The 57,158-nt window shown below is 41.3% G+C and carries 57 protein-coding genes and 1 rRNA gene (2 of these 58 only partly in view); 25 read left to right on the top strand and 33 right to left on the bottom strand.

All coding sequences use genetic code 11. The features are described 5' to 3' along the window. Positions 1-237, top strand: the 3' end of a protein-coding gene (gene abc-f / locus LPTSP_RS15425) for a ribosomal protection-like ABC-F family protein (RefSeq protein WP_108929560.1). The gene continues 1,704 nt to the left of window position 1, outside the view; the window shows 237 of its 1,941 coding nt (coding positions 1,705-1,941); the start codon falls outside the window, past its left edge; the stop codon is at positions 235-237. A gap of 19 nt (positions 238-256) precedes the next feature. Continuing rightward, a complete protein-coding gene (locus tag LPTSP_RS15420) occupies positions 257-592 on the top strand; it encodes a rhodanese-like domain-containing protein (protein WP_108929559.1) in 336 nt (111 codons plus the stop codon). Positions 593-603: 11 nt separating this feature from the next. On the opposite strand, the gene LPTSP_RS15415 is transcribed toward LPTSP_RS15420, so the two are convergent. Both LPTSP_RS15415 and LPTSP_RS15410 read right to left on the bottom strand, forming a co-directional pair. Beyond that, positions 604-1,524, bottom strand: coding sequence for an alpha/beta fold hydrolase (locus LPTSP_RS15415; protein WP_108929558.1), 921 nt, complete (start codon positions 1,522-1,524; stop codon positions 604-606). Beyond that, positions 1,521-2,138 (bottom strand): TetR/AcrR family transcriptional regulator, encoded by a 618-nt coding sequence (locus LPTSP_RS15410; RefSeq protein ID WP_020769708.1) that lies wholly within the window; start codon positions 2,136-2,138, stop codon positions 1,521-1,523. The genes LPTSP_RS15415 and LPTSP_RS15410 overlap by 4 nt, the downstream gene beginning before the upstream one ends. Positions 2,139-2,297: 159 nt before the next feature. Here LPTSP_RS15410 and LPTSP_RS15405 point away from each other — a divergent pair, with 159 nt between their 5' ends. The 3 genes from LPTSP_RS15405 to LPTSP_RS15395 all read left to right on the top strand — a co-directional run bounded on the left by LPTSP_RS15405 (position 2,298) and on the right by LPTSP_RS15395 (position 6,411). Then, positions 2,298-3,050 (top strand): acetoacetate decarboxylase family protein, encoded by a 753-nt coding sequence (locus LPTSP_RS15405; protein WP_108929557.1) that lies wholly within the window; start codon positions 2,298-2,300, stop codon positions 3,048-3,050. 57 nt (positions 3,051-3,107) lie between these two features. Then, positions 3,108-5,135, top strand: coding sequence for a neutral/alkaline non-lysosomal ceramidase N-terminal domain-containing protein (locus LPTSP_RS15400; RefSeq protein WP_108929556.1), 2,028 nt, complete (start codon positions 3,108-3,110; stop codon positions 5,133-5,135). Positions 5,136-5,229: 94 nt separating this feature from the next. Next, positions 5,230-6,411 carry an acetyl-CoA C-acetyltransferase gene (locus LPTSP_RS15395; RefSeq protein WP_108929555.1) on the top strand — a complete coding sequence of 394 codons (1,182 nt, stop codon included), beginning with the start codon at positions 5,230-5,232 and terminating at the stop codon, positions 6,409-6,411. A gap of 70 nt (positions 6,412-6,481) precedes the next feature. Here LPTSP_RS15395 and LPTSP_RS15390 read toward each other — a convergent pair whose 3' ends face one another. Together LPTSP_RS15390 and LPTSP_RS15385 are read right to left on the bottom strand one after the other, a co-directional pair. After that, positions 6,482-7,492: an LLM class flavin-dependent oxidoreductase gene (locus tag LPTSP_RS15390; RefSeq protein WP_108929554.1), complete on the bottom strand. Its 1,011-nt coding sequence runs from the start codon at positions 7,490-7,492 to the stop codon at positions 6,482-6,484. Between the two features lies 1 nt (position 7,493). Next, positions 7,494-8,288, bottom strand: a complete 795-nt coding sequence (locus LPTSP_RS15385) for an SDR family NAD(P)-dependent oxidoreductase (RefSeq protein WP_108929553.1) — start codon at positions 8,286-8,288, stop codon at positions 7,494-7,496. A gap of 174 nt (positions 8,289-8,462) precedes the next feature. Between LPTSP_RS15385 and LPTSP_RS15380 the strand changes: the two genes are divergently transcribed. Next, positions 8,463-8,999, top strand: coding sequence for a methylated-DNA--[protein]-cysteine S-methyltransferase (locus LPTSP_RS15380; RefSeq protein ID WP_108929941.1), 537 nt, complete (start codon positions 8,463-8,465; stop codon positions 8,997-8,999). On the opposite strand, the gene LPTSP_RS15375 is transcribed toward LPTSP_RS15380, so the two are convergent. Genes LPTSP_RS15375 through LPTSP_RS15365 form a run of 3 tightly spaced genes read right to left on the bottom strand, consistent with a single transcriptional unit; the run spans position 8,971 to position 13,010 of the window. Continuing rightward, the gene (locus LPTSP_RS15375; protein ID WP_108929552.1) at positions 8,971-10,239 is read right to left on the bottom strand and encodes an amidohydrolase family protein; all 1,269 of its coding nucleotides are present in this window, start codon (positions 10,237-10,239) and stop codon (positions 8,971-8,973) included. The two genes, LPTSP_RS15380 and LPTSP_RS15375, sit on opposite strands and share 29 nt — an antisense overlap. Positions 10,240-10,253: 14 nt before the next feature. Beyond that, the gene (locus LPTSP_RS15370; RefSeq protein WP_108929551.1) at positions 10,254-12,410 is read right to left on the bottom strand and encodes a tetratricopeptide repeat protein; all 2,157 of its coding nucleotides are present in this window, start codon (positions 12,408-12,410) and stop codon (positions 10,254-10,256) included. A 15-nt stretch (positions 12,411-12,425) separates the two neighbouring features. Next, positions 12,426-13,010 (bottom strand): LIC_10572 family protein, encoded by a 585-nt coding sequence (locus tag LPTSP_RS15365; RefSeq protein ID WP_108929550.1) that lies wholly within the window; start codon positions 13,008-13,010, stop codon positions 12,426-12,428. A 203-nt stretch (positions 13,011-13,213) separates the two neighbouring features. Here LPTSP_RS15365 and LPTSP_RS15360 point away from each other — a divergent pair, with 203 nt between their 5' ends. Genes LPTSP_RS15360 through LPTSP_RS15350 form a run of 3 tightly spaced genes read left to right on the top strand, consistent with a single transcriptional unit; the run spans position 13,214 to position 15,224 of the window. Next, a complete protein-coding gene (locus tag LPTSP_RS15360) occupies positions 13,214-14,503 on the top strand; it encodes a homoserine dehydrogenase (RefSeq protein WP_108929549.1) in 1,290 nt (429 codons plus the stop codon). Between the two features lie 3 nt (positions 14,504-14,506). After that, on the top strand, positions 14,507-14,836 hold the full coding sequence (locus LPTSP_RS15355) for a hypothetical protein (protein WP_108929548.1): 330 nt from the start codon (positions 14,507-14,509) through the stop codon (positions 14,834-14,836). 16 nt (positions 14,837-14,852) lie between these two features. Continuing rightward, positions 14,853-15,224, top strand: coding sequence for an STAS domain-containing protein (locus tag LPTSP_RS15350; protein ID WP_108929547.1), 372 nt, complete (start codon positions 14,853-14,855; stop codon positions 15,222-15,224). An 83-nt stretch (positions 15,225-15,307) separates the two neighbouring features. Here the strand turns inward: LPTSP_RS15350 and LPTSP_RS15345 are convergent, their stop codons facing one another. The 5 genes from LPTSP_RS15345 to LPTSP_RS15325 form a co-directional block, all read right to left on the bottom strand. Further along, entirely contained in the window at positions 15,308-15,994 is a 687-nt protein-coding gene (locus tag LPTSP_RS15345; protein WP_108929546.1) for a phosphopantothenoylcysteine decarboxylase domain-containing protein, read from the bottom strand. A 12-nt stretch (positions 15,995-16,006) separates the two neighbouring features. Continuing rightward, a complete protein-coding gene (locus LPTSP_RS15340) occupies positions 16,007-16,546 on the bottom strand; it encodes a phosphopantothenoylcysteine decarboxylase (RefSeq protein ID WP_108929545.1) in 540 nt (179 codons plus the stop codon). 37 nt (positions 16,547-16,583) lie between these two features. Then, positions 16,584-17,912, bottom strand: coding sequence for a hemolysin family protein (locus tag LPTSP_RS15335; protein WP_108929544.1), 1,329 nt, complete (start codon positions 17,910-17,912; stop codon positions 16,584-16,586). A gap of 217 nt (positions 17,913-18,129) precedes the next feature. Continuing rightward, the gene (locus tag LPTSP_RS15330; protein WP_108929543.1) at positions 18,130-20,778 is read right to left on the bottom strand and encodes a tetratricopeptide repeat protein; all 2,649 of its coding nucleotides are present in this window, start codon (positions 20,776-20,778) and stop codon (positions 18,130-18,132) included. A 27-nt stretch (positions 20,779-20,805) separates the two neighbouring features. After that, positions 20,806-21,807 (bottom strand): NAD(P)H-dependent glycerol-3-phosphate dehydrogenase, encoded by a 1,002-nt coding sequence (locus LPTSP_RS15325; RefSeq protein ID WP_108929542.1) that lies wholly within the window; start codon positions 21,805-21,807, stop codon positions 20,806-20,808. 169 nt (positions 21,808-21,976) lie between these two features. Here LPTSP_RS15325 and LPTSP_RS15320 point away from each other — a divergent pair, with 169 nt between their 5' ends. From LPTSP_RS15320 to recG, 5 genes are all read left to right on the top strand, one after another. Next, positions 21,977-22,669: a hypothetical protein gene (locus LPTSP_RS15320; RefSeq protein ID WP_108929541.1), complete on the top strand. Its 693-nt coding sequence runs from the start codon at positions 21,977-21,979 to the stop codon at positions 22,667-22,669. A gap of 93 nt (positions 22,670-22,762) precedes the next feature. Then, entirely contained in the window at positions 22,763-23,761 is a 999-nt protein-coding gene (locus LPTSP_RS15315) for a metallophosphoesterase family protein (protein ID WP_108929540.1), read from the top strand. 4 nt (positions 23,762-23,765) lie between these two features. Further along, positions 23,766-24,443, top strand: coding sequence for a hypothetical protein (locus LPTSP_RS15310; RefSeq protein WP_108929539.1), 678 nt, complete (start codon positions 23,766-23,768; stop codon positions 24,441-24,443). Continuing rightward, positions 24,440-24,835 carry a hypothetical protein gene (locus tag LPTSP_RS15305; RefSeq protein ID WP_108929538.1) on the top strand — a complete coding sequence of 132 codons (396 nt, stop codon included), beginning with the start codon at positions 24,440-24,442 and terminating at the stop codon, positions 24,833-24,835. The genes LPTSP_RS15310 and LPTSP_RS15305 overlap by 4 nt, the downstream gene beginning before the upstream one ends. Next, entirely contained in the window at positions 24,816-26,936 is a 2,121-nt protein-coding gene (gene recG / locus LPTSP_RS15300; RefSeq protein WP_108929537.1) for an ATP-dependent DNA helicase RecG, read from the top strand. Before LPTSP_RS15305 ends, recG begins: the two co-directional genes overlap by 20 nt. A gap of 63 nt (positions 26,937-26,999) precedes the next feature. On the opposite strand, the gene LPTSP_RS15295 is transcribed toward recG, so the two are convergent. Beyond that, on the bottom strand, positions 27,000-27,338 hold the full coding sequence (locus tag LPTSP_RS15295) for a TIGR04452 family lipoprotein (protein ID WP_108929940.1): 339 nt from the start codon (positions 27,336-27,338) through the stop codon (positions 27,000-27,002). Positions 27,339-27,552: 214 nt separating this feature from the next. On the opposite strand from LPTSP_RS15295, the gene LPTSP_RS15290 reads away from it, so the two are divergent. Then, the gene (locus tag LPTSP_RS15290) at positions 27,553-28,317 is read left to right on the top strand and encodes a M15 family metallopeptidase (protein WP_108929536.1); all 765 of its coding nucleotides are present in this window, start codon (positions 27,553-27,555) and stop codon (positions 28,315-28,317) included. 43 nt (positions 28,318-28,360) lie between these two features. Here LPTSP_RS15290 and lpxA read toward each other — a convergent pair whose 3' ends face one another. Further along, complete coding sequence (lpxA, locus tag LPTSP_RS15285; RefSeq protein WP_100767523.1) at positions 28,361-29,140, bottom strand: acyl-ACP--UDP-N-acetylglucosamine O-acyltransferase; 780 nt, start codon at positions 29,138-29,140, stop codon at positions 28,361-28,363. A gap of 153 nt (positions 29,141-29,293) precedes the next feature. Between lpxA and LPTSP_RS15280 the strand changes: the two genes are divergently transcribed. Beyond that, positions 29,294-29,641: an Hpt domain-containing protein gene (locus tag LPTSP_RS15280; RefSeq protein WP_108929535.1), complete on the top strand. Its 348-nt coding sequence runs from the start codon at positions 29,294-29,296 to the stop codon at positions 29,639-29,641. Positions 29,642-29,657: 16 nt separating this feature from the next. Here LPTSP_RS15280 and LPTSP_RS15275 read toward each other — a convergent pair whose 3' ends face one another. The 4 genes from LPTSP_RS15275 to zapE form a co-directional block, all read right to left on the bottom strand. Beyond that, the gene (locus tag LPTSP_RS15275) at positions 29,658-30,800 is read right to left on the bottom strand and encodes an N-acetylneuraminate synthase family protein (protein WP_100708092.1); all 1,143 of its coding nucleotides are present in this window, start codon (positions 30,798-30,800) and stop codon (positions 29,658-29,660) included. A gap of 103 nt (positions 30,801-30,903) precedes the next feature. Beyond that, positions 30,904-31,704: a 3-methyl-2-oxobutanoate hydroxymethyltransferase gene (gene panB / locus LPTSP_RS15270; RefSeq protein WP_108929534.1), complete on the bottom strand. Its 801-nt coding sequence runs from the start codon at positions 31,702-31,704 to the stop codon at positions 30,904-30,906. Position 31,705: 1 nt separating this feature from the next. Beyond that, positions 31,706-32,158, bottom strand: coding sequence for a 2-amino-4-hydroxy-6-hydroxymethyldihydropteridine diphosphokinase (gene folK, locus LPTSP_RS15265; RefSeq protein WP_108929533.1), 453 nt, complete (start codon positions 32,156-32,158; stop codon positions 31,706-31,708). Further along, a complete protein-coding gene (zapE, locus tag LPTSP_RS15260; protein WP_108929532.1) occupies positions 32,158-33,003 on the bottom strand; it encodes an AFG1/ZapE family ATPase in 846 nt (281 codons plus the stop codon). Before zapE ends, folK begins: the two co-directional genes overlap by 1 nt. 352 nt (positions 33,004-33,355) lie before the next feature. Between zapE and fcpA the strand changes: the two genes are divergently transcribed. Further along, positions 33,356-34,267: a flagellar coiling protein FcpA gene (gene fcpA, locus LPTSP_RS15255; protein WP_008589523.1), complete on the top strand. Its 912-nt coding sequence runs from the start codon at positions 33,356-33,358 to the stop codon at positions 34,265-34,267. Positions 34,268-34,547: 280 nt separating this feature from the next. Next, the gene (locus LPTSP_RS15250; protein WP_108929531.1) at positions 34,548-36,125 is read left to right on the top strand and encodes a flavin-containing monooxygenase; all 1,578 of its coding nucleotides are present in this window, start codon (positions 34,548-34,550) and stop codon (positions 36,123-36,125) included. 1 nt (position 36,126) lies between these two features. On the opposite strand, the gene LPTSP_RS15245 is transcribed toward LPTSP_RS15250, so the two are convergent. The 7 genes from LPTSP_RS15245 to LPTSP_RS15215 form a co-directional block, all read right to left on the bottom strand. Beyond that, complete coding sequence (locus tag LPTSP_RS15245) at positions 36,127-36,909, bottom strand: TlyA family RNA methyltransferase (RefSeq protein ID WP_108929530.1); 783 nt, start codon at positions 36,907-36,909, stop codon at positions 36,127-36,129. After that, positions 36,890-37,831, bottom strand: coding sequence for a polyprenyl synthetase family protein (locus tag LPTSP_RS15240; RefSeq protein WP_108929529.1), 942 nt, complete (start codon positions 37,829-37,831; stop codon positions 36,890-36,892). Before LPTSP_RS15240 ends, LPTSP_RS15245 begins: the two co-directional genes overlap by 20 nt. Next, a complete protein-coding gene (locus tag LPTSP_RS15235) occupies positions 37,828-38,856 on the bottom strand; it encodes a zinc-binding dehydrogenase (protein ID WP_108929528.1) in 1,029 nt (342 codons plus the stop codon). Before LPTSP_RS15235 ends, LPTSP_RS15240 begins: the two co-directional genes overlap by 4 nt. Before the next feature lie 86 nt (positions 38,857-38,942). Further along, a complete protein-coding gene (locus LPTSP_RS15230; RefSeq protein ID WP_108929527.1) occupies positions 38,943-39,728 on the bottom strand; it encodes a dienelactone hydrolase family protein in 786 nt (261 codons plus the stop codon). Between the two features lie 85 nt (positions 39,729-39,813). Further along, entirely contained in the window at positions 39,814-41,037 is a 1,224-nt protein-coding gene (locus tag LPTSP_RS15225) for a hypothetical protein (RefSeq protein WP_108929526.1), read from the bottom strand. A 55-nt stretch (positions 41,038-41,092) separates the two neighbouring features. After that, positions 41,093-41,605, bottom strand: coding sequence for a GlcG/HbpS family heme-binding protein (locus LPTSP_RS15220; protein WP_108929525.1), 513 nt, complete (start codon positions 41,603-41,605; stop codon positions 41,093-41,095). Between the two features lie 240 nt (positions 41,606-41,845). Beyond that, positions 41,846-43,870 carry a neutral/alkaline non-lysosomal ceramidase N-terminal domain-containing protein gene (locus tag LPTSP_RS15215; RefSeq protein ID WP_108929524.1) on the bottom strand — a complete coding sequence of 675 codons (2,025 nt, stop codon included), beginning with the start codon at positions 43,868-43,870 and terminating at the stop codon, positions 41,846-41,848. Positions 43,871-44,064: 194 nt separating this feature from the next. On the opposite strand from LPTSP_RS15215, the gene LPTSP_RS15210 reads away from it, so the two are divergent. From LPTSP_RS15210 to gcvP, 4 genes are all read left to right on the top strand, one after another. Continuing rightward, positions 44,065-44,532, top strand: a complete 468-nt coding sequence (locus LPTSP_RS15210) for a YiiD C-terminal domain-containing protein (protein WP_108929523.1) — start codon at positions 44,065-44,067, stop codon at positions 44,530-44,532. Positions 44,533-44,702: 170 nt separating this feature from the next. Further along, positions 44,703-45,815 (top strand): glycine cleavage system aminomethyltransferase GcvT, encoded by a 1,113-nt coding sequence (gcvT, locus tag LPTSP_RS15205; protein ID WP_108929522.1) that lies wholly within the window; start codon positions 44,703-44,705, stop codon positions 45,813-45,815. 15 nt (positions 45,816-45,830) lie between these two features. Beyond that, on the top strand, positions 45,831-46,223 hold the full coding sequence (gene gcvH, locus LPTSP_RS15200) for a glycine cleavage system protein GcvH (protein ID WP_108929521.1): 393 nt from the start codon (positions 45,831-45,833) through the stop codon (positions 46,221-46,223). Between the two features lie 9 nt (positions 46,224-46,232). After that, positions 46,233-49,121 (top strand): aminomethyl-transferring glycine dehydrogenase, encoded by a 2,889-nt coding sequence (gene gcvP, locus LPTSP_RS15195; RefSeq protein WP_108929520.1) that lies wholly within the window; start codon positions 46,233-46,235, stop codon positions 49,119-49,121. Positions 49,122-49,205: 84 nt separating this feature from the next. Here gcvP and LPTSP_RS15190 read toward each other — a convergent pair whose 3' ends face one another. The 5 genes from LPTSP_RS15190 to LPTSP_RS15170 form a co-directional block, all read right to left on the bottom strand. Then, on the bottom strand, positions 49,206-49,796 hold the full coding sequence (locus tag LPTSP_RS15190) for a hypothetical protein (protein ID WP_108929519.1): 591 nt from the start codon (positions 49,794-49,796) through the stop codon (positions 49,206-49,208). A gap of 658 nt (positions 49,797-50,454) precedes the next feature. Beyond that, positions 50,455-50,571: ribosomal RNA gene (gene rrf, locus LPTSP_RS15185) — 5S ribosomal RNA — on the bottom strand. Between the two features lie 131 nt (positions 50,572-50,702). Then, positions 50,703-51,347 carry a biosynthetic peptidoglycan transglycosylase gene (locus LPTSP_RS15180; protein WP_108929518.1) on the bottom strand — a complete coding sequence of 215 codons (645 nt, stop codon included), beginning with the start codon at positions 51,345-51,347 and terminating at the stop codon, positions 50,703-50,705. A 2-nt stretch (positions 51,348-51,349) separates the two neighbouring features. After that, positions 51,350-52,012 (bottom strand): RibD family protein, encoded by a 663-nt coding sequence (locus LPTSP_RS15175; protein ID WP_108929517.1) that lies wholly within the window; start codon positions 52,010-52,012, stop codon positions 51,350-51,352. Then, positions 52,009-52,236 (bottom strand): (2Fe-2S)-binding protein, encoded by a 228-nt coding sequence (locus LPTSP_RS15170; RefSeq protein WP_108929516.1) that lies wholly within the window; start codon positions 52,234-52,236, stop codon positions 52,009-52,011. The genes LPTSP_RS15175 and LPTSP_RS15170 overlap by 4 nt, the downstream gene beginning before the upstream one ends. Before the next feature lie 190 nt (positions 52,237-52,426). Here LPTSP_RS15170 and LPTSP_RS15165 point away from each other — a divergent pair, with 190 nt between their 5' ends. Continuing rightward, positions 52,427-53,779: an MFS transporter gene (locus tag LPTSP_RS15165; RefSeq protein ID WP_108929515.1), complete on the top strand. Its 1,353-nt coding sequence runs from the start codon at positions 52,427-52,429 to the stop codon at positions 53,777-53,779. Between the two features lie 55 nt (positions 53,780-53,834). Continuing rightward, positions 53,835-54,065: a hypothetical protein gene (locus LPTSP_RS15160; RefSeq protein ID WP_108929514.1), complete on the top strand. Its 231-nt coding sequence runs from the start codon at positions 53,835-53,837 to the stop codon at positions 54,063-54,065. Here LPTSP_RS15160 and LPTSP_RS15155 read toward each other — a convergent pair whose 3' ends face one another. From LPTSP_RS15155 to LPTSP_RS15145, 3 genes are all read right to left on the bottom strand, one after another. Then, on the bottom strand, positions 54,066-54,641 hold the full coding sequence (locus LPTSP_RS15155) for a hypothetical protein (RefSeq protein ID WP_108929513.1): 576 nt from the start codon (positions 54,639-54,641) through the stop codon (positions 54,066-54,068). It lies immediately after the preceding gene. A 137-nt stretch (positions 54,642-54,778) separates the two neighbouring features. Further along, positions 54,779-55,336, bottom strand: a complete 558-nt coding sequence (locus LPTSP_RS15150; protein WP_108929512.1) for a hypothetical protein — start codon at positions 55,334-55,336, stop codon at positions 54,779-54,781. A 353-nt stretch (positions 55,337-55,689) separates the two neighbouring features. Next, a complete protein-coding gene (locus tag LPTSP_RS15145; protein ID WP_108929511.1) occupies positions 55,690-56,484 on the bottom strand; it encodes an LIC13212 family protein in 795 nt (264 codons plus the stop codon). Positions 56,485-56,570: 86 nt separating this feature from the next. On the opposite strand from LPTSP_RS15145, the gene LPTSP_RS15140 reads away from it, so the two are divergent. After that, on the top strand, positions 56,571-57,158 hold the 5' portion of the coding sequence (locus LPTSP_RS15140) for a hypothetical protein (RefSeq protein ID WP_108929510.1). Its footprint extends 597 nt past the window's final position; 588 of the gene's 1,185 nt are visible here — the first part of the coding sequence; the start codon lies at positions 56,571-56,573; its stop codon lies off the right edge, out of view.

Here is a 57,158-nt window from a genome sequence, read left to right as displayed (position 1 = left end):
AAAAATCGGGTTAAAAAATTACAAAAAGAAATAGAACAAATCGAAGGCAAGATCGCTCTATTAGAAAAGAATAAAACGAACTCCGAAGAGCTTCTCGCAGACCCGGAGTTTTATAAAAAGCGCAGTTATCAAATGGAACTAGACAATTACAACGAGACTAAAAAAGAGATCTCTCGTTTGACCGAAACCTGGGAAAAACTGCAAATCGAAATGGAAGAACTGTCTTCCGTGGTATAGTGATCATATAGGAGACTGAATGAATCCGAAAGAATTAAAAAACAGATTGGACGCCAGAAAATCGGGAAGCGACGATTTTTACCTACTGGATGTGCGTAACCCCAACGAACAGGAAATCTCCACAATCGAAGGGACGGATCTTTTGATCCCGGTTGCGGAATTGCCTGCTAGGATCGGAGAATTGGACTCTTGGAAATCTTCCGGAAAGGAAATTATCGTATATTGCCGTTCCGGAGCAAGATCCGCAAATGCCTGCGGAGTTTTAAAATCCACAGGTTTCTCCAAAGTATTTAACCTAGAAGGCGGGATCCTTTTGTATTCCGACGAAGTGGATCCTTCTCTGGCTAAATATTAAGGATTTAGCAACTACTTAGATAAAAACTTAGAGATAGCCGGAAGAACTATATCCGGCTTTTCTATATGAGGCAGATGCCCCGCATCCTTTACCAAAACGAATTCGGCTTTCAAAAGCTCCTTCACATACTCTCCTTTTTCCAAAGGAGTAGTGTGATCCTGATCTCCCCAAAAGACCAAAACAGGCTTTTTAGTTAAGGCCAAATTCTCAAATTCAGACTTAGGCTCGAAAGAAATAATATTTCGGATCGTAGAAAGTATAGCTCTTCCAAAACCTTTAAAACTCAGTTGGGTCTCGTATTTTTCAACCCAGCCGCTCGGAACCTTGGAAGGATCCACAAAATCAGCAGAGATACCTTTGGGCAAAGAAGGAATATAAACAACAGAGTTCAAATATTCCCCGATCAAAGGAATAGTCAGAGGAAATGTATTCGTTTTTGAAGTGAATGGATCTAGTAAGACTACTTTTTTTGTTCTGTCCGGATATTTAGAAACGTAGTGAGCGACAATCGGACCTCCCATCGAAAGTCCCATAATATCAAAAGACCCGCTTATATGCAGAAAATTTAATAGATCATGGATCTGAGAAGTAAACAGGTCCAAATTATAGACGGTATCCGGCCTATCAGAATATCCTCTTCCATAAAGATCGAAACGTAAAACTCTATAACCGGCGTCTGTCAGTGATTTTTGGACCGGGTCCCAGATAAAATACGGAGTGGAAAAACCGTGAACTAAAACGACAAGATCACCCTTTTCCGGTCCGGATAATTCGTAATGGGTCCAACCCAAGGGAAGTTCCGCGAATTGACCGGAGACTCCGGAACGAACAGATTCGTTTAATTCAATTTTTTCTCTAGAACGAACAAACGGTAAAGCGGTAAGTACGATGAGTACTAATACAGCTAGAGCAAAGAGAAGTTTTTTTCTCATTCTTTATCTAAAAGTATTTTACGGAAAAATAAAAAGCCTTCGTCAAGAGGATCACCAATCCCTCTTTTTTTCAACATTCCAGTCATGTCCAAAACGATGATCCCATACATCCAGGAATACATTGTTCTTGCGAGAGAAGGATAATCTTCTTCTTTGATCTTGAATTCCCCCGACCTAACGCCCGCTCGGATAGTTTCCAAAAATACTCGGTAACTGGTTGGAAGTTTAGGGAATGCTTTTCTATGCATATGGCCATGAACAGTATTGAACATTACCTTATGCAGCTCTTGGTTATTCCCGGAAAAATCGTAATAAGCCCTTGCGATCAGGGTTAATTTTTCATAAGAATTTTTTCCATTCAGTCTGGAAGCTCTCAGAGTTTCGGTTAACTGAGCTTCCCCCTGGGAAATGATAATTTTGATGATATCTTGTTGGCTCTTGAAATGAGAATAAGGGCTTGCTACACTACAATCCAACTTTTCGGCGATCCTTCGCATGGAAAGCCCGTCAATTCCCTCTTCGTTCAATATATCCAAAGCCGCCTGGACGATGGATTCTTTATTTAAACTATTTCTAGTGCGTCTTCTAGGACGCGGAGCAGCTACTGCAGTCATATTTTTTGCCTTCGGGACACTCGAAAGCCGAGAACGGCTCGAGTATCGTCCCCATTGTCCAGTTATCCCAAAAATGGGCAGGATGTTCAAGAGTTTCCTTTTCAAATTTGGGTATTTTCCTAGTATAGGATACAAAAAAGATAGAAACGGACCCCTAGAATGAAAGCAACCGCCTCTTCCAAGGCTAAACCTAAGACCAAAGCCTCTAAAACTACACAACAATCTCCCAAAAAAGCCATAAATACGAAGAGCAAACCCCAGTCCCCTAAGAGACATTTTCCAGCTCCTTGGTCTTTAACTGGCGAAGGATTCCTGTTCCCATTATTCGGTAGGAAGTCCTACAATTCAGAAATGGCATTTTTGGACGAAGAAGACCGCAAATCCTTCAAAGGAGGACTCGGTTCTTTGATGTTAGTGAATTACGAAAGATCAGATGTGGGACCTTATTACGAACTTTTATACATTCCTGGAAATTTCGAACATAAGGACACGAATTACAAAAGGATCACTCGCATTTTTGTATCCAGCCAAACCTCAGTGGAAGAAGGAATTCGAAATTGGGCCATACCAAAAGAAAGAGCTGATTTCGTTTGGAAAAAAGAAGGTTCAATAACTAAGATAGAAGTTTCTAGAAACGGAAAAACTTTTTTCAAAATTAAGATCCGAACATTAGGTTTTAATTTTCCTGTAAGCACTTCTATCCTTCCCTATGTTCTTTTGCAAAAAGCGGAAGATGGATCCAAATTAAGCACTGCATTTATAGGAAAAGGCAAAGGAAAATTCGCGAGAATAGAATCCGTTTGGTCGGATGAAACTGTCTTTCCTGACTTCATCAAAGGTGGAGGAGTAAAAACAGGAATAGGAGCTTCTCCTTTTCATCTTACCTTCCCTATTGCAGAACATGTTGAATAAGCTAAATATTCGAATTTGATAAAATACTTTTTATAAAGATCCGATAGGAGTCCTGTTATGAAGAAGTTCCGTTTAGTGATTATTCTTCCGTTCTTATTTCTGTTTTTTTCCGGACCCACATTTTCCGGAACAGCCAAACCTCAGATCAAAGATTTTAATTTCGAGGCTGGAATGTCCAAAGTAGATATCACAGGACCTCCAACTGGGATTATGTTCTGGGGATATGCACAAGAAGGACAAAAAGGAGAAGGTATACATCTCCGGCAATTTGCAAGAGCCTTAGTCATCAAGGACCCTAAATCGGGAAAATTACTAGCCTACGTGACTGCTGAGCTTGGTGGAGTTCCCCATGAAGTACAGAGGGACATCGTAGTCAGATTGAAGAAGGAAGTAGATCCTAATTTTAATTTCGCGAACGTTCTCCTAAACGCTTCTCATACTCATAGCGCTCCCGCGGGATTCTTTCACTATATTCAAAATTCTATATATACTACTAAGTTTTTTCCTGAATACTATTCTGTGATCGTAAACGGGATCTTTCAGGCAATTAAGGAAGCTTATTCCAAAAAAGAAATAGCTCAGTTGCTAATCGGAAGCGCGACCGTAGAAGGAGCCGGAGCAAATCGCTCCTTAGTGGCATACCAAGCGAATCCTAAAGAAGAAAGAGACAAGTATAACTCCGATACTGATAAAACAATGATCCAAATCTCGGTAAATACCAGAAGAGGTGTGATCGGGGTTATAAACTGGTTCGGGGTGCATACTACTAGTATGACCTTCGACAATCATTTGATATCTACAGATAATAAAGGCTACGCTTCTTATCTTTCCGAATCGGAAGCCTCTAAAAGAGGATCAAAAGATTTTATCGCGATCTTTGCACAGGCAAACGAAGGGGATGTAACTCCAAACCTGAATCTGAACAATACAGGTCCGGGAAAGGATATGTTCGAGAGTACCAAGATCATTGGAGAAAGGCAATATATTGCTAGTTCTAAAATCCTAAACGATGATAATCTCAGGGCTTTACCTTCTGGACTCAACTATACGCAATCTTTTATAGATATGCCGAACTCGATCGTTCGTAAGGAATTTTCAGAAACGGGAAAGGACGAAAGAACCTGTCTCTCTGCTTATGGATACGCCTTAGCCGCGGGTTCTACAGAAGAAGGTGGAGGGCATTGGCTTTTTCACGAAGGAATGAAGGACGAGGATAGAAAATTCTATATTGATTGGTTGGCAGCAAGATTACTTCAGGCTCCAAGCGATGAATTGAGAGTTTGCCAAAAACCTAAAGCGATCCTATTCCCGATGGGAGAAACAAAACCTGATCCTTCTCTTTCTCAAATTCTGCCACTAGGACTTGCTACCATCGGAGATTTTGCTTTGATCGTTTCGCCTAACGAAGTCACGACGATGTCCAGCAGAAGAATGAAAGAAACCGTCAAAAAAGTTTTAGGGCCAAAGATCAAAGAGATCGCGCTTTCCGGGTTAACTAACGATTTTGCGGGATATATCACTACTAAGGAAGAATATTCTACACAACAATACGAAGGTGGGCACACTCTTCATGGGCCATTTAGCTTGGATCTTTTTAGACAAGAATACAACAGGCTTGCAAATGACCTTTTACAAAACAAGGCAAGTAACCAAGGACCTTATCCTAAAGATCTGAGCTCTACGGTTATAGGTACGGATGTTCCTAATAGAGAGAGGATCTCTTTTTTTGAACCTAAAGTAAAAACACCAAATGAAAGCGTCGCAAAAATCCGAGAATCCGTTTCTTGCGAAGTGAGTTCGGTAAATCCGAATATCTCTTATCCAAAACAAAGATCCTATTTCAATGTAGAAAAGAAAGAAGGAGACAAATGGATCACTGCTTATACCGACTCCGACTGGGCCACTAAATTCTATTATAAAAAATCTTTCTTACCTTTGTTTGATGATACGATCCGATTGGTCTGGGAAACTGATAAGAATGATGCTCCAGGAGTTTATAGACTAAAACATTCTTCCTTCTATATTAATAAGGAAGGAAAAGAAGTCCCATTCTCCATCGATTGCCCCGAATTCGAATTAAAATAGTATGACTCGGAAACGGCGTAAAATGGAATGGTAGTACATTGTATTGATCTGCAGTTAATGACTGCGTAATGTTAATATTTTTAGGACTGGAAAAATGGAAGAAGCAGTTTTGTTGGACGGAATCCGCACCCCTTTCGGAAATTTCGGCGGAACATTAAAAGATGTAAGCGCAGTAGATTTAGGAGTTTTAGTTTCTAAATCCTTGCTGGAAAGAACAGGAGTCAATCCTTCCGATATAGGTGAGTCTATTTTCGGGAACGTGGTCCCCACAGGAAAAGAAGCCATCTATCTTGCTAGACATATTGGACTCAAAACAGGATTACCTATCACTGTACCTGCTTTGACCTTAAACAGACTTTGCGGATCCGGAATGGAAGCAATCATCCAAGCAGCTAAAAAGATCTACTTAGGAGAATCGGAAGCGGTTCTTGCAGGAGGGTCCGAATCCATGAGTAATGCTCCTTATGTTGTGCGTAACGCTAGATGGGGAGTTAGATACGGTTCCGCGGAATTTGAGGACACATTAGAGCAAGGATTAACCGACCAATACGTTGGACTCATTATGGGCGCCACTGCGGAAAATCTTGCAGACCAATATAAGATCAGCAGAGCTGAACAAGACGAGTGGGCAGGAATTTCCCAAACCAGAGCGGAAAAAGCAACGGTAGAAGGTAGGCTAAAAGAAGAGATCCTTCCTGTAACCGTCGGCGGCAAAAAACCGATTACATTAGAAAAAGATGAATTTATCAAAGGTGCTGCTTCTATCGAAAAACTTTCTGCACTAAAACCTGCATTTAGAGACGGTGGGACAGTAACTGCAGGAAATGCATCCGGTCTAAACGATGGAGCGGCAGCTACAATCGTTACCTCCGCTTCTTACGCCAAAAAAATAGGTAAAAAACCTTTGGCAATCATCAGAGGATACGGACACGCAGGATGTGGCCCGGCTAAAATGGGGATCGGGCCTGCATTAGCAATTCCGATCGCACTCAAAAAAGCAGGCTTAAAACTATCCGACATGAGCCTTGTAGAAGTAAATGAAGCGTTTGCAGCTCAGTATCTTGCAGTCCAAAAGGAATTGGGCTTAAATCCTGAGATCACTAACGTAAATGGTGGAGCAGTCGCAATCGGACATCCGCTCGGTGCAAGCGGCGCAAGAGTGACCATCACTTTGGCTTACGAACTTAGAAGGAGAAAGGCAAAATATGGAGTCGCTTCTCTTTGTATCGGTGGGGGCCAAGGGATCGCTCTAATTCTGGAAAACCCGGAAGCCTAATAATAAAAAAGACTAGGTCCCGCTTGGTTTGCAGGACCTAGTCCAGTTCTCACTTCCCTAGTTTACGCTTTTATAATCTTTTTTCTAATTCGAAAGCTTCTGCCAAAAGTTCGTAAGAACGAACCCTGTCCTTAAAATCATATGTGATAGTAGAAACCACTACTTCATCAATTCCGTATTCTTGGGTCAGATCTAAAATCCTTTTTTTGATCGTATCAGGAGTTCCTGCAATCATTCTTCCCCGATTGTGTAATAGTCTAACCCTTTCCATATCGGAATACACGTACGGTTTAATCTCTTCATAGGAAAGTATACCTTCGCTAATCCCTTTTTCAATATTTAAAAGTTGTCTGTCCATTACAGCCTGTAGTTCTTCTGCCTTCTCTTTTGTATCAGCGCATAACACAAAAATACCGACACTTGCTTGAGGAGCTGGAAGCGCTTCGGAAGGTTGGAATCTTTCCTTATAAGCCTGAATGCTCGCATATCCCCCTGTAGGATTTATAAACTGAGCAAAAGAAAGAGCCATCCCGAAATGGGCCGCGATCAAAGCGCTTTCTCCACTAGAAGTTAAGATCCAAAGTTCGGGACAGGTTTCTGCAACTGGGATCGCTTTTACTTTCTCTTGAATGGAATCCGGTTCCGCATTATCCGTCAAGAAATCTCGTAAGTCCACCAGTTGTTGGATAAAATCATTCTGAACAAAACTGTTAGAAGGATTCAATATAGCGGCTGTTAGTCGATCTCCGCCGGGAGCCCTGCCTAGTCCCAAATCTATCCTTCCCGGAAAAAGAGTTTCGAGCATCCTAAAATTTTCAGCCACTTTGAGAGAACTATGATTAGGAAGCATAATCCCTCCGGAACCCATGCGGATCCCTTTCGTTTCACCGGCAAGATGCGAGATCAAAACTTCAGGAGAAGATCCGGCTAATCCTAGAATATTATGATGTTCTGAAACCCAATATCTATGGTATCCCAACCTATCAGTCAGTTTCGCAAGTTCAATCGTCTCTCGGACCGCCTGGAACGCAGTTCCACCTTTGCGAATTGGAGACTGATCTAAAACACTTAATCGGATCATACTAGAATGCAGACTTGACCACACCCCCATCCACTCGGAGTGCTGCGCCATTTGTTGCGGAAGAAAGTGGAGAAGAAAGATAAACTGCAAGATTTGCTACTTCTTCCACTGTTGCGAATCTTTGTAATAGAGAAGTGGGTCTTGCGTTTTTGAAAAATTCCTTTTCTATGGTAGTGGTGGAAACGTTTTGTTGTTTCGCAAGGTCTTCGAGGAATCCTTCCACACCTTCGGAGCGAGTGGGTCCTGGAAGAATAGAATTCACAGTCACATTGGTTCCCTTTGTGAGTTCTGCAATTCCCCTACCTAAAGAGATCTGTGCACTTTTTGTGACTCCATAATGGATCATTTCACTCGGGATCTGTATCCCGGACTCGCTAGATACAAATAAGATCCTTCCCCAATTCTTTTTGAGCATAGAAGGTAAATACGCTCTGGAAAGTCTGACTCCGCTTAGAACGTTCACTTCGAAAAACCGTATCCAGTCTTCGTCAGGGATCTCTACAAAGTCTTTGGGCTCGAAAATCCCGACATTGTTCACAAGAATATCTACATTAGGAAATTTTGATGCGATTTTGTTAACTTCTTCTTTGTTGGAAAAATCCGCTTCCATTCCAAGAAGATCCGCTTTGGGGAATTTTTTGTGAATGATTGAGATTGCTTCTTCTACTCTGACTTTGGTCCTTCCATTTACGATGACCTGGGCTCCTTCTGCTGCAAGGCCAGTGGCAATTGCGAGTCCAATCCCGGCGGTTGATCCGGTGACTAAAGCGATTTTATCTTTAAGTTGGGTATCCATGTATTGTTTTCCATTACTTAGACGAAGCTAACGCAGATCTAGGCAAAAACGGTTTGGTCCGTGATTTGGTCTTAGGTCGGCTTCTGATTAAATTAGAAGATCCTCAGTAAGATATTTTACAGCAATTTTCGGGTTGTGCTAAATTCAAAAAATCTTTTATACTTAGCCAAAGAAATGATCCTCAGTAAAGAAATCCAATCCCCATTAGGAATACTTCTCGCGGGCGCGGTGGAAGAAGGTATCTGCCTTTTAGAATTCACGGAAAAAGAGAGGTTAGAACTCCAACTCTCACGATTGAAGAAAGTCTTTGGAGAAGATATCCAACCGGGAGAAAGTAGATTTTTCCATCAGTTAGAAGAACAGCTTAAGGAATATTTCGAAGGTAAAAGAAAAGAATTCGATATTCCTCTAGTAGTCTTAGGCACCGACTTCCAGAAAAAAGCTTGGGAGGCCCTACATTCGGTAGTTTATGGAAAGACAAATTCCTACGAAGCCCAAGCGATCCGGATCGGAGACAAAAACGCAGTCCGGGCTGTAGCAAAAGCAAATGGAGAAAATCGGATCGCTATTCTGATCCCATGTCATAGGATCATAGGAAAAACCGGAGATCTCACAGGATACGGAGGAGGACTTTGGAGAAAAAAATTCCTGCTCGAATTAGAGCAAAAATATTCCGATTCTCCTACTTTACCTTTTTTCCGAGGTGAATGACAGCAGCAATACTTCCGGGAAACGTGACACCCTCGAAAGGAGACCAACCACTTTTACTTTTTATATCTTCTTTTTTGAATGTAGTCGGAGTTGCAAAATCCAGAACCGTAAAACTTCCGCAATAACCTTCTTCAACTTTTCCGAATCCTTTTCCGTATTCTTTAGGCAAAAACTCTGCCACGAAATCGCCCGGATTCTCCGCACAAATTTCTGAAATTTTTTCCAGAGAAATTCCCGCGATCTTATGAAGCCAAGTCACGAATAAAGAATACGTATCGAGTTGAGAAATACCGGACGTACCTTTTAGTTTTTCTTCGATCGAATGAGGAGCATGATCAGTAGCTAAGAAGTCTATCCAGCCTTCTTTAATTCCTTGGAGTAAAGCCTCTTTGTCTTCCGGTCCTCTTAAAGGTGGATTCATCTGGAACCAATGACGATTCTCATCCGTAAGCATGGTTCGATCAAAATACAAATGAGTAGGAGTCACTTCGCATTTTACTTTAACGCCCCTCTTCCTGGCTTCTATGATCTTTTTTAAACCTTCTTCCGTAGAATAATGGCATAACTTTCCGATGAGTTCGTATTTTTCGATCAGATACAGTGCAAAATCGGTAGCCAAAGTTTCTGCAATAGCGGGCCTTCTATCCTCATGATAGGTTTCGTTTTGGCTCTTTTCTAAAACTTCAGGATCTTCACAATGAAAACTAACATTACAACCTTTGTAATGACGAATGGTTTCTTCCAACTGCTCGTTGGAATAAAAGAATAATTCGCCGATAGAAGGTCCCATGAATGCCTTGTACGGAACATGAGCTTTTAGAGGTTTTGTATGAGGACCTATACCCGCATATAAAGTGATCCGAATAGGAGAATGATCCGCGAGTTCTCTCTTTTTAGAATAAGTAATATCGTCAGTAGGAGGGATCGGATTATTGGGCATGTCCGCGATATGGATCACACCTCCGTTAATCGCAGCATTTCCTGCGGATAAAAAATCTTCTTTGTATTTATGTTTTCCGGATTCGTCTTCTCTTGCGTGCACATGAATATCACCGAAACCTGAAAAGATCACGAATTTTTCCGGATCAAAAGTCAGCTCTTCTGCATTAGAAGATTGTAATATTTTTTCTTTCTGGACGGAATTTATAAGACCGGTTTTCGGATCCAGCTCTATCGTCCCTATAAAAGATCCTTTAGAGTTTTGGAATTTTCCCGAAATTTTCCGGATTTGAGGAGCCATTAACCCAGTATATCTCAGGCGCCTTTTTTTTCTATCGCATTCAAAAGTTTCGTAACTGCTGCAGAAGGTCCCTGATCTTTACGGATCTGGATCGCGAGATCCCTGGCTTCATCCAAACGATTTGTATGATAATACATATCAGCAAGATGCAGATTGTTTTGGGAATGTCCTTCGGAAATTGATCTCAATTCTTCTGACAAACGAATGGCTTCTTGGATATCCCCAGTTTTTTTGGCGCAATAAGACAGGATAAAAAGCATTTCAGGATCTTTCACGATCCCCATCTCTCTCAGTTCCCGGGCAGCCATATAGGCAGTTTGATAATCCTTGATCTTCAAGCCTAGTTTTAAGATCAGTTTAGAACGAACTGGATGTGAGTCTTGGCTTCCTTGCAGATCGGAAAGGAATTTTTTCAATTCCGAAACTGAACTGGTTCTTTTGATCCGATCCGAAATTTCCTTCCAGGAAGAAATTGAGCCGTCGGATCCGGACACGGCTTCGTTCCGACTAAAAGAAGTTGATCCGGAACTTTCTTCCGTTCGGACAGATTGGATCATTCGATTAAATTGGTCCGCTAAACTTCCGATCTCGTCCCAAGCTTCCGGATGTAATTCTCTTTGCAGATCTCCCTCGGTTGCAAGCTCCAATGCTGAATACAATCTGTCCAAAGGATGGATCACGAAGAACGAGAAAAACGAATTGATCGCTATGGAAAAAAGAAGCAGACCAACTAAGAATGCAAGGACCGGCTTTTTCAGTAACCCAGTCTCGAAAGACAAAAATTCCTGATATGGAATGCCTATCTCTTTCATCTGGGTTTTACCCGGAGACTTTTGGATTATGGAATAATAATATTCTCCCATTGCAAGTCCAGGGATCCTTCTGAATCGAGGTTCTCCTTCCGGGACCAATTCTCTCATCTGGTCCAACGCAAAACTACGCAGCGCCTCTCCTTCTGCAGAAGAGTTTTTCACGGAACCGGAAAGTATTTTTAAAAATAAGGCAAGTTTCTCTTCCTTACCGTCCGGAGAGATCTGTTCCAAAATCCCGTCCCGGATATCCTTGGGAGGAAGATTCCTGATCTTTTTACGGACCTTCTCCAAACCCTTGGAAAAGTTAATTAAATTTTCGGAATATTTATCGGAACCTTTTAGAGACTCCGCAACTTTTGCGTAAGAAGGAAATTCCTTATTCAAGGAAGAAGGATGATTCCAAATAAAGGAAAGGATCAGATCTCTTTTGGATTCTGCAAAAAAAGAAGTCTCTAATCCTCCGGAAGCGGTCAGAACAAATCCGTCATTATCTTGCACGGAAAGTAGATAAGAATCGGGGGACAGATCTTGAGCTTTTAATCTTTCCTTAACTGTTTCGTTGTAAGATTCCAATCCAGGTTGTAAAAAAAGCCAACTGCTTCCTTGAAACACGAATAATAATAACAATACGATCCCAAGTAGAATGGGAGATTTAAGACTAAAAGCTTCTCCGGAGGCTCTTAAATGGATCAACCAGGCCAAAAACAATGCGGCCAAAAAGATCGGATTCCAAAAAGAAAGTCCGATGGCTCTATCCAGAGGATAAGCGATCTCTTTTAAATGAAAGAGTATAGTAGTTCCAAGGAGAAGTAAAAAAGGCACCCAAAGAGAAAGAGCCATCAACTGTATATCGGATCGATAGGCCTGAAAACCTCTCCAAACCCCAAATAGCAATATTACAGAAACATAAATAATCCCGAACCAAAATATAACTCTTTCGTCGGCTCTGTGAATTACGTCGTAGACCCCTCCGCCAAAATCATAAACAGGCTTAGCGAATATTGTTCCGACTATATGCAGAACCAAAATACTTAAGGCCAGAAAATATCCGGCACCTAATAAGATCCTTCCGGTCTTTTCGGAGGTTTGCGGATTCAGCAGAAAAAAATACAAACATAGATGGGCACAAAGTAAAAACGCAGAAGGTAAAGAAACCCATCTGTGTAAAAAAGAAAGAGGATGGAAGAAAGAAGTCCCGAGCAAAAAGGAAAGCTCGAGTAACGCGCAGTATAAGAATACCCAACCTAGGTGTAGAGTTGTTTCATACTTTTCCTTTCTGATCAGAAGAAAAAAAGCGCAGAGTCCAGAAAGAAGAAATCCGGTAAGGTAACTGACGCTGGAAAAAGTTAAAACAGCCATGATGGATGGATCACATCATTTCACACAAATTACTGCGAATTTGTTTGTGCTGGGACTTGGAGAAAAATCTCCGCTGCTCAAGTTTACCGTCATATAGTCCCCTTTGTCTCCCGCAGCACTTGTAGACCAAAACAACCCAATGGTTTTGATCTTTTTATCCGCTCTTTTGGAAAACACCTTAAGCTCTTCCTTGTCTGGGAGTCTTTTTCTTCTGGAAGAACAATAACGAACTGCATCTTCCCAAGCTACAGGAGATCCAGCTTCTTCGTCCCAACCATGTTTTCCATAAACAGGGGTCTTATCTAAATATTCTTGAACGATAAAATATCCGAAAAATACGATCAATGCGACCGCGAGAAATCCAATGACTTTTACAAGAGTGCCCGAACTTCCTCCGGATTGAGGAGCTTTCATAGGAAGTTCTTTCATCGTTTCTGAAATTTTACTAGCTACGGTATGCTGTTGGTGGCGATTCGAACGACCATGCTCCGGTCTTTTTTTCTGCTGATGACCGCGGTTTCCTCCGCCTGGGTGTTTGTGGGAAGATTCTTGTTTTTTATTCCCGGAAGTTTTGCGGGGAGGCTTACGACGGTTCGCCATAAAGTAGGTTATCCTTTCAGTCGATGGATTTGGACCTATTTACTCTAAACGGTCCTAGACGAATTTTAAAATCGTCCGTAAAAGATTCTCTACCAAGACTAGCTCATTTAGTAAAGAAAAAACCGCCAAGCCGAAGGGAAAGCCCCTAGTCATACTTAAAAAAGGTCGAATGTTTCTACCGCAACCGAAAGGATTGTCCCAGAATGCAGACGATTCGAATCGGATTAATTGGCGCAGGCACAGTCGGCTCAGGAGTTCTTAAAATTCTTTCGGAAGAATCCGCAAGATTCGAAAAAGAATACGGTATCTCCCTAAATGTACATACGATTTGCACCCGAACTCCATCCAAAATTGCCCCTATTTCGAAATTATTTTCTAAAGTAAAAATAACAGACGATTACAAACAAGTGGTGGGAAACCCCGAAATCGATATGATCATCGAACTTGTAGGAGGTACCACAATCTCCGAAGAGATCGTATTAGGGGCCTTACAATCCAAACAAACTGTGATCACCGCTAACAAAGCGCTCCTTTCCGAAAAAGGAGAGATCATTTATAGAACTGCGGAAGAAAACCACACCGAGATTGGGTTTGAAGCTTCCGTAGGAGGTTCTATTCCGATCATCCGAGCCATAAGGAATTGTTTAGCAGGAGATAAGTTCCTAGGACTTTACGGGATCTTGAACGGAACAACTAACTTCATCCTTTCCAAAATGGAAACAGAAGGTTTAGATTATAAAGAAGCTTTAAAACTCGCTCAGGAAAAGGGATTTGCAGAAGCGGATCCAAGCTTCGACGTAGAAGGTATAGATACAGCTCATAAGATCAGCATTTTAGGATCCTTGGCATTCGGAGAAAAGATCCCTCTACAAAACATAGTGGTAGAAGGCATAACAAAGATTACACGACTGGATATCGCATTCGCTTCAGATCTGGGTTATAGGATAAAGTTACTCGGTCTTGTAAGAAAATTAGACGGCAAGGTAGAAGCCAGGGTTCAACCTGTAATGATCCCAAAACATCATGCGTTCGCAAGTGTGATGAATGAGACAAATGCGGTGTATTATAAAACCACATTTGCGGGGCCAGGTTTGATCGTAGGCAAAGGTGCGGGAGCTTTACCGACCGCGTCTGCAGTGGTTTCGGATCTGATCTATTACGGCTCAAGACGCGGCAAAAATCTTCCGATGGAAAAGAACAGATTTCCAAAAGCTTCCATATCAGAAGCAAACCAAACCGAAGCCAGATATTATCTAAGATTTAACACCTTAGACCAACCAGGAGTTTTGGCAGAAATCGCAAAAGATTTGGGAACAAACGGAGTATCGATTTCTTCCGTACGCCAAAATGAATCGGAAAAGGAACCTGCAGAAGTAGTGGTGGTCACACATCCTTGTGTAGAAGCTTCGATTTCTGCGTCTCTAGGAAGGATAGACGCTTCCGACGTGGTTTTAGAACCCTCGGTAGCAATTCGGTTGGAAGACAAATTGTGAATTATGAGCGAATTTCCCTGCACATTGTCCTTACACGAAGGATTCGGGGAACCGCATTTGGATTTATTTTTGGATATTGACGGAAATTCTCGTCTAATCACCTTCGGAACAGTCGCCTCCTATTGGGATTTACTCCAAAGTGGATCGAAAATAACTTTTCAAAGAAAGAAAGATCACAGAAGGATCTATCTGGACTTAGAAGGCGAAATCGAAAACAAAGGAAGACTGAGGATACTTTTCCGCGGATTCGCAAAAACGGATTCCAAATCGGAAGAAGTCTCCGGATGGATGGAATTGACAGCCACCATCAAAGACGGAACAATGATGCTTTAACGCGGATCGGGATAAAATGGCAAAAACGGAATTCGAAGGCCTATACATAGAAACTAAAAAAGACTCCGTCGGAGACAAAGAAGTTCTAATCGTCATCATGAACGGAAAAGTGACGAATTCGAACGCTTTCGAAATTTCCAGAAAGATCAATTTCGTTTTCGACGAAGGGATCTATGAGATCATCTTGGACCTTTCTTCTTTGGAATATATTAATAGTGTCGGGGTTGCGACCCTATTAACGCTGATCAAAACCGTAGATCAGCATAACGGAAAGATCGTGATCGGAGGATTGAATCACTTCTTAGAGAATGTGATCCGATTGATGGAATTACCTAAAAAAGTGGCGATCTATCACACTCTGGACGAGGCAAAAGCGGTCTTTAAATAATCTTATAGTCTGTCCCAAAATATAGACTTTCGGTCAATACCAAGTCACTGGCTTCAAGAGCCTGAGCCTTTTGGGACAAGCTCTTATCGAATACTTTCTTGTTTAGAAAGAATATCCAAATATTCTAAAATTCCTTTGGCAATGATCTCCTTCGAAGCGGGACCGATTTCCTTTTTAGAACCTTCTCTTCCGTAAACGATCACGCTAGTATCCAAGTCCCCAAAACCTTTGGAGTCTTTGCCCACGTAATTTCCTACGATAAAATCCAGATTTTTTCTTTGGAGTTTAGCAAGTGCGTTTTGATCCAAAAGATCTGTCTCTGCGGAGAAGCCGATACGAAGCACATCTTTCAGATTTTGTGTTTGGATCTTTTCGTGAACCGAAACAAGTATGTCCGGGTTTTTGATCAGCTCCAGGACAAGGGTATCGCTACCTTCTTCTTTTTTGATCTTGGATTCGTTCGCATTTTTAGGGCGAAAATCCGCAGGAGCAGCAGCCATAATAAGAATAGAAGAAGAATCGACTTCTTTCAAAACCGCGTCTTTCATTTCCAGAGTGGTTTCTACCTTTATAACTCTTGCGCCCTTAGGTTCCGAATATTTGGGCTCTGTCAGTCCTCGGATATAAACGATATCTTTTACTAAGTGAACCGCTTCTTGGGCTAAACAATATCCCATTTTTCCTGAAGAAGCATTTGAAATAAAACGTACGGGATCTATCCACTCTCTAGTGGGTCCTGAACTTATTATAATTTTTGAATATTTGCCCAAAGGAAGAACGTCTTATTTAGAAGTTTTCAGATACAATTCCAGGATCTTTTTTTGCATTACTGGAACATCCGCCAGTTTGCCGTAACCCTCGTCACCGCAGACAACGACTCCTTCCTGAGGATCTAATATGATCACTCCGTCTTCTTTCAGACGTGCAAGATTTCTTTGTGTGGCAGGATGAGTGAACATATTCGGATTCATTGCAGGAGCAACTAATACAGGACATTTCGCAGCAAGATAGGTAGAAGTTACAAGATCATCCGCAATTCCATTGGCCATTTTTGCGATAATATTTGCAGTTGCGGGAACCACTGCAATCACAGCCGCACGATTCCTGGCGTCAATATGAGCCATTCCGTGTTCGTATTCGTCTACCTGGACTTTTTTACCGGTAAGAGCCTCGAATGTGATCGGACCTATAAACTTGGTGGCATTCTCCGTCATGATCACGGAAACAGGATAACCTTCTTTGGTAAGATTACGCACCAGTTCGCAGGCCCTAAAAGCCGCGATACTTCCGCTGACTGCGATCAGAATATCCTTTTTGTCCATACTTACAGATTCAGAACCGATCTATCAGATTTACAACTTAAATCGCAAAGGAAGAAGGAGCAGAAAGCCTAGTAAAACGGACGGTCATGATCTTGTTCCCATCCATTTTTTCTACGGTCAGCTTACCTTCAGGGATCGCAACTTCGGTTCCTTCCTTAGGCATATCTTCTAACTTATCTAAAATAAAACCTGCGATGGTGCGGATATCGTTTAGCTCGTCTTCTTCGATACCGGTTAGGATCTCTTTCAATTCGTCTAGCTCGGTTTCTCCATCTATATCGAATGCATCGGGAGAATGTGACGGAACTGCATCCGTTTCATGATCGTCTGTCTCGTCACGGATTTCGCCGAAAACTTCTTCCACTATGTCTTCCATAGTAAGTAGTCCTGAAACTCCGCCGTATTCGTCGATCACAATCGCCATATGTTGTTTTGCGAGCCGTAACTTTTGAAGGACCTTTTCTATAGACATACCTTCCGGAACCACAATAGGAGGCTGCATGATCGTAGTGACCTTTGCCTTTTTGTTCCGCTTAGATTCGGAAAGCCATGCAAGAAAAGCCTGAACGTGAATGATACCTACAATATTGTCAGTAGTTCCATCATACACAGGATATCTGGAAAAATGATGTTCTGCGATGATAGAAAGAACTCCATCCATTTGACTGTCCGCAGGAATTCCCACAATACTGAGTCGGTGAGTCATCACATCCTTTGCCAAATGTTCAGAGAACTGGAAAGTATTTTGGATGATCTGGAATTCTTCTTGGTCTATATTTCCCTGTTTGTTCTGTTCTTGGATCAGGATCATCAACTCTTCGGGAGAATGGATAATACGATGAGAATCTTCCTTAAACCCGATCCTTTTCAAGATAAAAGAAGTTATTCCATTTAAGAAAAACGTAATAGGGAAAAACAAATAATAAAAGAAGAATATAGGAGCGCTTGTCACCAAAGCCATTGTTTCAGTCTTTTGGATCGCAACCGTTTTAGGAAGAAGTTCCCCCAAAAGAATATGCAAAAATGTGATCAATGCAAACGAGATCGCAACCGCAACCCCATGAATCGTTAAGTCAGAATCAGGATAGCCTGCATAATGAAAAATAGGCTCTATCCAACTGGAAAGATAACCTTCTCCCACCCAACCTAAAAGTAAACTCGCGATCGTGATCCCCACCTGACAAACGGAGAGCATATCGTTCAACATGCTGGCCGCTTTTTTAGTCAGGGCAGCCATAGGTCTGCCGTCTCTGATCAGTTCTTCCAAACGAGAAGGTCTAATCGAAACCAGGGCGAATTCTGCGGAGACGAAGAATCCGTTTGCAAAAATAAGAAGAAGAATTACGAAAAATCCAATCACATCCATTAACGGCAAGATCTTCCGAATGTAAGATTTAGGCAGATTGCTAGATCGAAAGAATAAAACAAGGTGGGAAAAAGGTCGCTTTGGTCCGGAAAAATCCGGCTTCTACTGTCGGGGTCCATCTATCTAAGATACCATCCATGAAAAACGATGCATTGTCGAGTGTTTTGGAGACGAAAAAATGAAAATTTCCCCTTTTACCGAACTACGTGAAAGCAGGTTATTCAGCGTTTCGAACCATTTTTAGGACTCTGGAATTCAGATTTGGGTCCCCATTTTCATTTGCGAGTCTTTCTAATAAATTTATGTCGGATTCCGACTCGGGATTCCAATATTTAACAAAGTACAGGCGAGAAGTTCCTGCGGATAACCAAAACCTGGCCCAGTCCAGAAAATCTTCTGATTTATCTCCCCAGCCAGAACCGTTAAGTGAATCCTTAGTGAATGCGATCCTATCAGGTAAATTCCGAAAATCCAATCTACGTTTCGCCTTTCGGAAAGAAATAGAATCGGATCCACAAGACCATTCATAATCCCGAAGTCCGTTAGGAGATTTAGAAGTCACCTTCATGTTCCAAACGAGTAATGCCGACTTCCCCTGGAGCAATTTAGATCCATCATAATATTGTAATGGAAAAGATTGCCAACCTAAATGCCCCTCTCCTTCCGGAAGGTTCTTAGGGAAAAGATTCTCACAAGCAGGACCGAAAACTTTTTTAGCGGAATCCGACTCGTCCCTTTTATCGAATCTAAGGAATAATTTGATCTCAGAGTCGGGAAACTCTTTTCTTAAGTATTCAGCTGCTTCTACTCCGGGAGAATTCAAATAAATCTGGATTTTCTCTTTTTTGGCAAAGGATTCCATCGTACTTCTCAACGCAGATTGAGCGGTATAACTGGAAGGATTGTCCGTATTCAGCTCTCTCGCTTCCAACTCGGAAGAATCTCCATCTTTATGAAATAAAAATACTCTCTTGTCCTTCACAAAAATTGCGATCAATGGATGAGTTAACTTTTTAAAATTTGCATTTTTGAGCGGGTCTGATTCTTCTTTAATTCGAGCGGACTCTTTGGTTCTCATCTCAGACCAAGCGGATTTCCAAGGCTCTCTTCCGGGAGGATAAAATCCTTTATATCTAGAAATTCTAATATGAGTCTTGAGGATCGCAAGGTCAGGAGGAGAATCATCCTCCTGAAGTTCGGAATTTTCCTCGTAATGGATCATGAAAGAAAGTAGATCGTTCGTATAACCATGTCTTGCATAAAAATCTATAGCGGAGTTCTCTAAACTTTTACTTCCGAAGGAAAGAGGCAGGTAATTTTTGATCTCGAAAGTTTTATCGTCCGTAACACCGGAAGCAGAAATCTTAAGAGCCTGATCTAAGAAACTTTTTACTCCTCTGAGATTCGAGGATTCTTTATGAGAAAGAAATAACCCGTTCAAGCGGATCCATTCCTCTTTATAAGAAGGGTCTTCCTTTAAAATACCGCCAGCTTTGGTGAACTCGATAATCGCTTTTCTGAGATTATTGGTTTTTAACTGTAAAAATCCATGCAGTAATGTGGCGGAATATTCCACTCGTCTCCATCCCTTACTTTGTGCGAGAAAACTTAAATCCATCGCAAGCTTGGAAGCTACTTCCGGTTCGTCTTCCGAAAGTATTTGAATAATCCTTAATTTAGTAAATAGATCGTCTTCTGTAAGATTTTTAGGGGTACTGACTGATTGTAGCGCATCTACCGCTTTGTGAGAATTTTTGGATTTCCAAACGGCGATAGACACCAAGTCACGAGCGCTATTGATTGAGATAGGTTCTCCCAAAAAAGGATGAAGTATCTTAGTAGACCAATGTAAAAAATCCAAATTTAAATAATATTCCAAAGCTCTTGCAGGCTCACCTTGCAAATAGGCAAGAGTTCCTAACTTCAGATATAATGAATTTTTATACGCGGGAGCCATCTCCCCTTGTCTCTCTATGATATACTTTAAAACTTTTTCGGCGGAATTCGGATCTCCATCTACCAAGTAATAGTAAGCTAATTTTTCATAAGAATGAGATAGCATCCTTCCACCCAGATTTTCCGAAACTATCCCTATTTTAGAAAATTGGATCGCGTCTCTGGCAAATCCCAATTCGGAAAGATAATCCGAAATATTCGGTAGAAAATTAGATAGGAAAGGAATATGTTTTAATTCCTTCTCCTCCGGATCGCTGATCCCGGGAAAAGGCGAAAGTATTCTTTGCAGATTTGTATATTCCCTATCATGGTTCGGATCCGAAAGTTTAAAATCCGCTAGATAACTTCCGAGTCGGAGCATTCTACAAAGTGAATAATATTGCTTTTTAGGAGAACATTTGATCTTATCTGCAGGTTTTTTATAAAGAAGAACGTTACGGGTAGATTCTACCAATTCTTTTTGATAAGTATCTCCTGCAGGAGGACTCCATGCTTTTAGGGAACTTTCTCCGTTTGTTTTTTTGGAGAAGTAGATATCTTGGAAATAAAGCAGAAGAGCTTCTGCAAAGCCTAGATCTTTTTCCTTTCGGATAGTATTGATCAGATTGGAGAATTTTCCAGAATCTTTATTAAGAAGTAAATATTCTCCCGCTAAAAGAGCAAACTCCGATTTTTGGACACCGCTTAGACCTTCCGGAAAAGAATTAAAATCGGTTTCCTTTGTAAGAACGTTCTTGCCGTCCATCAAAAGATAAAAATTACCCGGAGAACCGGTCCAACCGTAGTCATTGCGCGCCTGAGCGGAAAGAGATGTGCAAAAAGAACAGAATGAAATTAATAAAAATGGAATATACTTAAAAATTAGGCTTATGCGGCCTACTTTACGAATATTTAAAATTGCATTTTGCAAGGGAATCGATCGCGATTTAAGTCCGGTTTATAGACCTTCTCTTTTTAAGTCACGGCCCATTAAATCTCTAACAACCTCCTTCGGATTCTTATGCTCGTAAAGCATTTTATACACCTCGGTAGTGATGGCCATTTCTATGCCTAATTTCTGGGATAATTCGAATCCACTTTTTGCGGTTTTTACCCCTTCTGCAACTTCTACCATACCGCCTAAAATAGAATCCAGGCTCTCTCCTTTCCCCAATCTAAAACCTACAGTCCTGTTTCTAGAGGCATCTCCACAACAGGTTAAGATCAGATCTCCCATTCCGGATGGACCTAAGAAAGTAAGAGGATCGGCTCCTAATTTGACTCCTAGTCTGGATATCTCGGTTAGTCCTCTGGTGATCAAAGCGGCTCTTGTATTTTGTCCGAATCCTAATCCGTCGGAAACACCTGCAGCAATCGCGATCACATTCTTTAAGGATCCGCCTACTTCTACTCCTACAACATCGGGGGTCCAATAAGTCCTAAAATAAGTGAAACTGAATATTTCCTGCACCTTTCTTGCTGTTGCTTCGTTTTTAGAAGCAATGCTCACTATCGTTGGCACACGTCTGACCAACTCTTTTGCAAAACTAGGGCCGGAAAGATAAGATAATCTGCTGTGAAATTTTCCTGGAAGTTCCGCTTCAAAAATTTCGGAAACCAGTCTGAGACTTCCATTCTCTATTCCTTTACTTGCAGAAACAATAGGCGCCTTTTCAGGAAGGAAAGATTTAATCTCTTTTAAAATATCGGTGATCGCGTGAGAAGGAGGAGCGGAAACAATCATGTCCTTGTCTCTGACGGCTTCTTCTAAACTAGTACTTCCTTTTAAATTTTTAGGAAGATCTATCCCAGGCAGATATTTTTCGTTCCTATGGTTCTCATTGATCTCTCGGATGAGGTCGGAGTTCCTTCCCCAAATGGTAACCTCATAACCTTTGTCCGCCAGCAGCACTCCTAAAGAAGAACCAAAACTCCCAGATCCGATAACGCCGATTTGCATGAGATATCCTTTTCCCCGACTAACCCTAAGGAGTGATGATCCTGACCTGGAAAGCCTAAACGGCAAGGAAAAAAAAGGAGGGAAATAGGAGGGCCTTTCCATTCTTATTTTGGTATAAAATAGAAATGAAGTTTACCGACCGAATCCGAAGGATTAACTTTGTTCTTCCATGCTCGATTTGCGGAAACTTTCGGGATTCAATCTTTTAGATTTTCTGACGGGAAAAAATTCCTTCGAAGAAAAAGCCTTAAAGAGCAATTACAGGATCGCAGTTTTACTTCATTCTTTGAATAAGGTTCTGCAAAAAAAAGTGGTAGAGGGGACGGAAGACCTGGAATCCCTAGTGATGGATTCCGGTAGAGGTGTTTTATACCTTTCCGGACATTATTCCATCCGAGGACTGGCCTGGTCTAAAATTTTAAGAACGAATCATATCAGATACAAACTCTCTTTACGACCTGTAAAGGTAGATGGAAACAGAGTAGTATTTAGGATAGAAGCGTTTAGACTCTATGATCATAACCCAAGGTCCGTTGATCCGATACGAATTTTCTCTAAAGTTTTCAAATTCCATCGAAAATTAATTTTAGAAGAAATAGTCGAGGAAATTCCGGAAATATTATCCCTTACGGAAGTAGGAAATGAGATCAGAGTCGATCTGAATTATTTTTTAGCGGAAATTCCGGAAGTTGCAGGAGCTGTTACTGTCCAAAAAGTAATCCCTGAAAAAGGAAATGTATTCTTATTTGTGCGTTCCAATACGATCTTAAAACCGTTATTGGATTTTTTTGGTCCGGACTATCTGAGGATAGAACCGATTTCGGAGAACGAAGACAGCATGCTCATGCTGTGGAGGGATTAGAAAGATTGGACATTATCGCGTGTTTTTCGAGAATCAGTATAGAAAGGGTCGAACGGCTTTAGTCGTTTAACATAAAATTTAGGATAAGTCCAAATGAGGATCATTTACCTCACCGATATCCACGACGGACTAAGAGGATTGAAAGAAGTCCTACTAGGAACCGAATGCGACTTGTACCTTTTCTCCGGTGACATCATCTACAAAGCCTTTTTTAATCCAGAACGAATCATCGAATTCGTAACCCTGCAAGAAGACATGTACCGGATCATGAATGATATCAAAGAAGATATCAATCCTTACGATTATGCGACGAGGGCAGTACGTTTTCCGGAGAAGCACCAGCCAAACGTGGTAGAAAAGTCCCACGATTACAGAAGATTATTCCACCAAGCTGCAAAAACGATGAAGGAAAAATACGAACTCATCGAAATCATCATCCAAAAATATGCGAAAGCACCGGTCTGGTTGCTTCCCGGTAACTACGATATAGATCTTCAATATTCTGCGTTATACGAAAGAGACCTGCATAGAAAAACCTTTGATATGGAAGGATTAAAATTTGCAGGTTACGGTGGTGCTCCCGTGATCACTTCAGGTATCCCTGAAAAGTTAGCGGTTAAATTCCACGAATACAATCGTAACGGAAAAAATTATAGCGAGCCCGAAGACTTCTTTAAGGAAGAAAATCCTGACATAGTTGTGATCCATAATCCTGCGTATGGATTTTTAGATAAGATCCCAAGTTTTGGACATGTGGGTTCCCAAGGGATCAGAAGATATTTAGATGATTATAGCCCTTCTTTAGTGGTCTCTGGCCATGTTCATGAAGACCAGGGAATCATTAAAAAAGGAAAAACAGTGTTTTTGAATCCTTCTAATTTTGGACCCGTGGATTCGGTTTTCGGATTTCAACCCGGAGGCTTCTTCTCGGAAATAGAATTAGAAAAGGATCTTGTAAAAAAAGTAAAACTGAATAGACTTTCGGATCACTCAATTCGCCAACTTTTGGAGGTCGATTGCTCGGGAGACAAGTTGGAGCTTGTCCATGCAAGCAGCGACTCAGAGGTCCCGGCGGAAGATTTTATCCGATAGCTTTATGACCCTTCCAAAACTCAGTTCAAACTCCAATATCATAAAATTTGTAGGTCTAAAAAAGTTTTTCAGATCTCACGAGACAGGAGTCTCCAGAGAGAGAATCGAAGATTTCAAAAAATTCAATAAACTCATCAACTATGGAGGAGACGAGGTAGCATTCGATATCTTGGGTTCTTTGAATTTCGGCCAAGCCACTACCGATTCCGACACGGATATAGTAATGTATACGAGATGTGAAGAAGGTAAAATGGGAGAATGTGGACTGGAAAACTGTTATAAAATTTCCCTGTTTAAACATATGTTCCTGAATCTTGTGACCTTTGAACATAGCTCTCAGGCTTATAAATTGGAAATCGTGGACTCCATCAACCTGAACCAATTGGAAAAGGATATAAAAGATAAGAATGCAGATTCTGCCTTACTCATACGTTTTTGTTTTTATAGATCCATTTGTAGAGGAGTGAATCGTAGACTTCTCCACAAATATGAGAACATGATCTCGGAAAATCTTCCTCTTTGGGAAAAGATTTCCGAATCTTTAGAAGAATGTTTCGAAGGAATTATCAAATCCTCTCAACATACTTATTCTTTTCATAAATACGCGGGAAGATTGGCGGATAAGGGAATAAAATTGCCCGGCTCCATGGCGGAGAAAATAAAGGATTATCTAAAACAATGATCACCTTTCTCACCTTAGTCGCTTGTTTGGCAGCGGCTGCGATCTTCTTCCATGTTCTATATACTGTAGATACAAAACGTCTGGATAAAAAAGCATCCAAACAGCCTAAAGACAACGAGTACGGAAATCCCAGAAAAGTATATGGTGGAAATTGGGATCCGAATATTCCCCGCCCTAGACTTTGCCCTGTATGTGGTCGGTTCTTGGATAAGAATGAATATTTATACGCAGTACTTTTCGAACCGGCAACTCCGGGAGCAAAGCGGCAAGCACGGATTTATGGTTGCCGTTATTGTTACCTAGGATTGGATGATTCGAGTTCGGCCCCAGAGGAAGTAATACAAAATGCTCCTCGACCGAAACCAGTCCAGGATGAAGAACTCGGTCTCTGATAAAAAAAATTCTACGATTTCCCTAAGCAGCTCCATTGGAGTCATCAAAGGTGTTGGCCCTAAAAAGCAGGAGGTTTTGGAATCCGTAGGGATCAAAACTATCCAAGATCTTTTAGGATGGTTTCCTCGTAGATACTTAGATCGGAACTTAACGGAAAACATACTTCTCAAGCAAGGAGAATCAGTTACCTTAATTCTGGAAGTAATCGATTCTTATCTGGCGCATGGAAAAAAATCCAGACTAGTAGTCTCTGCAAAAACGAAAAACAACGAACCGATCAGTTTAGTCTTTTTTAGAGGGATACAATTTTTCCGCAGGATCTTCCAACCCGGAATTCTAGTAGCTGTGACCGGCAAACTGGAATATTTCAGAGGATTCCAACTCATGCATCCGGATTACGAAGTGTTATCCTATGGAGGAAATGCGGATCTCTCAGAAGATGACTTACCGGAAAGTATTCATACCGGAAGAATTATACCCTTATATTCCACCACGGAAGCGATGAGAGACGAACATCTCAATTCCAGAGAACTTCGCAAACTCATCCATTACGCATTAAAACTTTTAGAAGGTAAGATTCAGGAAATTCTACCGGCCCAAGTTGTCAAAAAAAGAAATCTAATGGATCGGGCCCATGCTTATAATGAGATCCATTTTCCAACAGAAGATGAGCAATTAGGAAGAGCAAGGACCAGATTCAAATACGAAGAATTATATTATTTTAATCTTCTAATAGAATACAAACGTTCCCAAAGAGCGAAAGTTCCTAGAGTTTTATGGCCCCTTCCAGAATCTAAAACCGCAAAGGATCTGATCAAAAACTTACCTTTCGAATTGACACAGGACCAAAAAGAAAGTCTGGAAAAAATAACAGAATGGACCAAGCAGGATACCCCGGCCGCTATCCTATTACAAGGAGATGTGGGTTCCGGAAAAACCTTGGTAGCACTTCTCACTGCTCTCAGATACACGGACAATCAGGTCCAGGTTTGTATGGTGGCTCCTACAGAAATTTTGGCCAGGCAACATTACCAAACTGTAATGAATTTTTTAGGCAATATGCCGTTCCTGCGAATAGAAATTTTAGTAGGAAAAGAACCTAAAAAAACCAGGGCAGAAAAAATATTCAGGATCAAAACGGGCGAGTCACTCTTTATCATAGGAACCCATAGCGTTTTTCAGGAAGATGTAACCTTTAAAGATCTGGGACTTGCTATCATAGACGAACAGCATAAATTCGGAGTGGAACAAAGAGAAACATTAAGAGCCAAGGGAAAAAATCCGGACATTCTCGCAATGACCGCCACTCCAATTCCAAGAACACTTTGTCTTACTCTATACGGTGATTTAGAATTAGTGACTTTAAAAAATCGTCCCGCCGGTAGAATTCCTATTAAAACTTTATGGTTCACTGAAAGTAAAAGATCCGGAGTTTATAAATCCATCCAAAAGTACGTCTCCCAAGGAAGACAATGTTATATAGTTTATCCATTGGTAGAAGAATCCGAAAAATCGGATCTGAAATCCTGTATAGAAGCCTATGAAACATTAAGAAAAGATGTTTTTCCGGAATTCAAAGTGGGACTTCTTCACGGGAAAATGGAAACCTCCGAAAAAGATAGGATCATGAAATTATTCCAACAAAACGAGATCCAAATCCTAGTTAGTACTACCGTGATAGAAGTCGGAGTGGATGTTCCGAACGCTTCCGTAATGGTCATCGAACATTCGGATAGATTCGGGATCTCCCAATTGCATCAGCTAAGAGGACGTGTAGGAAGGGGAAAACACGAGAGTTTTTGTATCCTAATCTCCGACTCCAAAATTACGGAAGAAGCGAGATATAGGATCCAAGCCTTGGTGGATTCTGACGACGGATTCTTCTTATCGGAAGCAGACCTGAAATTAAGAGGTCCTGGAGAATTGCTTGGCGTAAGACAAAGCGGATTGCCGGACTTTAAGATCGCTGACTTAAGAGAAGATAGACAATGGATTGAGATCTCCAGAGAAGATGCGGCTCAGTTCGGTAATTTGGGAGATTTGGAAAAATCTGAGATTGTTTCTAGATTTTCGGAAGGGGCTTTATTGTTTTCGAATTGATGGAAATGTTTCCCGGCCGGCCGAAATTTCAACCGACCAAAAAACAAATTTCATTCTTAAGAATTAATAGATAAACGGAATGATTGTCGGTCTAGGATTCAAATCGCAGGTAAATCCTCCGAGATCCACAGTCAACAAGTTGATGATCAATGCTTCGTTCGCACAATCGTCAACGTCCGCTTTGTTATAGTATTTATCCTCTTCTACTTTTGCTAATTGAGGAGCAAGAATAGAAAGAACTTCGAAACCGCTTACTGCGGATCCAATAACTGCACTTGTCAAAATGATACTTTTTGCTTCCGTTCCGTCTACAGTATCCGGATAAGAAAGCCCGATTGCATCAAATAGAACACAATTGAACGTTAATACCAGAGGCAGAAGAAGAGTGATGATTTTTTTCATCCAGGGTTCTCCCAATTTGTTTTTTACAAAAAATTTCCAATTAGAGCTTAACTTCAACCGAATTTCCAAAGTAATGCAATACAAATTTCCGGATTTCAAGGCTGGAGTTTGTCATAAAGTCCCGGAAATTTCTGTAGTAGCATTTGTGTCTTAAACGGATTTGGATGATTAGAAAATCCCTTTTCCCCAAGTCGCCAAAGAAGAATATGGAATTATGCTATTCCTATTCCGATGTTTAGTACTTGTTCTGATTTTTGGTACCTTCTCCCTAGTTTCCCAAACGACAGACGAAACCTACCAAGGTGTTTCGGAAACTTCTTACCTAATCGGAGATTTTCCTAAAGAAAAAGCTCTAATATCTTTTACGAATCCTGGAGATCCAAGGCAGTTCTTCTTAAGGAAGGAAACCAAGGCCGCGTTCTTAAAATTAAAGGAAGAATATAAAAAGGATCATCCCCAAGAAAGGCAAGAGCCGTTTCTAATTTCAGCGCATAGATCTTTTTCAGAGCAAAAATCCATTTGGGAAGATAAGTATTCAGGCAAGAAGAAGATGAGAGAGCCGGTAAAAGACAAAACTCCTTCTCAGATCATTTCTTTAATCTTAGAATTCTCCAGTGCACCCGGAACTTCCCGCCATCATTGGGGAACAGACATTGATATCAACGCCTTGGAAAACTCCTATTTTGAAAAAGGAGGAAGAGGAGAAATATTCTATAATTGGATGAAGAAGAATGCTCACAGATTCGGATTCTGCCAGCCTTATTCATCCAAATCGGAAAGAGGTGGAAAAGGTTACAATGAAGAGAAATGGCATTGGTCTTACGCTCCTCTCTCGAATAAATTCCAAAGAGCCTGGGTAGATGCCTATAAAAAGGGAAAATTAAATTTTAAAGGAAAATTCCAGGGATCCGACTTTTTAGGAGACCTACCCCTGGAATATGTGACTTCTATCAATCCGGACTGTGCCAAGATAGATTAAACGTAAGAACGCGTGTTGTAGTTCCAACACGCAAAACTTTTGATTATCTGTGGTTCATGACCCCGCGATCACTGTTCCTGAAAAACTTAATGATCTGCAGAACTTCAGGAGGATGACCTGATTCCTTCTCCAGTTGATCCAAAGCGGTTCTATAATTCAGACCTGAATGATAGATCACCTTGTATGCATTCTTGATTGCGGATCTAGTCTCAGGAGAGAATCCGCCTCTTTTCAGACCCACAGTATTTAAACCGATGATCGTGCAAGGGTTTCCATCAGCAGTAGCAAAAGGAGGAACGTCCTGAACTACTTTAGAACAACCTGCTATCATCGCGTAATCACCCACAAAACAAAATTGGTGAACTGCAACTAGTCCTGAAATAAATGCCTTATTTCCGACTGTAACGTGTCCTGCCAAAACAAGACCATGGGTTAGAATATTATCATCTCCTAAAATACAGTCGTGGCCTACGTGAGCATTTCCCATCACATAGTTCCTATTTCCAATAATAGTAGGAGAATCCACCTTGGTTCCCTTATGAATATTGGAATATTCCTTAAAAGTATTATTATCTCCGATGATTGTTTTACTCGGAGTGCTAGGATCAAAACCTAGATCCTGAGGTCCTACACCGATCACCGCTCCATGATGGACTTTGTTGAATTTACCTAATTTAGTACCTGCGAAAATTCGGGCTCCGGTCTCGATCACGGTTCCTTCGCCGATTACCACATCTTTTTCTATAATTGTATATGCACCGACTTCGACGGATTCGTGTAGTTCCGCTTTCGAATCAACGATGGCTGTTGGGTGAATTTTCATTAAGTTTCGCCTCTTAAATCTTCCATAATACGAAAATCGACGTGGATTTTTTATTCAAGCTATAAATAATTGGGGTCGGTAAAGGGCCCGGGGCTTCGTCGAATTTTGGAAGCCGGATCCAAATACCAAACGCGGTTCGGGAAGGAGAATTCTATGTTGGTGGATTGGTCTCGTCTGGATTCCCTAAAACAAGGCGATGATGAAGATGATATTATTTGGCTGGAAGAAATGGTACGTTCTTTACGCAAGAACATGAACAGCCGTTTAGAGAATATCAAAACCTTCACCGACGAAAAGAAAAGTGTAGAACTCCAAGCAGAATTACACCAAACAAAAGGTGTTGCCGCAAATTTCGGACTGGCAGCAGTTCAGAAGACTGTTACGGAAGCTGAACTGAAATTGAAGGAAGGAAACTTAGAAGCTTGTTTGGCTCTTTGTCAGGAACTTCCGAGTCTTTGGGAGCAAACCAAAAAAGAATTAGCTCCCAAATTTCCGGAATAAGCCCGAATTCTCGGACTTATTTTTTCCCTTTACGTTCCAAAAAATAAGAATCTACCTTATCCGTCAGAGGTTTAATTTTTTCCTCATAGGTTAAAATAGCTTCTACCGTTTTTTCGTATAGAGACATGAGAAGCGCTTGAGCCGCATCACACATCTGCTCTTTGCGGAACTCTTCTACATGTAAAGTTTCCGTAATGGATCCATCCGGATTAAACGGAAGAGAAGCAAGTAAATTGGAAACCACGATCTTATCGTCTCCAGCAACGTGACTTGGATCGAAGATCACAGGGAGAATTGTCTGGTTCTTAGCATGAGTGATCACGTTCAGATCCGGAGTGTTACGGCAATATCCTTCCTTAATGAAAAGAGTTTTTACTCCTCTTTCACAAAGAACTATATTCAAATTTCCTTGATTAGCAATATATTCTGCAGCTGAGAACCATTCAATGGCTTCGTTACCGAAACCTCTTTTTAAGATCACCGGTTTACCTGTGCGACCTACCGCTTCTAAAAGTTCGAAGTCTTGAGCGTTTCTTGTACCGATCTGGATCATGTCTGCATGTTTGGAAACTTCTTCCGCCATCGTGTGATCCATAACTTCGGTTACGTAAGGAAGTCCGGTTTCTTCTTTTACTCTGTCGAGTAATTTGATACCGTCCCAACCCATTCCTCTCCAATCAGTTGGACGAGTCCTTGGTTTGAATGCTCCACCTCTAAAGATGATACGATCTAGGATCCCGAATTTTTTACCGATCTCTACAGCTTGTTTTGCGATAGTTACTGTTTGCTCATAAGTCTGAGGAGAATCCGGACCAACTAGGAAGATATGTTTTCCTGTTCCGAACTTACGAACTAATCCATCCTTTCCGTGAACTTCTACAATTCGGTTCTCGCGATGGACTACTTCTCCGTTTTTACCGGCAGCTGTACGAGCGATATTTTTATAAGGCAATGATACGTTCCAAATTCTAGTCACACCAGGAAGTTCTTTTACATAACCTTCCTTGTCGGAGATCTTACGGGTATCCCCGATAAAATGAATGGTATCGGATACGACCGCTCCGCGAATGATCTCGGTGGCGTTCCCACATTCGGAGGCCAAAGCCTTTATTTTTGCTTCGGTTTCCGGATATCCCTTCTCCAGTTCGACTATGTCCACGTATCTTCCGTCCTATCTTTGTTCGATTTTGCAATCGGGATTGATTCTCTCTCCAGCCTTTACTTCACACACGGAACGTCAAGAAATCCGCAGAGAAAAGAGTTTAATGAGAATGTTCCGGCCCCGGAAAACTTCCATTTCTCACTTCCTGAATATAATTTTTGACTGCGTTCGAGACATCATCGTATCCGTTTAGGAAAGTTTTTAAGAACTTAGGCTTAAAGCCTTTGTTCAATCCAAGAAAATCGTAAATTACCAGCACCTGTCCGTCGGTCGCGGCTCCGGCTCCTATCCCGATCGTAGGAATTGGGACAGATTCGGAAATTTCTTTGGCAAGAGCAGAAGGGATCAGCTCGAAAACGATGGAGAATGCTCCTGCATCCGAGATACCCTTTGCTTCGCTTATCAATCTTGCCTTATCTTCTTCCGCTTTTCCTTGGATTTTGTGTCCGCCGAAAACGTTCACGGATTGAGGAGTAAGGCCTATATGTCCCATAACAGGGATACCTATTCTTTCCAGTTTATAGATAAGTTCCAGGATCTCTGGACCGCCGCCTTCGAATTTTACGGCGTCGCATCCGCTTTCTTTCATTACCTTTCCTGCAGAGCGGATCCCTTCTTCCAAAGAAACCTGATAGCTTAGAAATGGAAGGTCCACGACCACAAATGTGTTCGGGGCGCCCCTTCTGACAGCCTTTGCGTGGTAAATCATCTCGTCCAAGGTAACCGGCAAGGTGGTCGGTTGGCCTTGGTAGACTACACCCAGAGTGTCCCCAACTAGAATACAATCCACACCGGATTCTTCTAAGATCCGAGCGAACATAAAATCGTAGCAGGTCAACACAGTGATCTTTTTCTCTACAGGTTTTGGTCCTCTGGGAAATACTTTGCTAACATCTCTCATGTCATCCCTCCGAAGGATTCCCGAAAGCTTGGATCAGGGAACCTTCTCCGAGTTCATTTAAAAGTTCTAATATAAAAGGACGGGTAAACAGACTATGATGGGGAAGATGTAAACCCTTCTCATGGATCTTCATATCGTCGATGGATAGAATATCTATGTCTATGACTCGAGGGCCCTTGTCTCTTGTGCGGACCCTTCCCATTTCATTTTCTATGCCGAGTAGAAAATCCAAAAGTTCTCTGGGAGAAAGATGAGTGGATATCTGTACGAGTTGGTTTAAAAAATCGGGTTGGTCAGTAACTTCTAGAGCTTCCGTATTTAAAGCGGTCCCTTTTTTTAGGATCTGTATTTCGGGATGAGCACTGATCTTTTGGATCGCATCCGAAAGATACAATTCTCGATGTCCCAAATTCGTTCCCAAGCATAGAAATGCGATGTGATTATTTTTATCCATCAATGAGTTCCGAAAGCGCTATGACTTAGACGATAATCCGGACAATCCAAATGGATTTGTTTTGCCATCTCCATCAATCTCGAAAATATCCTACCTTCTGCTTTGTCCTTCCAATCGGAAGGAGGAATATTGGAAGTGAGAATGGTTACCTTCTCTTCTTCGTATCTTGCATCTATTAGATCGTATAACTGAGAATTAGCCCAATCGGATTCTTTATTTGCTCCGAAGTCGTCTAAAACCAAAACTTCCACATCTGTGAATTGTTTTTTAATCGTTTGCTCCATTCCATGGAGTTCACTTTCTTTTTGATAACTGTCTCGAATGGTAGAAAGAAAGTCTCGATTGATCTTTGCATATTTACATTCCAATCCGTAACGAAGAATGAGTTCATTTAAGATTGCGCAGGCAAGTAATGTTTTTCCGGAACCTGTTCCGCCCCAAAGATACAGACCTTGTTGCGCCCTTTCTCTTTCTTTCCATTTTACTACGATATCATTTGCCCAGTCGTGAGCTGCTAGGAAAGAAAGTTCGGTAGTGTCCATCCGATCCAGGGTTCTATATTTGTATCTCGCAGGGATCCCCGCCTTCTTCACCAAATATTCTACCCTGCTCAATTCCATTCTAGCGTTATGGCAGACACAAGGTAACATTCTATTTTGACTTTCGTCGTAGACCATATAAGGAGCCTTACCACCGCAGGGGCAAGATTCTCCGACGCAGGAACAAAGTAACAGAACTCCAGAGCTGGAATTCTTTACATTCTCTTCCAAAAGAAATCCGACTCCCGCACAGAACTTGCAGCTGGGAGAACCTTCTCGGATCGGGGTTAAATTCTTTAAATTCATGGTCTAGATCCAGACTGGAAGAAAGGGAAGTAATAGAAAGAAAGAAATCTAAGGACACATCATTTCCTAGGAATTCCTAAAAATCTGCTGACAAGTTCTGCTTTAAGCAAGATCCTGGAGGAGTATCCTGAACGGATTTAGGGTACAAAATTAGCGAAAAATGATAGAATTTCGCTAATGGATATCGTAAAAAGATTCTCGTTTATGTCCCTTGTATAGGAAAAATGGGAAATTTTTTCTAATCCAGGTTTATATCTAAAGGTCCCTGACCGATAGTTAAACAGAAGAAAAGGACTTTGCTGTCTTTTTTCTAAATCCTATCTTTGAAAGAGAAGGCACAGGTGTGAGCACTATGAAGGTGATGAAGACTATATTCGTTCTTCTGGCCGTGGTCGGACTCAACCTCTCCTTGTTCGCACAGAACCAAGGGGGGCAGGATACTACAGATGCCAAGGCGGCAGCTGATAAGATCGACGAACTGCTGAAAGGTGAGCTCGTTCCGGAAGACGACGACAAAAATCTAACGGAAGAAGCTAAGAAACGTAAAAAAGAAATCCAGGAGCAGGAAGCGATCTGGAAGAACCCTGACTTCAAAGGTTACGACAAGAACTTCCAAGAACTCCATCAGCTTTCTAAGGCTTTCGCGAACAACAAGTTCCGCCTGGCCCTGACTAGCTATCAATCCGGAGTGAATACCGTCCTCAAGATGAGGGAAGCTGTTGAGCAGTACCGTAAAGAGGAAGCGGAAAAGAAACGTCTAGACGAGAAATGGTACTGGCAAAAGGTCGACCGTAAAGCTCGCGAGGATCGTGTCGTTTCCCGCCAAAAGTTGGAAGCAAAACAACAAGCATTGAATTATTTCACCAAGGCAATCAATCATTTGGATGAGATCAAGAACCCGGATTTACGTGAACGTGCCGAGTTCAAGAGACTTCTCTCCGATGTATACAGATCTTGGATTGTTACTGAATACGATCTACAAAACTTACCTCAGTGTATTCCTATACTGGAACTCTACATCGAGGTTAATGAAAACGAGAAAGAATACCCAGCTCACAAGTATCTTGCAAGCTGCTACGCTTTCGAGGAAAACATGATCAAGAAATACGGTGGAGCTAGCGAAGACCAGATGTTCAAATTCCGTCACAAGAAAAACATCCACCTTCTCCGCGCTACCGAGCTGAAATATGGAAAGGATTCCCCGGAATACAAACACATCGTTGCTTTGATCAACAAAGACGAAGTGATTTCGGTTCGCCCATAATCCTCTCTTTTCATTTCAATGTAGGAAAAAACCCCGGCTTTTAAAACCGGGGTTTTTTTATTTCTAAAAGAATTATGAGAGATTATTAAAAGATCAGTTTTGCTAGCCCTAAGTAAATAAGAACGCAAACAGACTGAAATTCCTTACTGATTCCGGAATTTATTAACATTTCCCAGTATCAAATTCTAAGATCGGACGATCCTTTCCGAAAAATCTTGTATTCTATATTTCCAACAAAACGCCGGAACTCCGGAAAGAATGTTTAGAGGAGAGAAGAAGAATGGCAGCTCAGACATTAGAAAGACCGAGCCTTAACCAGAACTCCCAAGCGGAAAAGGTATATGATGTAGTCATCATAGGAACCGGATTCGCGGGACTATGTATGGGGATTCGATTGAAACAAGCGGGCATAGAATCGTTTGTAATTTTAGAAAAAGGAAATGGGATCGGGGGAACCTGGAGAGACAATACCTATCCGGGGGCGGCTTGCGATGTTCAGTCCCATTTATATTCTTTTTCTTTTGCACCTAAATCGGATTGGTCCAGACTATTCGGCCCTCAAGAAGAAATACTAAATTATATGAACCAATGTACGGACCGTTTTGGGATCCGTTCTTATATTCGCACAAACTCAGAAGTAAGCGGAGCCTGGTTTGATGAAAAAACAGGACTTTGGGAAATTAACACTACAAGTGGGAAGTCCTACAAAACAAAATCTATAGTGAGCGGTACTGGCGGTTTAAGCAGACCTGTTCTTCCAAATATCAAAGGGATAGATAAATTTAAAGGTGCAAAATTTCACTCTGCGAAATGGGATCATACCTATAATCTCCAAGGGAAGAAGGTAGCGGTAATCGGAACAGGTGCAAGTGCGATCCAGATCGTTCCTACTATCGCTCCAATTGTAGGAACATTAAAACTTTTCCAAAGAACTCCTGCTTGGATCATCCCAAAGCCGGATAGTAATATCTCAGGCTCCGTAAAAGGGATCTTTAAATTCATCCCCCCGTTAAGATGGCTGTTTAGAAAAGCGATCTATTGGTTGAACGAAATCGGAGTATTAGCCTTTGCGATCAATCCTAAGCTAATGAAAATTTTCGAGAAGTTCGCCAAAAGTTTTATCAACAAGAGCATTCATAACGAAGAGCTCAGACAAAAATTAACCCCGAATTATACGATAGGATGTAAACGTATCCTACTTTCCAACGACTATTATCCGGCTCTAAATAGAGAGAACGTTGAATTAGTTACAGATGGTATAGAAGAGATCACTTCTTCCGGAGTTAAAACTAAGGACGGAGTAGAACATAAGGTAGATGCGATCATCTTTGCCACAGGTTTCCAAGCTGCAGAAGCAGTTTCTCCTTTTGAGATCAGGGGAAGAGATGGAAAACTTTTAGCAGACGTTTGGGAAGACGGAGCAGAAGCATATCTCGGAACTACAATTTCCGGCTTTCCTAATCTATTCATGATCGTAGGTCCAAACACAGGTTTAGGCCATAGTTCTATGATCCTGATGATAGAATCCCAAGTGCAATACGCTCTTCAGGGAATTCGCTATCTACTTAATAAAAACATAAAGTTTATAGATGTTCGCAAAGATGTTCAGGATCGTTATAACGCAGAGATCCAAAGACGCTTGGGAAAATCCGTTTGGTTGACCGGAGGATGTGTAAGCTGGTACAATACTAGTTCCGGTAGAAACACTACTCTTTGGCCTGGTTTCACTTTCGAATTTAAAGCCAGAACATTCTTCCTTCGTCCTAAGGATTACGAATTCGTTCGTGTGGATGGAAAGGCAAAAAAACCGGGGATCGGATCTAGAGTCTCTATGGTTTTAGACGCGACCTTCGGTTGAATTAGAGGGTCCAGTACACCAAGATTTCCCGGTTACCATCTCTCCCGGTAATCGGGGAATCTTCTAAGCCTATCCTTTTTCCTCTAATTTCATTTTTCAAAAATCGCAAAAAAGAACGGATCGTTTTCCAACGTATCCAAGGATCTCTTAATACCCCTTTCTCAAGATTTCTGGATTCCGTTTCGAACTGAGGTTTGAACAGACTGACTATATTCCAGTGAACGTTCGGATTTTTATTTTTGAGTTCGGTAAGAACAGGAAGAACAGTTCGAAGAGAAATAAAACTTAAGTCCATGACTAGAAAGATCTCGTCCGGAAATTTTCTGTCCGTTTTTTCCACCCATAAGGATGACAATAATTTCCAGCTAATATCTCTGATATGAAATCGATCTCTAACGGAGACCTTAGGGTTCATCGCGATCTTGGAAGCCATTTGTCCATAACCAACATCGAAAGCGAATACTAGGTCCGCTCCTTCTTCCAAAAGGACCTGAGTGAATCCTCCGGTAGAAGCTCCCCAATCCATGCAGAGCTTTCCTTGAACGGAAATATTCCATTTTTCGAATGCAGCTTTGAGTTTATAAGCTCCCCTACTTACATATTTCGGAATGATCTCTCTGATCCGGATCTCTACGGATTCGTCGAATAGGGTGCCTACCTTGTCGGACATCCTATCGTTTACGAGAACAGAGCCGGATAAGATCAGACTTCTGGCCTTGGCAATATCCTCGGCCAAACCCCTTTTCATGAGCAAGTCATCTAGTCTAATTTTTTCTTTTGCCAATGTTAGAAGGTAATGACTTAAAAAATTCCGGAAATTCGGAAACTTCTACTTTAGAGGAAGAAGAATCCAGATCGGATCCTAATTCTTCCAATTCGAAAACAAGATCGGAAACCATCCGTTTACAAGTTTCCATTCCATATAAAGAAGGATAAGTGATCTTTCCGGATTTTCCGTCCTTGCCAGGAGTTTTTCCCAGATCTTCCTTAGTTCCTTCGATATCCAAAATATCATCCGTGATCTGAAATAATAATCCTAACTTAGCGCCATATTCGGCGATGGTTTCTTCTCTTTCTTGGTAATCTTCTCTTAAACGATTTCCCATTAAAAACGAAGCCTGGATCAACGCTCCGGTTTTCAATCTATGAGTTTTAGAAAGCAGCTCTTCTTTCGTTCCTGTCAAGGAAGAAGGATTTCTTTCTAATAACAGATCATACATTTGTCCGGAGACCATTCCCGCGGCCCCAGCACCTTTTGCCAAAGCTCTGACCAAATCTTTGTGCAGATTTTTGTCGGAAGTATCGATCCGGGTTAGCCAGCCAAACGCATAGGCCTGTAAAGCGTCTCCCGCAAGGATAGCTGTGGCTTCTGAAAATTGTTTATGGAGGGAGGGTTTTCCTCTTCTGAAATCATCATCGTCCATACTAGGAAGGTCATCGTGGATCAAACTATATGTATGAACAAATTCTAACGCAGCCCCAATAGAAAGAGAATCTCGATCTATCTTCCCAAAAGAAGCAAAGGCAAGAATAGGTCTTAATCTTTTTCCTCCGGCCCTCAAGCTGTATTCCATAGCAGCCGCAAGTTCGGGAGCAGATTCTTTTTTAAAAAGTGGATATACTTCGTTTTCTAAATAATCTTCGAAACGATCCTTGGAGCGTTTTAGTAATTGAGAAAGTTCGTTAGTTTCCGTTCGATTAGTCATTTTCCTGATTCGACAGTAATCACCACTTTGCCGGTAGTATTTCCAGTTTGGAAATGCCGAACCGCTTCCGGAAGATCCACAAAAGGATATACGGAACCGATATGAGGTGGTTCCAGATTTAATTTTAAAAGTGCTTTGAGATGAACGGTTAGTTCGTCAATTTTCTCATACAGCCAGATCAGATTGAATCCCATTACTGCTTTATTTTCCGATACAATCTCTAAGGTATCTACTTTTGGTCTGGTCAAATATCTCCAAGCTAAGGTTAGCCAATTAACTTTGTCGCCCTGGCTCATAAAAGAAGCGGAACCATAAACAACCATCCGGCCCATAGGAGCAAGAGCCTCGTAGCTGGATTTGAAAATCTTACCGCCAATACATTCTAAAACCAAATGTAACTCTCTTCCGCCAAGTGCAGTTTTTAATTCTTCCGGAAAACGAGAGGAACGAATGATCCAAGCGTCATAACCTTCTTTTTCCAAAAGAGAAATTTTAGAATGATTTCCTACAGAACCTAGGGTCCAAGCTCCGAATTTTTTAGCGATACGATTGGCGTAGATCCCTACCCCACCTGCAGCGCTATGGATCAAAACGTTTTGACCCTTTCTGAGATCTCCCAAAGGAAGAAGAGCATAATATGCTGTAAGTCCTTGGACTAAAAATCCAGCTCCTTGCTCAAAACTCCATTTAGACGGAAGTGGAAAAATATATCGAGAGTCGATATTGATATAATCTGCGTACGCTCCGAAACGGGTCACTCCCATGACCTTATCGTTCTTTTTGAAATTTTTGACCTTCTTACCTACGGCGACTACCTTACCGGAGTATTCCAAACCTGGAATAAAAGAACCTTTAGGTGTCGCGCTATACAATCCTTGGATTGCGAAAATATCCGCAAAATTCAGACCGATGGCACGGATCTCAACTGTGACTTCATTGTCCCCAGGAGGAGGAAGTTCCTCTTCTCTTCTTTCCAGAGAATCTAAGGAACCTTTGGTATCGACTCGATAAACGGAGCGAATCATGAGGGCATTTTGCTCTTTTAATTCCTATCCTAAAAGGAAAAAACAGATCTGAACGGAGGAAAATTCTCCTCCGTTTCTCGGATAAATTACTTAGAAGGGAAAATTTCTTTCAGGAAGTTTTTCAACTCCAACCAGGAACGTTTATCCGCTTTTTCATTATAAGCCGCTCCCTTAGAGTTATCGTTCCCAGCTTCCTTGATCGTGAAAGAATGAACTGCTCCACCGTAAGAAACGAACTGCCAATCCACTCCTGCGCTTCTCATTTCTTCTTGGAAAGCGGAAACCTCATCCGGTTTTACAAAAGGATCGTCCGCTCCATGGAGAGCCAATACTTTACCTTTAATATTTTTAGCGTCGTCCGCTTTCGGCGTGGATAATCCTCCGTGAAAGCTAATGGTTCCTTTTAAAGGGGCGCCGCTTCTTGCCAACTCTAAGGCTGCAGTCCCGCCGAAACAATATCCTAAGATCGCTAAACTTTTTTGGTCTACACCAGGTTGGGATTTTAATGCGTCTAACGCAGCCTGTCCTCTGGCTCTTAGTAATTTGCGATCCCCTTCTCTGAAGGAACCTGCCAATTTGGAAGCTTCTTCCATAGATTTTGGGCGCACACCTTTTCCATAAATATCCGCAGCAAAAGCAACGTATCCTAACTCTGCGAGTTGTTCCGCTCTTGCCTTTGTATTTTCTCCCAAGCCCATCCAGTCATGGACAAGTACGATGCCTGGAGCTTTTTTAACTTCTTCCGGATAAGCAACAAAACCTTCTAATATTGTATCACCTTGTTTGTACTCTACAAATTCGGATTTAACCTTTGCAGATAAAACATTCGCCGCTAATAGAAACGTTATACTGAACCAAATGATCTTTTTCATTCTTATATATTCCTCGGGAAGTTCCCGTATAAAAAAATAATTTAGATATTAGACTGATTTGAAATTTAAAGCAAAAAATCTAGGATCAAAAATAAACTACTCTAAGATCCAAACCACCGTGAGTAATGTGAACTGTTTGTAATTTAGAATGAATTCCTTTCAAAAAGGAAGACCAGGTCTCTTCATCAGGACAAAGAACAAATCCGGAAACTTCTCCAGGAAGTTCCCACCAGGCTTTTAAAGTTTCTGCGATCCGCCTGTACAAACCCAGATCGGAACCTTTTTGTATTCTTAAACCGTAAGGTGGATTCAAAGGCATCCAGATCTTTTCCGGTTTGCCTGCGGTTTCCCAGACTTCTTTAGGAGATAAGGAGAAGAAGTCCCCTTCTTTCCCAATAAACCGATTTTCGGGACTCAAAGAAAACTGTTTTATAAATTTCTGATATTCTTCTTTTCTTTCGTTTAGATAGGAGAAGATCTCAGGTTCAGAATCGTTGTACCAAAAAGTGAATTTTTTACCTTCCTCTTCAGGTCCTATCTTACGTTTTAGAAAATCCCAACTAGGTGCAGGAAATTCCTTCATTTCCTGGAACATATAGCTCCGGTCCAAATGAGGAAATCCTAGTTTAAAAAGTGAAGAAGCTGACTCCCAGACGAATGTCCCAGAACCGGCAAAAGGCACGAAAACTGCGTCAGGGTTCGGCATCTTCTTCTTTAATAAATGTAAAAGAAAGGCTGCGGTATCTTCCCTTACCGGAGCGGATTTGGACAGAGGTTTAAAGTTTCCTCTTTGAAAAATAGGAGCGCCCGCCAAACTTAAAGAAAGTATGATACTATCTCCTAAAGCAAGTGCGTTCAGCTCCGTATTTTTAAGATCGGAATCCGGCAATCCTGGATAAGATCCTTCCCAAAAGGAATACAATTCTTCTCTAGAGATTTCTTTTCTTCCTCGAACTTGTGGATGGAAGTTGATTCCCCAACCTTCCGGTAAGATCTCATTTTCTCTTAAAGATTCTATAAGACCGGAGAAGGAAAACGTTTCATCCAAAACAAATTTGCCCAGGTTCAAACGAAAATCCCTGATCCAGGGAATTCTCACCAACACTTCTAATGCCTGACGAAAATTCGTTTTTTCTAATACAAACTTCTCCGGAAAAACCTTAAACTCGGGAGTATGGTTTCTAGGAAGAAATGGATCGGAAACAATTTGAGAAAGTAGAGTTTCCGTTTCTCTCGCAGAACCTGGAGGAATTAGATATTCCCATCGGAGAGGTTTGCCGGATTTAAACTTGGAGATTTTCCAATCCATAGAGATATCCTTTTAAAATCGATTCTCCAGGAAAGGAAAAAGTCCCGGATCCATCTTACTTAGAGCTTAAAGCGGAGACCCCTGCTCTGGCAACCTGTCCATCCTGAGTGGATTGAGCTCCTGAAACTCCGATCGCGCCGATGATCTTTCCGTCCAGAAGGATAAGCTCTCCACCTTCTAATGGAAAAACTCCCGGGACTGCCAAAAGCCTGAGGCCAATGCCTCCTTTTTCGATCGCTTCCTCCAAGGCTCGGCTCGGTCTTTTAAAATTATTGGCTGTCGAAGCTTTCCCTTTAGCAATCTCGATGGAACCTATTTGAGTATTATCCAGTCTTTGGAATAACACCAAATTTCCTCCAGTATCCACTACAGCTATCGCCATATTCCATTGGTTTTTCTTTGCTTCCGCTTCTGCGGCAGCGATTACTTTTTTTGCCTGTTCCAAACTAATATTTGGTCCATAACTTAAAGTTTGTGCCTGGAAAGGTGAAACGATCCCAAAGAATAGAAAGCTGATCGCCAAAAATTTGGGGAATAGATTTACAAATATCGAATGTTTTCTTTTCAAAAGAATTCTCCTTAAATGCAAAAACACACTCTTTGATCTCTCAAAAAGGAATTTTGGGTTTGATTTTGGATTTTTGTCTTGGGCCGATCCGGTGAATGCAAGACTGAAGTAAAGGCAGGACAAAAAACGAAACTGTTTTTTGTAGAAAGAAGCCGCCGAAAGACTTCGGCAACTCTTTAAATTGTGGAACGGAAAGATCTATCTGTCAATTAAAAAGAAGATCTTTCCGCTTTTCTATATCTAGAACTCTGGAGAAACGAACTTAGATTGGCCGGCACGAGGACGGATCACAAATCTATATTTACGTTTCGCAATTTGTTCCGGATTGTACCAACGAACTTGATAAACCGCCATTCCTTTTCCGGAGTTAGAAGTTTTTCTGACTTCTATATCAACTCCTTTATCGTCTACAGGTTCTCCTTCATGGGTTAATTCTTTCCAATCCGAAGTACCTTCTTTGTATTCTATAGAAACCAAAGATTCGTGTAAGGAAATTTCAGAACGACCCACATCTTTATAACGGAAAACCCAATGTTTTTCCAGATTCTCTTCCGCTAAGATTAGCTCAGGAGAATCTACTAATTCTCTGACACCTTCCGATTTCTCAGTTTCCGGATAACGATCGGAGCGGTCCAATTCGTAATTCCAAGATGCAGGGAAAGATTCTTTTCCACCTGCAGCAGGAAGATTTTTAGTCAGGTCAGAAAGATGCGCCTGTAAGAACGGTTGAGTGCCCGGCCCGTAAAGAGTATGACCACCTTCATAATGTTGACGGGTATATTCTTCAGGAGTGGTTACATAACCGAAATATCCGTTTGCACAACTGATCACGGATGCGTTTTTAATCGGCTGAGAACTGGACTTCAATGCTTCGTCCACAAATCTTTTTCCGGATTCTTTGGTAACTTCAAAAGGAACAGGAAGAAGAAGTGTGTCTGCAATTTTCACAGACTGTAAAAGAAGTTTATGAGGGAATTTAGATTTAGGAAGAACAATAGGCTGCAGATATTTAAAACCTACGATCCTTTTATGACCTTGGCAGCCACCTGTCAAAAACCAACGAGGCCAACCTTCTGCAAAAAAAGGCAACCAGTTCAAAACCGGAGTGAGCCCATCTTCCGCTCCACCTGTTAACGCGGTCCCTACATAAGGACGATCGCAAACTTCCGCTTCTCCTATCTTTTGATTTTCATACAGATCCACTTCTCTAGTATTAAAAGAAAGATTCGCTTCGGTACTTAAGGAATTCTGCAAGGAGTCGAAAAGTTTTGCAGCTTCTTCTCCGATTGCTTCTCCTATCCTTCTCGATTCTATGAAACCTTGCATGTCTTCACGGTAATCAGGAGAGTTATCTCCATGAGTGGAATTGTTCAGAGCATGGATCGGATCCCAGCTTGGTTTAAAATCTTTGCGGATCTTCTTTTCTAAAATTCGAGCAGGGTAGGCGAACACATCTGCGTTTGCAACATCATTGGAATCCGGCACTGTGGTTCCATGTACCGAGAATGTGGAAAATGCGCCTAGAGGTTTGTATCTTCCGTCTTTATCTTGTGCATCGATACGGATCATGACTAAATCAGGATTGATCGCTTGGTACTGGATCTCAGGTTTTAATTCTTCGAATCCTGAGTTTTTATTTGCGCGATATGCATCCAAAGATCTGTTTCTGGTTAATCCCCAAATAGCGGTTTTTCCAGAAGCGATCTTAGCAGGTTTTGCGGACTTGTAAGCTTCTTCTACTCCGTTGGTTAAACGATCCAATACGAAGTCAGTCCAGCCCTTATCGAATCCAGGTTTATTGGAAGCAAACTCGTTGTAAAAATTATTATCGTAAAAGTTAGCAGGAGCAGAGTGAGTATGAGTTCCTGCAAATACGATCCCGCCAAAGGAAATATCCGTCTTAGAAGCTAAACGTTCTGCGAGCAGGTGATGGATCAAAAGAGATCCCGACAAAAGATCACTTTGGATTAGCACAACAGGTTCATTTGCATCTTTTCTAATATAGAAAATTCTAGCATAAAGACGAGTGCGGAAACCTTTTTCGGTCTCTGCCATTTTAGAATAACCAGCTAAAGGTAAACCGGGAGGAGGAGTTAAGTCCACCTTGGAAATTCCTGCAACCAGTCCTCTGGTTTTGGAAACTACTTCCGGTTTTTTATACGCGATCTTATATTCGGCGACGGTTCCGCAGGAAATAGCGGAAAAGATCAGAAGGATCGAAACTAGGTACGGTTGGATTTTCTTCACAATTTGATTCGGGTTCATTCCCCCTCCGGGAATTCTATGTAATTTTTAGCCTCTACTTGCTATCAGAAGTGTAAGTTCTTAGCAAGAATTTTCGGATACGAGTATGGTATCGATCCGTCTTACAAACCAATTATATTCTCCAAAAATAGCTCGGATTTTTGAGCCTCTTATTAGTTTGGGATAAAATAAGAAGTAAAGATCAGGAATCATCTATGTCCCAACCGGGCTTTTTACAAAGACTTAAATTTCATTTTTTCAATTTCTATCCTCCTTACTTCGGAGCAGGGATCAAAGTGAAGGCCTTGAACAAAGAAAGGACCTTATTCTCCACCACGATGAAACTTACTCCTTTTAATAAGAACTATGTGGGAACACAATTCGGAGGATCTCTCTACTCCATGTGCGATCCTTTTTACATGTTGATCCTGATGGAACATTTAGGCCCCGGATATTTAGTTTGGGACAAGGCGGCGACAATCAGATTCCTCAAGCCAGGAGAAGGAACCGTAAGAGCAGAGTTCTATATCCCTCGGGAAAAAATCCAAGAGATCAAAGAAGAAACGGACCGTAAAAGAAAAATGGATGTTACCTTCACAGCCCAGATCCTCGATGTAAAAACCGGCAAACTGATAGCAGAAGTAGACAAAGTGATCTATGTCAGAAAAAAATTGAAAGAGTAAGATCTTTAGTCTGCCGCCCAAATTTCGTCAGCTAGATCATGTTGGAATTACTACATGGTTTACGGACCTTCTTCTCGAATCATTCTAAAGAAAGCCTTTAAATCTTTTTTAAAGAGGCCTAAAATTGTTTTTCCCTAGGGACTATGATGAAATGATGGCCCCAAACGCTTATGTCCCAATGGAAAACCACACCTCTGTATGAGGAGCATAAACTTTTAGGCGCTAAGATGATCCCTTTCGGCGGTTGGGACATGCCTGTTCAATATTCTGGAATCATAGCTGAACACACGGCGACTAGACAAGCTGCCGGTCTCTTCGACGTTTCTCATATGGGAGAAATTTTTATCGAAGGCCAGGCCGATATCATCCTTGGCTTTCTGGAATCCGTTACCTGCAATTCAGTTTCTTCCTTAGCTAATGGACAAGTACAGTATAACGCTATCATCAATGAGAATGGCGGACTGGTAGACGATATCACTCTGTATAAGTTCAACGATCAAAAATATATGATCTGCGCAAACGCATCCAATGTGGACTCAGTTTACGAGTATCTAAAAAAGTATGTGCCAAGTGCTGCAAAGTTAGAGAACCAAAGTGCTTCATGGCATCAGATCGCGATCCAGGGTCCCAAGGCGGATTCAATCCTTTCTTCCTATTTCAAATCGGATCTAAGTTATATCGGATATTATAAATTTGTTTTATTTCCTTTTGCTGGAGAAGAGATCATTCTCTCCAGAACAGGTTATACGGGCGAAGACGGATTCGAGATCTACAGTTCAAATGCTACAGGTGTTAAAATCTGGAAGGAACTATTGGAATTCGGAAAAAAAGACGGACTTCTTCCTGTAGGCTTAGGTGCCAGAGACACACTTAGGATAGAAGCAAAATATCCTCTTTATGGTCATGAGTTGGACGAGAACAGAAGTCCAAACCAGTCCGGAATAGGCTGGATCGTAAAAGAAAAGCAAACACAGTATCCAAAATACCAAGAGATCATCTCCGAAAAAAAAGAAGGTCCGAAAAGAAAGATCGTGGCATTCGAACTGCAAGAAGCAGGAGTCCCGAGAGAGAATATGCCTGTCTTAGATTCGAACGGCAAAAATATCGGGATCACAACTTCCGGTACCTTCTCCCCTTCTTTAAAAAAAGGTATAGGTCTTGCGCTCATAGACTCTGAAAAGATCCAACATGGACAATCGATCCAAATCGAGATCAGAGGACAGGCAAAGTCTGCAATTATATTCACCCAATCTTTCATTCCGGGAAGCATTCGGAAAAATTAAACTAAGGATTTTCAAATGGCAGTAACTAACGCACCTCCGGGCTATAAGTTCACAGAAAAACACGAATGGGTAAAAGTAGAAGGGGATACCGCATTGATCGGGATCTCTGACTATGCTCAAGCAGCACTCGGAGATATCGTTTTTGTGGACCTTCCAAAAGTAGGAAAATCGATCAAACAACTGGATACTTTCGGAACAATAGAATCCGTAAAAGCTGCAGAAGATTTATATGCTCCTATCAGCGGAGAAGTAGTCGAAGTAAATGGAAACCTCTCCAAAAACCCGGCTGCTGTAAATTCGGATCCTTTCGGTTCTTGGATGATCCGAGTCAAAGGGGTCAACTCTTCCGAGTTGGAGAAATTATTGGATCCCGAATCTTACAGAGAATTCGTCAGTAAACTGGATTAGGAAAATAGAATGAGTACGGCAACTTGGAACGGATCCGGCAAACAAACTGAAATGAAAAACCCTCTCAATCCTTTGGATACTTTTCCCAGAAGGCATATAGGCCCTGATGAAGAACAGACCAAGGAAATGTTGTCCACTCTCGGACTGTCCGGGCTGGACGAATTGGTCGCAAAAGCAGTTCCAGAAGGGATCCGTTTAGAAAAAGCATTGGATCTTCCTAAGGCTTCCACCGAGAGAAAGATCTTAAACGATCTGAAAAAGATCGCCTCTAAGAACAAGTTGTATCGTTCTTATATTGGATCCGGTTACCAAGCCAGTGTAATGCCTGGAGTGATCCAAAGAAATATTTTGGAAAACCCGGGTTGGTACACCGCCTACACTCCTTACCAAGCCGAGATTTCCCAAGGAAGATTAGAGGCACTTCTAAATTTCCAAACCATGATTATGGATCTAACCGGTCTGGAAATCTCAAACGCTTCTTTATTGGATGAAGCTACCGCTGCCGCAGAAGCAGTATTCTTAGCGTTTGGAATTCGCAAAAATGAAACGTCCAGATTACTTTTTATTTCCGAGTTATGCCACCCTCAAACAATTGATGTGGTCCGTACAAGAGCTCTTCCTCTTGGGATTGAAGTAATCGTAGGAAATCATTTAAACGCGGAATTAAACGAAGATTATTTTGCGGTTTTAGTACAATATCCCGGGACAGAAGGAACAATTTATAATTACGAAAGTTTCTTCCAGTTAGCTCATAATGTTGGAGCTCTAACAATCTGTGCTGCGGATCTACTTTCACTCACAGTTTTAAAAGCTCCCGGAGAATTCGGAGCGGATATCGCAGTAGGAAGTTCCCAAAGATTCGGATTACCTTATGGATTCGGCGGGCCTCATGCAGGTTATTTTGCAACCAAAGACGAATTCAAAAGGCATATGCCTGGAAGACTTGTAGGAGTTTCCAAAGACAGCCAAGGAAATCCAGGACTCAGACTTTCTTTACAAACTAGAGAGCAACATATCAGAAGAGATAAAGCGACTTCTAATATCTGCACTGCGCAAGTTCTATTAGCAGTTCTTTCTTCCATGTATGCAGTATATCATGGACCTAAGGGCTTGAAAGATATCGCTTTTAGAGTTCATAGATTGACTGAAACATTGGCAAAAAATTTGGAGAAGGCAGGCTTTGCGATCCAAAACAAAACCTTCTTCGATACCATTGTTTTAGATCTAGGATCCAAAGTACAAACTTACTTGGATGCAGCCTCTAAAAAGGAGATCAATTTCAGAAGTTTAGGACAAGGCAGAATTTCAATCGCTCTGGACGAAACTGTAGAAGTTTCCGATCTGGAAGATATTCTTTCCGTATTCGGGATCTCCAAGATAGACCTTTCCTTAGAAGGAATTTCTATCCCGAACGAATTTGTCCGAACTTCCGAATATCTTACACATCCTGTGTTCAATTCACATCACACAGAAACAAAGATGCTGAGATATATTAGAAAATTGGAATCCAGAGACCTTTCTCTTACGACTTCCATGATCCCTCTTGGCTCTTGTACAATGAAACTCAATGCCACAGTGGAAATGTTCCCTGTAACCTGGCCAGAGTTCTCCAATATACATCCATTCGCACCGGCAACCCAAACAGAAGGATATAGAACCGTATTCTCCCAATTGGAATCTTGGCTTTCACAAGTCACCGGATTCCCGGGAATTTCTCTCCAACCAAACGCAGGTTCTCAGGGAGAATATGCAGGACTGCTCGCGATCCGAAACTATCATATTAGCAGAGGAGATAAGGCTAGAGATATTTGTCTGATCCCGATCTCTGCGCATGGAACCAACCCAGCTTCTGCTGCGATGGTAGGATTCAAAGTGGTAGTGGTTGCCTGCGATTCCGAAGGTAACGTAGACCTAGAAGATCTGAAAGCGAAAGCAAAAGAACATTCTAAAGACCTGGCCGCATTAATGATCACCTACCCTTCTACACATGGAGTGTATGAAGAGCCCATTAAGGAAATCTGTTCCATCATCCATGAGAATGGAGGACAGGTTTATATGGATGGAGCAAATATGAACGCTCAAGTAGGGATCACAAGACCCGCGAACATTGGAGCGGATGTTTGCCATCTGAACTTACATAAAACTTTCTGTATTCCTCACGGAGGAGGAGGACCTGGAGTCGGACCGATCGGAGTTGCAGAACATCTGAAACCGTTCTTACCAGGCCACCCCCTTGTAGATAACGGAACAGGAAACGAACATGGAGCAGTTTCCGCAGCTCCTTGGGGAAGCGCAAGTATCGTTCTGATCTCTTGGGTCTACATTGCACTCTTAGGAACAGAAGGATTGGAGCAAGCAACCAAGGCTGCTATCCTAAACGCCAACTATATCGCAAAACGTTTAGAAAATTATTTCCCTGTCCTTTACAAAGGGAAAAACGGATTCGTCGCTCACGAATGTATCCTGGACGTAAGACCTTTCAAAAAGACAAGCGGGATAGAAGTAGAAGATGTCGCAAAACGTCTGATGGACTACGGATTTCATGCGCCTACCATGTCCTTCCCTGTGCCTGGGACTTTGATGATAGAGCCAACGGAATCGGAGTCCCAAGAAGAATTGGACCGTTTCTGTGAGGCGATGATCTCCATCCATTCAGAGATCCAAGAAATCGAACAAGGCAAGGCTGATCCAAAAGATAATCCTCTTAAGAATGCACCTCATACTTCTGCGATGGTAATCTCCGACAATTGGGACCATGTTTATTCCAGAGAAAAAGCGGCTTATCCTGCTCCTTGGACTAAAGAGCATAAGTTCTGGCCTTATGTAGGAAGAATAGATAACGTATATGGGGATAGGAACCTGGTTTGTTCCTGCCTTCCTCCGGAAGCGTATCTTTAATTTTTTCGTAAAATCGGAAGATAATAAAAAAGACCGGGGTTTTGGCTCCGGTCTTTTTGTTTTCAGAAGATGGAAAGTTCGGAATTAATCGTCTTTCTTTTTCTTTTTGGATTTCTTAGACTTCTTTGAGTCTCCATCATCGTCGTCTTTGTCTACTTTAGACTTCTTTGACTTTTTAGATTTTTTAGAATCTCCATCATCGTCCTTATCCTTCTTGGATTTTTTAGACTTCTTAGAATCGGAATCGTCGTCGTCTTTATCTTTTTTGGATTTCTTGGATTCCTTGGCGTCGTCTTCATCCTTGTCTTTTTTGGATTTTTTGGATTCCTTTACGTCATCCTCATCCTTATCTTTTTTAGACTTTTTCTTCTTTTTAGGCTCGTCTTGGTCGTCTTCTTCGTCCTTCTCTTTGGACTTTTTAGCCTTGGACTTTTTTACCGAATCACCTGAATCAGAAGCTTTACCAGGTTTAGCCCTACAATAAGCATCTACATTAGTTCCATCTTGTTTCGAATAACCGGAAACCCAAGTGCAATCCGAATCGGATTCACATTGACCTTTGGATAAACCTTGGCATTGGGATTCAGCAGAAAGAGAAGTCCCACTTAAAATAAGCAGACCTGCAAAAAGAACACTAGTTATGAATTTTAAAAGATATATCGGCTTACGATACATTCTATCGGCTCCTAAATCGAATGGTTCGACAAGGATCTAGATTGAAAAAGAATTTGCGATCCTGAAATATTCCCGGACCGAAAAATATTTATTGATCCGTTTATGATTGAACGGATTGAGAAGTTCACTAAAACGAAATTAATTTCCTATATTTCAAAAAAATTATATTAGAATCGTTTTAAAAAGGTGGGTCGGGAGGGGAATTCCTCCCGACCAAACACAGTCAGGAATCAACCGCCATAGTACATCAACTGGAACCCGTATGTAGGATATAAAATGCCCATCTAATCTAACATTAACTCCCCGGGTCCATACCTTTCAGAGCGGTCCGCATTCTACTATCGAGTCTTGCGCTCGTCAAGCTTACAAAATAAATCCGATGCAGATTTTGGAAAAAAATTTCATTTGGAAATATCTTTTTTCGAACGCTCGATATTCCATAGGCAATCTAATACGAAATATATTCACTATTTCTAATGGTCTTTAGATAGATCGGCCGTATTCCAAACTTTATACTTGACGTTCAGAATTCCGATCTACACAGAATCGATTGCTTAGATAGGATCCCCGATCTGGATTGAAACTTTAGTTTTAGGGAAATGTCAGAAGAGATAAAAAAGGCCGGAGGTGAATCCGGCCTTATATGATTGCGGTAGAAACCCGGCAACGTCCTACTCTCCCACACAGCGAACCATGCAGTACCATCAGCGATGAGAGGCTTAACTTCCGTGTTCGGGATGGGAACGGGTGTGACCCTCTCTCTATAACCACCGAGAATCTATAACCAGTATTCCCTGCCGACCTCGAAAGTCTACTTTTTTTCAAAGAAAAAGAAGAAGTTTTTAGGAAGAAGAAGGTACCGGATTTTCGGATTTTTCTCTAAGTCCTATGCCGCCGATCCGAGTTTTAATATTCTAAAGAAAGCGCTCTGACTTCTTCTCTGGAATATGCATCCGGTTTTTTTAATATTTGTACCAAAGCTTTGAATTCTCTGGGGAGAAGTTTTCCTGGATGTTTATTAAAATAATATTTGGAAGATCTATATATCCCGTTCAGTCCCCTGCCCCAATACACCAAATTCAAATAATATTCTAAAACTCCCTTTTTGCCTAACTCTTCATCCAAAGCTTGTGCGATCCTGATCTCTTTCAACTTGCGAGTTAAGGTTTTGTCTCTGGATAAAAATAATGTTCTGGCAAGCTGTTGGTCTAAAGTACTTGCACCTCTTAACCTTCTGAACAAAAAGACTGCTTGTATGACGGAAGATTGTATATCCGCCAAAGAATAACCGCTATGTCTGTAGAATCTGTAATCTTCTATTTCTACCAAATACTCCAAACTCCCGGGAGGCAATTCTTCTAACCTTACCCAATCGTTCTCAAGCGGAACTGATTCTAAGTTTTCAGGTAGATAGACTAGTTTGTTCTCTCTGAATAAGATCCTTTTTTCAGGAAAGGTTTGGTAATAGATAAGAAGAAGGAAGACTAATACCAGAATACTCCTGATCCCCAAGAAAAACCATCTGTGTAAAAAATGACTTCCTTCGTTCATTTTTATTCCGGGTTGTTTTGTTTGTCGTATATCAAAAATACTTCCTGTTCTTTCTGTTCGGAAGACACAAGTTTCCAATCCGCTTTGTCAAAGTTATGATATGCGGATTCTCCGCCTGTGATGGAAGGTAGGCCGAATTGTCCAATAAAGAATGGAACTATAGTAAGATAGAGTCTATCCACTAGTCCCTTTCTAAAAAAGGAATCATTTAGTCTGGGACCGCCTTCTAAGAGTATTTTGTAATATCCTCTTTTTTCCAATTCTTTCAGGACGATCTCCGGATCCAGATCTTCTCCCTGTAGTGGGAGTATCTCCGCAAATTCGGATAATTCGGATCTAACCTGGGATTCATTTTTAGAAGTGCAGAATAACAAAGGTTTTACTTTAGAAAAATGGAATACTTTTTTATCGGAAGGAAGTGTCCCTGTTCGAACTAATAGAATCGCTCTAGGCTCCTTTTCAGATTCCACATATCTTAGATGAGTGACTGGATCGTCGTTGAGTATGCTATTTTTTCCGAGGATGAGAGCATCTGCTTCGGAACGGATTTGATCCATTCTTCTTTTATCGTTTCTGGAAGAAAGACCGTACCATTTTCCGTCGGGACGACATACCTTTCCGTCTAAGGTCGTCGCCATATTCACAGCTAAAAAAGTACGGCTCATTGGGGTTTAGAAGTGAGGGTATCGGAAAGCAATTTGAGAACTCTTCCTCTGCAAGTACCACAACCGGTACAACAATTTGTGTCTCTCATCAATTTACCCAAAGTGTCATTACCTCTACGGATAGAATTTGTAATATCCTCTTCGGATACTTGGTTGCATACGCAAACCTTTCTAGGTCGCATCAGGGCGTTCAGGTCTATTTGATTAAAATCGGAAGAATTCATCAGGACTTCTATTTATTGGACGCCGAAAGCAAAACCATCACTCAGGCTAAACATAAGAAGGCTCGGATCAAGAGAATTTTTTTCCATCTGATAAACGAATTTTAACGGATTCCAGGAGGGATATTTCTCGTTGACAGCCGGACTTTCGAGCTCATCCTCATTCGGAAATTCCATAAAGGAAACCTACAGAATGCAAGTAACCAAACGCGCTCCCTTAAGGGAAATTTTCGGATGGTGCATGTTCGATTTCGCCAATTCTAGTTATACCACGGTAATTATAACAGTCATCTACTGCAGAGTTTTCGCGGAAGTAATCGTTCCAACCTCCTCCAATCCGACAAATCCTTATGAGGATGGGAATTTTTTATTCGGACTAGCTTTATTTTTCTCTTATTTATTAGTAGTAGTGACCGGTCCGTTATTCGGCGCTATCTCCGACTTCTCCGCTAAGAAGAAAACATTCCTTTTCTGGAGTTATATCAGTTGTGTGATCAGCACCGCAGCTTTTTGGTTAGTTTCCACTCCAGGTTCTTGGGAACTTGGTTTTGGTCTGATCATTCTTTCTAACTTCTTCTTTGCTTCCGGAGAGAATTTTGCCTCTTCCTTCCTACCTCATTTAGGTCCTAAAGAAGAATTAGGAAAAATTTCAGGTTATGCTTGGGGAGTCGGATATATGGGAGGACTTCTCTCCGTATTCTTGGTCCAGACTTTCGTGGCACCTTCGATCGATCCTGCGATCTACGGTTCTCTTAGATTTGTAGGACCTCTTACAGCGTTGTTCTTCTTGCTTGCTGGAATTCCAACATTCTTACTTTTGAAAGAATACCAACCGGCTATTAAAATACCGGAGGGAGAAAGTTATCTCACTATCGGTTTTAAACAATTATCAGAGAGTATTAAATCGATAAGACATTTTAAAGACCTAGTAATTTATCTGATCTCTCTATTCTTCTCCATGGCGGCGCTTGCGATCGTAATTGCATTCGCTTTTTTATACGGAAACCAAGAGATCAAGATCACTTCCGGACAAGAGACTGCATTATTCATATTGCTTCAATTTTTTGCGATGATAGGTGCGATATTCTTTGGGTTCGTTCAGGATAAGATCGGAGCCAAAAAAACTTTCAATATCACTTTGGTCTTTTGGATACTATGTCTGATAGGAATTTATTTCGTCAGAGAGATCACAGGTTTTGTGAACGGACTAGGAGTAGATATCTCGGTACAATGGGTATTCGTGATCTTTGGTACTCTTGCAGGTTCAGGAGTCGGTTCGACTCAATCAGCAAGTAGAGCCATTGTAGGGGTATTCTCCCCTGAATCCAAATCGGGAGAATTTTTCGGTCTCTGGGGGCTCTCCGGAAAGCTGGCGGCCGCCATCGGAGTTTTTGCAATCGGTATATTGCAGAAAATTTTCGATCTAAGAAATGCGTTCTTAGTGGTCGCAGTATTCTTCTTTATCTCTTTGATCATCAATACATTCGTGAATGAAAAAAGAGGGATCGAAAAAGCGAAGGATTGGGAAAGAAACGGAGGACATTAGTCCTTCTTCCAAGCTTTTGCTTGAAAATCAAAAACGATTCGTTTATACTTAGATCGTGGCAAGCACTGAGTTCCATACAGAGGATGAGTTCGAGTCCCACCAGAGCCAAAGAAAATTGGCTTTGGCGACTATGGACGAATTGACCCAAACCAAATTGGATCTGTTGGACGCAGGTAAAGAAATTCCTAAATTTCTAAACTATGCCATCTCTTATCTGAACCGTAAATATCTTACGGAAGAAAAAGTGATCAGCGATCTGATCGTAAGACGAGATTCAGCGAATTAATTACTCGTCGTCATCGTCTTTTTCTTTTTCAGCTTCTATTCGTATTTCGGAGATTACTGCTTGGGCCTCGTCAAACATCGGGGTTAAGGTAGAAGTGTCAGAATCTATCTCGCTAACCGTATCTTCCAGATAATACGTGCCTTGTGTGGTTAAGAAAAAGAATCGTACCTGATCCAAGTCAGGATTCGGGGTCCAGCGGACCTTCTTCCCTTGTTTCCAAAGATAAGCATATTTGTGGATGAGACGTAGGGAACTTTTTTGGATACTCTCTCTTCCTCCACCGCCTATGAAAGAAGCTCCTGAAGTTAGAAATATGCTCGCGTCTCCGGAAAGAAACGTGGCCAAAGTGACTATTTCCCTCTGAGTAGGCCAATCCATGATGATCCCGTATACGACTGTTTTGCCGTTCGGATTTTGGATGCCTATATCATCGTATTCTGTTTCGAATGCTAGTTCTCTTAATTCTTTATAAGGCGTTTTATCAACGGAAGGAGTACAATAGGTAAGAACTAGTAGGATACCAATTTTATTATAAAAACTAAATTTGGATAGAAGGCCTGAAAACTTCTCTGACATGCGAATACACCGCTTTATTTTCCAAAGGATGATCTTTGGAAAACCTATCCTGATAGACATCAAGAAAGACTCCTTTTTGCAAAAAGAAGGAAAGGAACCTAAGAAAAATTCCTGGATCCGAAAAAATCAAATCCTTCTTATTTCTTTTTGGCCTTTTTCTTAGGAGACTTGGAAGCTGCTTTTTTCTTGGGGGAAGATTTTTTAGGAACAGTTTTCTTTTTAGCGGGTTTTTTCTTAGATACTGCCCGTTTCTTACCGTCTTCGCTTACTGTAAGGCTCGGATCTCTTTCCAGATTTTTAACCAGAGAGGAATGCCTGAATCTAAGTGCGGACCAATCATCGTCTATGGAGATCAATCTTACCCCCTCGAAACTGATCTTTCCAAGAGGATCCCAGCCAGCATCCCTATGAATGGATACATTATATTTACGGGATGTCTTTTTAGGATAAGCCAACCATAAGAGTCCGTCTTCTATCAAGGTGGTAGGGACCATAGAGGCTATATTGCGGATCTCGACTTCGGTTTGAACGAATGCAAGAATAAGCCTGTATTTTTTTCCGGACCTTAGCGCTCGATCTACAGGAGCCCCTAAACTGGAAAGTGCAGGTTCGAATTCGTAAGGAGAAGATAAAACACAAATCTCCCCTTCGCCAGGTTTGAATTGTAATTTACCGAAAACGGAATGGATTGCCATCGGTAAATAGAATCCTTTTCGCCAAGAAAAGGCAAGCGAGAAACCGAAAACATTTTTTTGATCGGATTGTATATCTATTGGATATTCTTAAAATACCGACCTTCCCCCTGTTTATGGGATATATTGTTTTACCAGGTAGATAACAATTGTTATCCAATGAGTGAGAACTAACGTCATGCGCCAGATGATAATCGTTTAGGAAGTTTATAGACAAGAGATCCTGCTAGTTTTGCCACAGAATTTCCTTTTTCTGGTTCTAACAAGTACCACAGTATACTGTGATATATCTCAATAATAAAAAGGCGAACCGATTGGTCCGCCTTCCCCTTATTCTAAAGTTCTAAAATTCCCTCTTATTGGAATTCCAACATTTTAGAAACAAGTCTCTTTTGGTTCAGCTCCAGATCTCTCAGTTTATGGCGAACATTCTTATCCACCTTACGCAGATATTTCTTATACGTTACGATAATCTGTTTTTGTTTATTATAAGGTAGAGGATTGGTTTCCTCATGTAGTTTGGTCTCCACACTAGGTGCGATGGATTGAACCGGAGTATCTGGCCAGATCAATTCGGTATCGTAGCTGGAATAATATTCCAATTTGATTTCCTTGTTATTGTTCGGAGTTCTTTTTCCTTCGCTACCGATCTGAGGCCCCTTAGGATCTATATTGATCACTCTACGCATTTCTCTTACGAAAATTTCTCCATTCGAGTTGGTACGTTTGAATTGCATAATGATCTTTTCTAATTTTTCAGGATTACTTCCGGGATAGATAAAGATGCGCGCATTATAAAGATATGTTTTAGGAAAGTCCCAGAAGGATTCTCCGGAGCCCATGTCCAATTCCAGATAAGGTTTATTATCCCGATCCGTTTTTAAGAATTGAGGTAATTCCTGAGGCTCGTCTCCGATATATCTTAACGCTTTTTTGGTAGTTTCCATCTGTAGGATCTTATTGATCTGATGGATATTTTGAGAGATAGAAGAATGCAAATTATCTATCTCGATATCGGAAAACCCTGCCTTGCGGATGGCTTCGATCTGACGTTCTATTTCCCTTTCTTCCATGGTCAGGATTTTAGGAGCCGCATCTACCTGTATGAATACGGCGAAAAGAGAAATTATGAGAAAGATAAGGGTTTTCATTAGAACTGCCTTCCTTCTGAATATCGAAAAGACTATACCCCATTCTTGATCCTAAAAAGGATTTTTTCAAGGGTTCTTTCCTTATTATGCCTCGAATCTTCCGCCCGAATGCCTATTTCGAAGAGGAACTCCGACTTGGAAAATTATTTCCGAGAGAGCTGGAGGCCAGGAATTCCATTCTAGAATCCTCTTTTTTAGTCCTCGGCTCATATCCAGACTCCGCAAAAATTTTAGCTCATTCTCCGCCCGAAGAAAACTGGATCAAGTATTGGAAAGAGAAAGGAATAGAGATCCCAAAACCTATTCTTCTCCGAAACTTGAAACAATTTTTGCAAAAAGAAAAAGAGATCCAATTAGAAGAATGGGGAAAGATCTCCCGATGGAATTCCAACAATCACGACTTAGAGATAGATCCAGCACTTCTAGATTCTGCAAGAAAATACGGATCTAAATTGAACCAAAATGATTGGAACCAAGAGCTTAATCCTGATTTTTTTTCCTACTCCATTCGCAATCGAGGAGATTGGGAGACATTCCTAAAGAAGGAAAAAGACAATATCTCTCCGGATCAAAAATTCGTTTTTAAGACCGAGTTCGGATTTGCAGGTTCTCAGAAATTTAGAGATGTTTCCGGGCTAAAAGATCTAGCGGATATGTTCTTAAATGTAAAAAAA

Source organism: Leptospira johnsonii (assembly GCF_003112675.1).
Lineage (GTDB): Bacteria > Spirochaetota > Leptospiria > Leptospirales > Leptospiraceae > Leptospira_B > Leptospira_B johnsonii.
The sequence above is the reverse complement of the archived record's forward strand: the minus strand, read 5'-3'. Positions and strand labels throughout refer to the sequence as shown.

Bases quoted from the DNA above. Each gene is read 5' to 3' on its own strand.
- LPTSP_RS15375 (WP_108929552.1), bottom strand. From the start codon at position 10,239: ATGGCTCCTCAAATCCGGAAAATTTCGGGAAAATTCCAAAACTCTAAA.
- LPTSP_RS15380 (WP_108929941.1), top strand. From the start codon at position 8,463: ATGATCCTCAGTAAAGAAATCCAATCCCCATTAGGAATACTTCTCGCG.
- LPTSP_RS15280 (WP_108929535.1), top strand. From the start codon at position 29,294: ATGTTGGTGGATTGGTCTCGTCTGGATTCCCTAAAACAAGGCGATGAT.
- LPTSP_RS15335 (WP_108929544.1), bottom strand. From the start codon at position 17,912: ATGGATGTGATTGGATTTTTCGTAATTCTTCTTCTTATTTTTGCAAAC.
- LPTSP_RS15415 (WP_108929558.1), bottom strand. From the start codon at position 1,524: ATGAGAAAAAAACTTCTCTTTGCTCTAGCTGTATTAGTACTCATCGTA.
- LPTSP_RS15290 (WP_108929536.1), top strand. From the start codon at position 27,553: ATGCTATTCCTATTCCGATGTTTAGTACTTGTTCTGATTTTTGGTACC.
- LPTSP_RS15215 (WP_108929524.1), bottom strand. From the start codon at position 43,870: ATGAACCCGAATCAAATTGTGAAGAAAATCCAACCGTACCTAGTTTCG.
- LPTSP_RS15370 (WP_108929551.1), bottom strand. From the start codon at position 12,410: ATGGCTGTTTTAACTTTTTCCAGCGTCAGTTACCTTACCGGATTTCTT.
- LPTSP_RS15405 (WP_108929557.1), top strand. From the start codon at position 2,298: ATGAAAGCAACCGCCTCTTCCAAGGCTAAACCTAAGACCAAAGCCTCT.
- LPTSP_RS15145 (WP_108929511.1), bottom strand. From the start codon at position 56,484: ATGAAAACCCTTATCTTTCTCATAATTTCTCTTTTCGCCGTATTCATA.
- LPTSP_RS15395 (WP_108929555.1), top strand. From the start codon at position 5,230: ATGGAAGAAGCAGTTTTGTTGGACGGAATCCGCACCCCTTTCGGAAAT.
- LPTSP_RS15365 (WP_108929550.1), bottom strand. From the start codon at position 13,010: ATGGCGAACCGTCGTAAGCCTCCCCGCAAAACTTCCGGGAATAAAAAA.
- LPTSP_RS15310 (WP_108929539.1), top strand. From the start codon at position 23,766: ATGACCCTTCCAAAACTCAGTTCAAACTCCAATATCATAAAATTTGTA.
- LPTSP_RS15240 (WP_108929529.1), bottom strand. From the start codon at position 37,831: ATGACTAATCGAACGGAAACTAACGAACTTTCTCAATTACTAAAACGC.
- LPTSP_RS15175 (WP_108929517.1), bottom strand. From the start codon at position 52,012: ATGAGCCGTACTTTTTTAGCTGTGAATATGGCGACGACCTTAGACGGA.
- LPTSP_RS15325 (WP_108929542.1), bottom strand. From the start codon at position 21,807: ATGCAAATCGGCGTTATCGGATCTGGGAGTTTTGGTTCTTCTTTAGGA.
- LPTSP_RS15340 (WP_108929545.1), bottom strand. From the start codon at position 16,546: ATGGACAAAAAGGATATTCTGATCGCAGTCAGCGGAAGTATCGCGGCT.
- LPTSP_RS15180 (WP_108929518.1), bottom strand. From the start codon at position 51,347: ATGAACGAAGGAAGTCATTTTTTACACAGATGGTTTTTCTTGGGGATC.
- LPTSP_RS15350 (WP_108929547.1), top strand. From the start codon at position 14,853: ATGGCAAAAACGGAATTCGAAGGCCTATACATAGAAACTAAAAAAGAC.
- panB (WP_108929534.1), bottom strand. From the start codon at position 31,704: ATGAGAGATGTTAGCAAAGTATTTCCCAGAGGACCAAAACCTGTAGAG.
- LPTSP_RS15250 (WP_108929531.1), top strand. From the start codon at position 34,548: ATGGCAGCTCAGACATTAGAAAGACCGAGCCTTAACCAGAACTCCCAA.
- recG (WP_108929537.1), top strand. From the start codon at position 24,816: ATGAAGAACTCGGTCTCTGATAAAAAAAATTCTACGATTTCCCTAAGC.
- LPTSP_RS15170 (WP_108929516.1), bottom strand. From the start codon at position 52,236: ATGAATTCTTCCGATTTTAATCAAATAGACCTGAACGCCCTGATGCGA.
- zapE (WP_108929532.1), bottom strand. From the start codon at position 33,003: ATGAATTTAAAGAATTTAACCCCGATCCGAGAAGGTTCTCCCAGCTGC.
- LPTSP_RS15420 (WP_108929559.1), top strand. From the start codon at position 257: ATGAATCCGAAAGAATTAAAAAACAGATTGGACGCCAGAAAATCGGGA.
- LPTSP_RS15155 (WP_108929513.1), bottom strand. From the start codon at position 54,641: ATGTCAGAGAAGTTTTCAGGCCTTCTATCCAAATTTAGTTTTTATAAT.
- folK (WP_108929533.1), bottom strand. From the start codon at position 32,158: ATGGATAAAAATAATCACATCGCATTTCTATGCTTGGGAACGAATTTG.
- LPTSP_RS15190 (WP_108929519.1), bottom strand. From the start codon at position 49,796: ATGTATCGTAAGCCGATATATCTTTTAAAATTCATAACTAGTGTTCTT.
- lpxA (WP_100767523.1), bottom strand. From the start codon at position 29,140: ATGAAAATTCACCCAACAGCCATCGTTGATTCGAAAGCGGAACTACAC.
- LPTSP_RS15305 (WP_108929538.1), top strand. From the start codon at position 24,440: ATGATCACCTTTCTCACCTTAGTCGCTTGTTTGGCAGCGGCTGCGATC.
- LPTSP_RS15320 (WP_108929541.1), top strand. From the start codon at position 21,977: ATGCTCGATTTGCGGAAACTTTCGGGATTCAATCTTTTAGATTTTCTG.
- LPTSP_RS15410 (WP_020769708.1), bottom strand. From the start codon at position 2,138: ATGACTGCAGTAGCTGCTCCGCGTCCTAGAAGACGCACTAGAAATAGT.
- LPTSP_RS15360 (WP_108929549.1), top strand. From the start codon at position 13,214: ATGCAGACGATTCGAATCGGATTAATTGGCGCAGGCACAGTCGGCTCA.
- fcpA (WP_008589523.1), top strand. From the start codon at position 33,356: ATGAAGGTGATGAAGACTATATTCGTTCTTCTGGCCGTGGTCGGACTC.
- LPTSP_RS15295 (WP_108929940.1), bottom strand. From the start codon at position 27,338: ATGAAAAAAATCATCACTCTTCTTCTGCCTCTGGTATTAACGTTCAAT.
- LPTSP_RS15210 (WP_108929523.1), top strand. From the start codon at position 44,065: ATGTCCCAACCGGGCTTTTTACAAAGACTTAAATTTCATTTTTTCAAT.
- LPTSP_RS15225 (WP_108929526.1), bottom strand. From the start codon at position 41,037: ATGGATTGGAAAATCTCCAAGTTTAAATCCGGCAAACCTCTCCGATGG.
- gcvH (WP_108929521.1), top strand. From the start codon at position 45,831: ATGGCAGTAACTAACGCACCTCCGGGCTATAAGTTCACAGAAAAACAC.
- LPTSP_RS15400 (WP_108929556.1), top strand. From the start codon at position 3,108: ATGAAGAAGTTCCGTTTAGTGATTATTCTTCCGTTCTTATTTCTGTTT.
- LPTSP_RS15165 (WP_108929515.1), top strand. From the start codon at position 52,427: ATGCAAGTAACCAAACGCGCTCCCTTAAGGGAAATTTTCGGATGGTGC.
- LPTSP_RS15385 (WP_108929553.1), bottom strand. From the start codon at position 8,288: ATGGATACCCAACTTAAAGATAAAATCGCTTTAGTCACCGGATCAACC.
- gcvP (WP_108929520.1), top strand. From the start codon at position 46,233: ATGAGTACGGCAACTTGGAACGGATCCGGCAAACAAACTGAAATGAAA.
- LPTSP_RS15315 (WP_108929540.1), top strand. From the start codon at position 22,763: ATGAGGATCATTTACCTCACCGATATCCACGACGGACTAAGAGGATTG.
- LPTSP_RS15390 (WP_108929554.1), bottom strand. From the start codon at position 7,492: ATGATCCGATTAAGTGTTTTAGATCAGTCTCCAATTCGCAAAGGTGGA.
- LPTSP_RS15150 (WP_108929512.1), bottom strand. From the start codon at position 55,336: ATGGCAATCCATTCCGTTTTCGGTAAATTACAATTCAAACCTGGCGAA.
- gcvT (WP_108929522.1), top strand. From the start codon at position 44,703: ATGTCCCAATGGAAAACCACACCTCTGTATGAGGAGCATAAACTTTTA.
- LPTSP_RS15235 (WP_108929528.1), bottom strand. From the start codon at position 38,856: ATGATTCGCTCCGTTTATCGAGTCGATACCAAAGGTTCCTTAGATTCT.
- LPTSP_RS15355 (WP_108929548.1), top strand. From the start codon at position 14,507: ATGAGCGAATTTCCCTGCACATTGTCCTTACACGAAGGATTCGGGGAA.
- LPTSP_RS15230 (WP_108929527.1), bottom strand. From the start codon at position 39,728: ATGAAAAAGATCATTTGGTTCAGTATAACGTTTCTATTAGCGGCGAAT.